Origin of the sequence: Brytella acorum, assembly GCF_029309905.1 — a bacterium.
Taxonomy (GTDB): Bacteria; Pseudomonadota; Alphaproteobacteria; order Acetobacterales; family Acetobacteraceae; genus Brytella; species Brytella acorum.
Genome location: NZ_JARBJP010000001.1, coordinates 517842 through 575512, shown reverse-complemented (window position 1 = coordinate 575512; position 57671 = coordinate 517842). Strand labels below are relative to the sequence as shown.

At 61.3% G+C, this 57671-nt stretch carries 53 protein-coding genes and 1 tRNA gene (2 of these 54 cut by a window edge); 22 read left to right on the top strand and 32 right to left on the bottom strand.

All coding sequences use genetic code 11. The features are described 5' to 3' along the window. A protein-coding gene (locus PWM43_RS02540) for a glycosyltransferase (protein ID WP_289840986.1) crosses the window boundary here: on the top strand, window positions 1–230 show its end. The gene continues 2287 nt to the left of window position 1, outside the view; only the last 230 of its 2517 coding nucleotides appear in the window; its start codon lies beyond the left edge, outside the window; the stop codon is at window positions 228–230. Here PWM43_RS02540 and PWM43_RS02535 read toward each other — a convergent pair. After that, on the bottom strand, window positions 211–1410 hold the full coding sequence (locus PWM43_RS02535) for an MFS transporter (protein WP_289840985.1): 1200 nt from the start codon (window positions 1408–1410) through the stop codon (window positions 211–213). The genes PWM43_RS02540 and PWM43_RS02535 overlap by 20 nt on opposite strands. A 267-nt stretch (window positions 1411–1677) precedes the next feature. Between PWM43_RS02535 and dps the strand changes: the two genes are divergently transcribed. After that, on the top strand, window positions 1678–2208 hold the full coding sequence (dps, locus tag PWM43_RS02530; protein ID WP_289840984.1) for a DNA starvation/stationary phase protection protein Dps: 531 nt from the start codon (window positions 1678–1680) through the stop codon (window positions 2206–2208). A gap of 57 nt (window positions 2209–2265) precedes the next feature. Here the strand turns inward: dps and PWM43_RS02525 are convergent, their stop codons facing one another. Then, window positions 2266–3501: an SAM-dependent methyltransferase gene (locus PWM43_RS02525; protein ID WP_289840983.1), complete on the bottom strand. Its 1236-nt coding sequence runs from the start codon at window positions 3499–3501 to the stop codon at window positions 2266–2268. Window positions 3502–3718: 217 nt separating this feature from the next. Here PWM43_RS02525 and PWM43_RS02520 point away from each other — a divergent pair, with 217 nt between their 5' ends. Continuing rightward, window positions 3719–4834: a THUMP domain-containing class I SAM-dependent RNA methyltransferase gene (locus PWM43_RS02520; protein ID WP_289840982.1), complete on the top strand. Its 1116-nt coding sequence runs from the start codon at window positions 3719–3721 to the stop codon at window positions 4832–4834. Between the two features lie 99 nt (window positions 4835–4933). Here PWM43_RS02520 and rplI read toward each other — a convergent pair whose 3' ends face one another. From rplI to PWM43_RS02485, 7 genes are all read right to left on the bottom strand, one after another. Beyond that, window positions 4934–5509, bottom strand: coding sequence for a 50S ribosomal protein L9 (gene rplI / locus PWM43_RS02515; protein WP_289840981.1), 576 nt, complete (start codon window positions 5507–5509; stop codon window positions 4934–4936). 10 nt (window positions 5510–5519) lie between these two features. Beyond that, window positions 5520–5801, bottom strand: a complete 282-nt coding sequence (gene rpsR, locus PWM43_RS02510) for a 30S ribosomal protein S18 (protein ID WP_289840980.1) — start codon at window positions 5799–5801, stop codon at window positions 5520–5522. A gap of 5 nt (window positions 5802–5806) precedes the next feature. Continuing rightward, complete coding sequence (rpsF, locus tag PWM43_RS02505) at window positions 5807–6280, bottom strand: 30S ribosomal protein S6 (protein ID WP_289840979.1); 474 nt, start codon at window positions 6278–6280, stop codon at window positions 5807–5809. A 173-nt stretch (window positions 6281–6453) separates the two neighbouring features. Then, the gene (locus PWM43_RS02500; protein WP_289840978.1) at window positions 6454–7056 is read right to left on the bottom strand and encodes a GNAT family N-acetyltransferase; all 603 of its coding nucleotides are present in this window, start codon (window positions 7054–7056) and stop codon (window positions 6454–6456) included. Between the two features lie 7 nt (window positions 7057–7063). Next, window positions 7064–9001, bottom strand: coding sequence for an RNA polymerase sigma factor RpoD (rpoD, locus tag PWM43_RS02495; RefSeq protein ID WP_289840977.1), 1938 nt, complete (start codon window positions 8999–9001; stop codon window positions 7064–7066). A gap of 296 nt (window positions 9002–9297) precedes the next feature. Next, a complete protein-coding gene (gene dnaG, locus PWM43_RS02490; protein ID WP_289840976.1) occupies window positions 9298–11127 on the bottom strand; it encodes a DNA primase in 1830 nt (609 codons plus the stop codon). A gap of 3 nt (window positions 11128–11130) precedes the next feature. Further along, on the bottom strand, window positions 11131–11583 hold the full coding sequence (locus PWM43_RS02485; RefSeq protein ID WP_289840975.1) for a GatB/YqeY domain-containing protein: 453 nt from the start codon (window positions 11581–11583) through the stop codon (window positions 11131–11133). Between the two features lie 156 nt (window positions 11584–11739). Here PWM43_RS02485 and carA point away from each other — a divergent pair, with 156 nt between their 5' ends. Further along, the gene (carA, locus tag PWM43_RS02480) at window positions 11740–13137 is read left to right on the top strand and encodes a glutamine-hydrolyzing carbamoyl-phosphate synthase small subunit (protein ID WP_289840974.1); all 1398 of its coding nucleotides are present in this window, start codon (window positions 11740–11742) and stop codon (window positions 13135–13137) included. A 3-nt stretch (window positions 13138–13140) separates the two neighbouring features. Then, entirely contained in the window at window positions 13141–16395 is a 3255-nt protein-coding gene (carB, locus tag PWM43_RS02475) for a carbamoyl-phosphate synthase large subunit (protein ID WP_289840973.1), read from the top strand. Window positions 16396–16487: 92 nt separating this feature from the next. On the opposite strand, the gene PWM43_RS02470 is transcribed toward carB, so the two are convergent. Both PWM43_RS02470 and PWM43_RS02465 read right to left on the bottom strand, forming a co-directional pair. Continuing rightward, the gene (locus tag PWM43_RS02470; RefSeq protein ID WP_289840972.1) at window positions 16488–17372 is read right to left on the bottom strand and encodes an ABC transporter ATP-binding protein; all 885 of its coding nucleotides are present in this window, start codon (window positions 17370–17372) and stop codon (window positions 16488–16490) included. Then, on the bottom strand, window positions 17369–18205 hold the full coding sequence (locus PWM43_RS02465; protein ID WP_289840971.1) for an ABC transporter permease: 837 nt from the start codon (window positions 18203–18205) through the stop codon (window positions 17369–17371). Before PWM43_RS02465 ends, PWM43_RS02470 begins: the two co-directional genes overlap by 4 nt. Before the next feature lie 230 nt (window positions 18206–18435). Between PWM43_RS02465 and PWM43_RS02460 the strand changes: the two genes are divergently transcribed. The 8 genes from PWM43_RS02460 to msrQ all read left to right on the top strand — a co-directional run bounded on the left by PWM43_RS02460 (window position 18436) and on the right by msrQ (window position 25488). Continuing rightward, entirely contained in the window at window positions 18436–19791 is a 1356-nt protein-coding gene (locus PWM43_RS02460) for a transglycosylase SLT domain-containing protein (RefSeq protein WP_289840970.1), read from the top strand. Window positions 19792–19862: 71 nt separating this feature from the next. Beyond that, entirely contained in the window at window positions 19863–20378 is a 516-nt protein-coding gene (locus PWM43_RS02455) for a peroxiredoxin (protein ID WP_394356021.1), read from the top strand. Between the two features lie 13 nt (window positions 20379–20391). Then, entirely contained in the window at window positions 20392–20967 is a 576-nt protein-coding gene (locus tag PWM43_RS02450) for a DUF1643 domain-containing protein (RefSeq protein ID WP_289840968.1), read from the top strand. 127 nt (window positions 20968–21094) lie between these two features. Beyond that, window positions 21095–22390, top strand: coding sequence for an MFS transporter (locus PWM43_RS02445; protein ID WP_289840967.1), 1296 nt, complete (start codon window positions 21095–21097; stop codon window positions 22388–22390). 192 nt (window positions 22391–22582) lie between these two features. Next, window positions 22583–23533: a protein-methionine-sulfoxide reductase catalytic subunit MsrP gene (msrP, locus tag PWM43_RS02440; RefSeq protein WP_289840965.1), complete on the top strand. Its 951-nt coding sequence runs from the start codon at window positions 22583–22585 to the stop codon at window positions 23531–23533. Between the two features lie 6 nt (window positions 23534–23539). Continuing rightward, complete coding sequence (locus tag PWM43_RS02435) at window positions 23540–23884, top strand: cytochrome b family protein (RefSeq protein ID WP_289840966.1); 345 nt, start codon at window positions 23540–23542, stop codon at window positions 23882–23884. A gap of 2 nt (window positions 23885–23886) precedes the next feature. Continuing rightward, entirely contained in the window at window positions 23887–24837 is a 951-nt protein-coding gene (gene msrP, locus PWM43_RS02430; protein ID WP_289840965.1) for a protein-methionine-sulfoxide reductase catalytic subunit MsrP, read from the top strand. Between the two features lie 6 nt (window positions 24838–24843). Beyond that, window positions 24844–25488, top strand: coding sequence for a protein-methionine-sulfoxide reductase heme-binding subunit MsrQ (gene msrQ, locus PWM43_RS02425; protein WP_289840964.1), 645 nt, complete (start codon window positions 24844–24846; stop codon window positions 25486–25488). Between the two features lie 101 nt (window positions 25489–25589). On the opposite strand, the gene PWM43_RS02420 is transcribed toward msrQ, so the two are convergent. From PWM43_RS02420 to PWM43_RS02385, 8 genes are all read right to left on the bottom strand, one after another. Then, entirely contained in the window at window positions 25590–26231 is a 642-nt protein-coding gene (locus tag PWM43_RS02420) for a POTRA domain-containing protein (protein WP_289840963.1), read from the bottom strand. 70 nt (window positions 26232–26301) lie between these two features. Then, entirely contained in the window at window positions 26302–27810 is a 1509-nt protein-coding gene (locus tag PWM43_RS02415; protein WP_289840962.1) for a peptide MFS transporter, read from the bottom strand. Between the two features lie 259 nt (window positions 27811–28069). After that, entirely contained in the window at window positions 28070–28987 is a 918-nt protein-coding gene (locus tag PWM43_RS02410) for a DnaJ C-terminal domain-containing protein (RefSeq protein ID WP_289840961.1), read from the bottom strand. 82 nt (window positions 28988–29069) lie between these two features. Further along, on the bottom strand, window positions 29070–30635 hold the full coding sequence (locus tag PWM43_RS02405) for an efflux transporter outer membrane subunit (protein WP_394356011.1): 1566 nt from the start codon (window positions 30633–30635) through the stop codon (window positions 29070–29072). Between the two features lie 3 nt (window positions 30636–30638). Further along, window positions 30639–31550, bottom strand: a complete 912-nt coding sequence (locus PWM43_RS02400; RefSeq protein WP_289840960.1) for a biotin/lipoyl-binding protein — start codon at window positions 31548–31550, stop codon at window positions 30639–30641. A gap of 150 nt (window positions 31551–31700) precedes the next feature. Continuing rightward, window positions 31701–31895 carry a DUF1656 domain-containing protein gene (locus PWM43_RS02395; RefSeq protein WP_289840959.1) on the bottom strand — a complete coding sequence of 65 codons (195 nt, stop codon included), beginning with the start codon at window positions 31893–31895 and terminating at the stop codon, window positions 31701–31703. Between the two features lie 231 nt (window positions 31896–32126). Next, entirely contained in the window at window positions 32127–32558 is a 432-nt protein-coding gene (locus PWM43_RS02390; RefSeq protein ID WP_289840958.1) for a hypothetical protein, read from the bottom strand. A 115-nt stretch (window positions 32559–32673) separates the two neighbouring features. After that, the gene (locus PWM43_RS02385; RefSeq protein WP_289840957.1) at window positions 32674–32949 is read right to left on the bottom strand and encodes a hypothetical protein; all 276 of its coding nucleotides are present in this window, start codon (window positions 32947–32949) and stop codon (window positions 32674–32676) included. A gap of 77 nt (window positions 32950–33026) precedes the next feature. Between PWM43_RS02385 and PWM43_RS02380 the strand changes: the two genes are divergently transcribed. From PWM43_RS02380 to PWM43_RS02350, 7 genes are all read left to right on the top strand, one after another. Next, entirely contained in the window at window positions 33027–34115 is a 1089-nt protein-coding gene (locus PWM43_RS02380) for an ABC transporter ATP-binding protein (protein WP_289840956.1), read from the top strand. A 16-nt stretch (window positions 34116–34131) separates the two neighbouring features. Then, complete coding sequence (locus PWM43_RS02375; RefSeq protein WP_289840955.1) at window positions 34132–35220, top strand: extracellular solute-binding protein; 1089 nt, start codon at window positions 34132–34134, stop codon at window positions 35218–35220. Between the two features lie 44 nt (window positions 35221–35264). Then, window positions 35265–35618, top strand: coding sequence for a hypothetical protein (locus tag PWM43_RS02370; RefSeq protein WP_289840954.1), 354 nt, complete (start codon window positions 35265–35267; stop codon window positions 35616–35618). Between the two features lie 60 nt (window positions 35619–35678). Then, complete coding sequence (locus PWM43_RS02365; protein WP_289840953.1) at window positions 35679–36188, top strand: YcgN family cysteine cluster protein; 510 nt, start codon at window positions 35679–35681, stop codon at window positions 36186–36188. Beyond that, window positions 36185–36880, top strand: a complete 696-nt coding sequence (locus PWM43_RS02360; RefSeq protein ID WP_289840952.1) for a M48 family metallopeptidase — start codon at window positions 36185–36187, stop codon at window positions 36878–36880. The genes PWM43_RS02365 and PWM43_RS02360 overlap by 4 nt, the downstream gene beginning before the upstream one ends. A gap of 97 nt (window positions 36881–36977) precedes the next feature. Then, a tRNA-Leu gene (locus PWM43_RS02355) sits at window positions 36978–37063 on the top strand. Window positions 37064–37155: 92 nt separating this feature from the next. After that, complete coding sequence (locus PWM43_RS02350; RefSeq protein WP_289840951.1) at window positions 37156–37551, top strand: hypothetical protein; 396 nt, start codon at window positions 37156–37158, stop codon at window positions 37549–37551. 499 nt (window positions 37552–38050) lie between these two features. Here the strand turns inward: PWM43_RS02350 and PWM43_RS02345 are convergent, their stop codons facing one another. The 13 genes from PWM43_RS02345 to PWM43_RS02285 all read right to left on the bottom strand — a co-directional run bounded on the left by PWM43_RS02345 (window position 38051) and on the right by PWM43_RS02285 (window position 55720). Then, window positions 38051–38872 carry a hypothetical protein gene (locus PWM43_RS02345; RefSeq protein WP_289840950.1) on the bottom strand — a complete coding sequence of 274 codons (822 nt, stop codon included), beginning with the start codon at window positions 38870–38872 and terminating at the stop codon, window positions 38051–38053. A 4-nt stretch (window positions 38873–38876) separates the two neighbouring features. Beyond that, window positions 38877–41855: a TonB-dependent receptor gene (locus PWM43_RS02340; protein ID WP_289840949.1), complete on the bottom strand. Its 2979-nt coding sequence runs from the start codon at window positions 41853–41855 to the stop codon at window positions 38877–38879. Window positions 41856–41966: 111 nt separating this feature from the next. Next, the gene (locus PWM43_RS02335; RefSeq protein WP_289840948.1) at window positions 41967–42884 is read right to left on the bottom strand and encodes a FecR family protein; all 918 of its coding nucleotides are present in this window, start codon (window positions 42882–42884) and stop codon (window positions 41967–41969) included. 10 nt (window positions 42885–42894) lie between these two features. Then, window positions 42895–43467 (bottom strand): RNA polymerase sigma factor, encoded by a 573-nt coding sequence (locus PWM43_RS02330; RefSeq protein WP_289840947.1) that lies wholly within the window; start codon window positions 43465–43467, stop codon window positions 42895–42897. Between the two features lie 68 nt (window positions 43468–43535). Beyond that, window positions 43536–44567 (bottom strand): phospholipase C/P1 nuclease family protein, encoded by a 1032-nt coding sequence (locus PWM43_RS02325; RefSeq protein ID WP_289840946.1) that lies wholly within the window; start codon window positions 44565–44567, stop codon window positions 43536–43538. A 298-nt stretch (window positions 44568–44865) separates the two neighbouring features. Next, window positions 44866–48138 (bottom strand): TonB-dependent receptor domain-containing protein, encoded by a 3273-nt coding sequence (locus tag PWM43_RS02320; RefSeq protein ID WP_289840945.1) that lies wholly within the window; start codon window positions 48136–48138, stop codon window positions 44866–44868. 431 nt (window positions 48139–48569) lie between these two features. Next, window positions 48570–49391, bottom strand: coding sequence for an oxygen-dependent tRNA uridine(34) hydroxylase TrhO (gene trhO, locus PWM43_RS02315; RefSeq protein ID WP_289840944.1), 822 nt, complete (start codon window positions 49389–49391; stop codon window positions 48570–48572). 134 nt (window positions 49392–49525) lie between these two features. Continuing rightward, window positions 49526–50251 (bottom strand): hypothetical protein, encoded by a 726-nt coding sequence (locus PWM43_RS02310; protein WP_289840943.1) that lies wholly within the window; start codon window positions 50249–50251, stop codon window positions 49526–49528. Window positions 50252–50274: 23 nt separating this feature from the next. Beyond that, window positions 50275–51852: a bifunctional phosphoribosylaminoimidazolecarboxamide formyltransferase/IMP cyclohydrolase gene (gene purH / locus PWM43_RS02305; RefSeq protein ID WP_289840942.1), complete on the bottom strand. Its 1578-nt coding sequence runs from the start codon at window positions 51850–51852 to the stop codon at window positions 50275–50277. A 258-nt stretch (window positions 51853–52110) separates the two neighbouring features. Further along, a complete protein-coding gene (locus PWM43_RS02300) occupies window positions 52111–53253 on the bottom strand; it encodes an anhydro-N-acetylmuramic acid kinase (protein WP_289840941.1) in 1143 nt (380 codons plus the stop codon). Window positions 53254–53272: 19 nt separating this feature from the next. After that, complete coding sequence (locus PWM43_RS02295) at window positions 53273–54196, bottom strand: N-acetylmuramic acid 6-phosphate etherase (RefSeq protein ID WP_289840940.1); 924 nt, start codon at window positions 54194–54196, stop codon at window positions 53273–53275. A gap of 175 nt (window positions 54197–54371) precedes the next feature. Beyond that, complete coding sequence (locus PWM43_RS02290; protein WP_289840939.1) at window positions 54372–55316, bottom strand: slipin family protein; 945 nt, start codon at window positions 55314–55316, stop codon at window positions 54372–54374. Beyond that, window positions 55316–55720 (bottom strand): GntR family transcriptional regulator, encoded by a 405-nt coding sequence (locus PWM43_RS02285; protein WP_289840938.1) that lies wholly within the window; start codon window positions 55718–55720, stop codon window positions 55316–55318. Before PWM43_RS02285 ends, PWM43_RS02290 begins: the two co-directional genes overlap by 1 nt. A 140-nt stretch (window positions 55721–55860) precedes the next feature. Here PWM43_RS02285 and hisG point away from each other — a divergent pair, with 140 nt between their 5' ends. Continuing rightward, the gene (gene hisG / locus PWM43_RS02280) at window positions 55861–56553 is read left to right on the top strand and encodes an ATP phosphoribosyltransferase (protein ID WP_289840937.1); all 693 of its coding nucleotides are present in this window, start codon (window positions 55861–55863) and stop codon (window positions 56551–56553) included. Next, window positions 56550–57671, top strand: partial view of a histidinol dehydrogenase gene (gene hisD / locus PWM43_RS02275; protein ID WP_289840936.1) — the 5' portion only. The gene runs 183 nt beyond the window's last position; the window shows 1122 of its 1305 coding nt (coding positions 1–1122); the start codon lies at window positions 56550–56552; its stop codon lies beyond the right edge, outside the window. Before hisG ends, hisD begins: the two co-directional genes overlap by 4 nt.

The window sequence follows — 57671 nt, the reverse complement described above, 5'->3', positions numbered from 1 at the left end:
TTTTCGCAGCCGACGTTGTGGCCTATCACCACGAATCCCTGTCACGCGGCTCCGATCAGACGCCTGAGCAGGAAGGGCGCTTCTTCGCGGAGACGCAGATCATGCAGGATCGGTGGGGCGAACATGCACTTTACGTCCGCGACCCGGCCTATCCCCGTTTCTTCACGGTTGATCTCCAGCCCTTTTTTGACCTGATCGCGCCGGAAAAACTCACCGACCACCCGGTGTAACACGCCGGGATTTCGCTTCTTCCGCGACGCTCACCAACCAGATGAGAAAGCCTCCGATGGCCAGGGCGAAACCCACCCAGCCAACGGAGGTCCATCCGAGTCCCGCCGCGATCGCCAGCCCCCCAAGATACGGCCCCAATGCATTCGCGATATTGAAAGCGCTCTGGTTGAGGGCGGCCGCAAGTCCCTCGGCACCGACGGCCACTTCCAGCAGACGGGCCTGAACAACAGTTGCCAGCCCCCCTCCGCAGCCCATCATGAACACGATGAACCCAAGTTCATAGAGATGGTGGGAAGCACCGGAAAACCCTGCCATCGCCGTCGCCTCGACAAGGAGGACACCGCCGATCGTCGGCATCATCTTACGATCGGCGAGCCATCCGCAAACGAGCGTGCCGACAGTCAGCCCGGCGCCGAAAATTGCGAACATGACAGGTGTTGCCGGAACAGGAGCGTGCGTCACCTCCCGCATGATGGAGGCGAGATAGGTGTAGACACAGAACACGCTCCCGAAACCGACCGCACCGATTCCGAGTGTCAACCAGACCTGGCGATGACGCAGCGCATTGATTTCGTCGAGAATATTGGCCTCGGACCGCACGGCGTCCTTCGGAAGGAACACCATCACCAGCAGCACGGTGCACAGAGCCACGGTGGCGATCAGCACAAAGGCCCAACGCCAGCTTAGATATTGCCCGATGACACTCGCAAGCGGCACACCGGCGATCGTCGCAATCGTCAGTCCCAGGACCACTTTGGCGACAGCCTGAGAGCGCTGGTTCGGAGGAACACGGAACGAGGCCACAAGACCTGCGATCCCGAAATACGCGCCATGGGGCAGGCCGCTTACGAAACGACAGATCAGCAGAGCGTAATAACCCGGCACGATCGCCGTCAGGCCATTACCCACCGCGTAAAGCAGCATCATCCCAATCAACATGGTCTTGCGGGAAACACGGGAGCTCACCAGCGCGATGGCGGGCGCGCCAACACAGACCCCGACCGCGTAAGCGACGATCGCATGCCCCGCTTCAGGAACGGTGATGGAAAGCGCATGCGCAATCATGGGCACCAGCGTCATGGCGGCAAATTCCGCCGTTCCAATCGCGAAGCTCCCGAGACCCAGGGCAAAAAATACGGCTCGATTCGAAGATGCGCCGTTCGGCCTCTGCAACGTCATAGGATTCTCATGTCACTGCGGGTTGTCATTGATTCCATCGGCTTCGTTCGCGGCCGGACGGAATGCAAGAGACATTTGCGTTATCTCAATGAATTGCCCCGGAAGACCCTGGGGCAACGAAACCGTCGCGCCACGCAAAGATGACATCGTCTTTATCGGAATCTGACAGGCTTTTTAGCAGATGGGGAAAAAACCGCGACGTCGCCCTGTGCGTTGACCGAGCGACCCGCTTTCGAGCGACCCCGTCCTCTTTTTCGGAGATGCCCCATGGCAGCCCACACCCATAAAACCCAGAACGCTACGAAGACGAACGCCAAGGCCGTATCGATCGAAGTGCTCAATGCGCGGCTTGCCGATCTGATCGACCTCGCCCTGATCACCAAGCAGGCGCACTGGAACCTGAAGGGACCGCAGTTCATCGGCGTGCACGAGATGCTCGACGGTTTTCGTTCAGGGATCGACGACTACTCCGACATGGTTGCCGAGCGCGCCGTGCAACTGGGTGGCACGGCGTTCGGCACGGCGCAGTCCGTGAGCCAGTCCAGTTCCTGCAAGCCCTATCCGACCGATATCTATCGGATCGCCGATCACATCGCCGCCCTGATCGACCGCTACGCAGTAGTCGCGAACAACGTACGCGAAGCCATCGACATCACGGATGAGGCCGGTGACGCGGACACGGCCGATCTCTTCACCGAAGTTTCCCGCGCTCTCGACAAGAACCTCTGGTTCCTTGAAGCCCATGTTCAGGAGCCGACGGGCACACTGCGCGACGGCGACAAGGCTGGCGCCCGCTAAGCGCCTGCCGTTTCCCTGCCGGGAGAACCTCCGGCAGGGTGCGTGCGCGGGTCTCTGTCACCTCACGGTCGCGGGCCCGCCGCTTCCGGCCATGTCGTCCATGAACATGTAATCACGCGTGATCGGAAGAGCCGTCATCGACCGCGTCAGTTGAAGCTGAAAATTCATATGATCCTGGACGCGGAACGATAACTCCGCCCCCGTCAGGTAAAAATCAAACATCCTGTAAAAGCGCTCGTCATACATGGCGACAACTCTGTCATGCGCCGCAGCATAGCGTTCACGCCAGATCGCGATCGTTTTCGCGTAATGCAGGCGCAGGATTTCACAATCCGTCAGCCACAGTCCCGAGCGCTCGATGGAAGCCAGCGTTTCGCTGAGCGCCGGCGAATAACCTCCCGGGAAAATATATTTGCTGAGCCACGGATTGGTCGATCCAGGCCCGTCCATACGCCCGATGGAATGGAGCAGAGCGACACCATCCGGTTTCAGGCGATCCCGGACCACGCGAAAGAAGGTATCGTAGTTCCCGACGCCCACATGCTCGAACATGCCGACGGATACGATACGGTCGAACGCGCTGCGAACCTTGCGATAGTCACACAGTTCAAATTGAACCTGCTTTTCCAGACCTGCTTCGCGCGCCCGCCGACGCGACACCTCGAGCTGCTCTTTCGACAGGGTGATGCCCAGCACGCGGGCGCCGTAGTCTTTTGCGAGGGTAAGAGCCATCCCTCCCCAGCCCGACCCGATATCGAGCACTTCAAGGCCGGGACGGTCGAGCTTCAGCTTGGCCGCGATATGGCGCTTCTTCGCGATCTGCGCCTCATCGAGGGTCATGTCGGCATGCGTAAAATAAGCGCAGGAATACTGGCGATCCTGGTCGAGAAAGAGATCGTAGAGAGCGCCGCTCAGATCATAATGATGCGCGACATTGCGTATCGAGCGTCGCGCTCCGTTCCACTGCCGCAGACGACGCGTGACAAACCGAATCGCGCCTTCAAACCGGTTGAAGCTGTGACCTGTATCCTGAAGATTAACCATCAGAACACGAAGAAGCTGTTCGAGCGTACAACCGACCGGCTCGATCTCACCATTCATATAGCCCTCACCGAAGGCCAGGCCGGAATTGACGATCAGCGCCTGGAGCGCCTTCGCCGACCGGACATGCATGGCGGCTTTCTCACCCGGCCGCGTGCCCTTGTAATGTCGTTCGACGCCATCCGGCAAAATGACCGTCAGCGCGCCCTGCCGGATAAAGCGCTTCATGACCTGATCAAGAACAAATGGCATTTCTCGCTCCCTGCACGACGTTCATTCCCGCTCCACCAGAGCCGTCATGCGCTCTGGCAGGATCCTAACCCATGATTTTTCCTGGAAAAACCCGCAGGCCATCCACGATCCTGTGCGTGACACAGCTTTCCTGTAAAAGCCTCGTGCGACAGACACGACGACGCGTCAATTCCGTTCTCCCGTTGCCGAGCGTTCCGGTAACTGTCATTCAGACGCGATGAGCGACATGTCCGAGTTCGAGATCTTCCTGGCCACAGCGCCAGGGCTGGAGGCCACGCTTTGCGACGAGGTCCGCCTCAAAGGCTTCAAACGGCCACGAGCCGTACCCGGGGGTGTCACGATACGTGGCGGTTGGCCTGAAGTCTGGCGGGCCAATCTCTGGATCCGTGGCGCCACCCGCGTCCTCGCGCGTATCGATTCCTTTCGCGCGACGCATTTCGCCCAGCTCGATCAACTGGCTCATAAAACCCCCTGGAAGACCTTTCTGCGACCCGATATTCCTTTTCGGGTCGAAGCGACCTGTTCGGCGTCGCGCCTCTATCATGACGGCGCGGTCGCCCAGCGCGTCGCCACGGCAATCCGCGACGTGGCAGGCGCTCCAGAGGCGGAAACCGCCGATGTCATCGTCCGCGCCCGGGTCGATCACGACACGTGTACGCTGAGTGTCGATACATCCGGCGCCCTTCTCCACAGGCGCGGTCATAAGCAGGCCGTCAATCGGGCACCGCTTCGCGACACCCTGGCCGCGCTCTTCCTGCACCAGTGCGGCTATAACGGCAGCGAACCCGTATTCGACCCCCTGTGTGGTTCGGGAACATTTGTGATCGAAGCCGCTGAAATCGCCGCGCGCCTCAATCCCGGCCGCTCGCGCCATTTCGCGTTCGAACATCTGGCGACGTTCGATGCGGAAGCCTGGGCGCAGATGCGCGCCGTCAAAAGCGAGCGGCCACCATCGGTTCATTTTTATGGCAGCGATCGCGACGCGGGCGCCATCGCCATGAGCAAGGCCAATGCGGAACGCGCTGGGGTCAGCCGTTTCACGACGTTTCGCCAATGCAGCATCAGCGATATCGAGCCCCCGGAAGGAAAGCCCGGTCTCGTCATCGCCAATCCCCCTTACGGAACCCGCATCGGCGATCCCGCAAAACTGGCGCCTCTTTATAATGCGCTGGGCCGGACATTGCGTGAACGCTTCCCGGCATGGCGCCTCGGACTGCTTACGACGGAGCCCGCGCTTGCCCATGCTACCGGGCTGACCTTTCTGCCGACGAGCGCGCCCGTGCCTCACGGCGGCCTGAAAGTGACACTCTATCGGACCCCGCCCCTGGCCTGATCCTCAGTTGGCCTGATTCCTGCGGTCTTTCGCAAAAAAAAGCCCTGCGGAGCGATGCTCTACAGGGCTTTTGTCTACCGGCTTCAGGAAGGAAGCGGATCAGACGTCCGGCGTCGTCTCGAGAGCCGGGGCCTCATCAGCCTCGTCCTCGCCCGTTTCGAGAACGTATTCGTCCTGTTCCTGGGCAACGGCTTCGCCGCGTGCCTGACGCTCGGATTCTTCCAGCGAGCGGGCCACGTTCACCGTCACCGGGATCGAAACTTCCGGATGCAGGTCGATGCGAGCCTCAACCAGACCCAGAATCTTGATCGGCTCTTCGAGCACGACCTGATTGCGACCGATCGTCAGGCCTGCGGCGGTCGCCGCTTCAGCGATGTCACGGGTCGTGACGGAGCCATACAGGCTGCCGCTATCACCCGCCTGGCGGATGATGACGACGGTCAGGCCGTGCATACGCTCGGCCAGACGCTCGGCCTCCTCGCGGCGCTTGATGTTCTGCGCTTCGAGCTGGACGCGGTCGTTCTCGAACCGTGCGCGATTCTGCGCATTCGCACGCAGCGCCTTGCCCTGCGGCAGCAGGAAATTGCGTGCATAGCCCGGCTTGACGCGGACGATGTCGCCCATCTGGCCCAGGTGCTGGACACGCTGGAGCAGGATGATTTCTGTCTGAGACATGCCGTCCTCCTCAGTTCACGACGTAAGGCAGCAGGGCCAGGAAGCGGGCGCGCTTGATGGCCTGAGCCAGTTCACGCTGCTTCTTGGCCGAAACGGCCGTGATGCGGCTCGGCACGATCTTGCCGCGCTCGGAGAGGAAGCGGCTCAGAAGGCGCACATCCTTATAGTCGATCTGCGGCGCGTTCGGGCCGGAGAACGGGCAGGACTTGCGACGACGATAGAACGGACGACGCGCGCCAACCGCAAGACGACGAGCAGCCGGATTGACTTCGATGGTCGTGGTTTCGGACATGTCTCTTACTCCGCTTCCGCTTCGACGCCATCGTGCTCACGCGCACGATATTCCTCACGGTCGTTGTCACGACGGCTGCCGCCACGGCCGCTGTCGAAACGGCCAGCCGGCTTGCCGCCAGCGCCACCGCGGGGGCCACGATCGCCACGGTCATCGCTCTTGCGCGACATCACGGGCGAGGGATTCTCGTCGATCGCGTCAACACGCAGCGTCAGGACGCGCAGGACGTCTTCGTTCAGGCTCAGCTGGCGCTCAAGCTCGCGAATCTGGTCCGGGCGGGCGTTCAGGCCCAGCAGGACGTAATGACCCTTGCGGTTCTTCTTGATGCGGTAAGCCAGCGAGCGCAGGCCCCAGAATTCGCGCTTCTCGATCGAGCCGCCGTCCTGGGTGAGCAGGGTTTCGATCTCGGTCACGAGCGCTTCAACCTGCGCCTGCGACACGTCGTTACGTGCAATCAGCACGCTCTCGTACAGTGGCATTTTCTCTCCCTTCGGATAGGTTCAACCCAATCGTCAGGTCCGGTGACCGTCCGACGCTCCTTCCATGAAGCTTGGGTATAGCCGGAGCGACGCCACATCGTCCCGGCAGGGAAGCGGGCCGTAAAGCACGTTCCGCACGGCAACACAAGGTTTTTCAGCCGTTACGGCGGTCTTCAGGATATTTTCAGCCGTTCCGGGACCGCAATTCCGAGATCATCGGGAATATCCCATGTCTCGCGGACGACGCGCACAGGCTTGAAACCGGCGCGAACATAGACATCCAGCGCCCGAGGATGATCGGCGGTGCAGGTATTAACGCGCAGCCTGTCGCAAGGCTCCGACCAGGCCCGGCGGATGGCGGCGTCCAGGAGCGCCCTGCCCAGTCCCTTGCCGATGAATCCGTCAACCAGCCCCATATGTGACAGATACGGAGTGCGAGGACGCGTACGATCCAGTTCGAAAAAACCGGCCAGCTTCCCGTCCGGCGCGCGGAGAACGTGCAGTTCGACCAGAGGATCGTTCAGGAAACGCTGCAATTCGTCTCTGGGAAGTTCGAACCGCATCCACCAGCAATACGGCGCGCCCACGGCCCGGTAGAGCGCCAGATACCAGTCGACATCCATGAACGGCAGACGGGACAGCCAGAACCCCTCGGGAAAAGGTCGTGGCTCATCCCGCGGCGGCGAGTCCATCTCAAGAAACGTGACGTCAACGCCGATCCGTGTGACCGCCCTGACACCCTTTTTCCCCCAACCGATCACAGGCGTTTCCGGCACGCCGCGATCAGTTATCGTCGAGGAACGAACGCAGCTTGCGGCTCCGGCTCGGATGCTTGAGCTTGCGAAGCGCCTTGGCTTCGATCTGACGGATACGCTCGCGGGTCACGTTGAACTGCTGGCCGACTTCCTCAAGCGTGTGATCGGTGTTCATGCCGATACCAAAGCGCATGCGCAGCACGCGCTCCTCGCGAGGCGTGAGCGAAGCGAGCACCCGTGTCGTCGCCTCTCGCAGATTGGTCTGAATGGCGGCGTCGAGCGGGATGACAGCCGTCTTGTCCTCGATGAAGTCTCCCAGATGACTGTCTTCCTCGTCGCCGATCGGCGTTTCAAGGGAGATCGGCTCCTTGGCGATCTTCAGGACCTTGCGGACCTTCTCGAGCGGCATACCAAGCTTCTCGGCCAGTTCTTCCGGAGCCGGTTCGCGGCCGATTTCGTGAAGCATCTGACGCGACGTCCGCACGAGCTTGTTGATCGTCTCGATCATGTGCACCGGGATACGGATCGTACGGGCCTGATCGGCGATCGAACGCGTGATCGCCTGGCGGATCCACCATGTGGCATAGGTCGAGAACTTGTAGCCGCGCCGGTACTCGAACTTGTCCACAGCCTTCATCAGGCCGATATTGCCTTCCTGAATCAGATCCAGGAACTGGAGACCACGGTTCGTATATTTTTTGGCGATGGAGATCACGAGGCGCAGATTCGCCTCGATCATTTCCTTCTTTGCCCGCGTGGTGTCGCGCTCGCCGCGTGACACGGTCGCGTAAACGCGACGGAACTCGCCCACCGGCAACCCGACACCATGCGACAGCTCGGCGACCTGAGCGCGCAGATCGGCGATGCGTTCGTAATACCGGGTCGTGAAGTTCTTCCACGACTTGCCCGGCAGGCCCGAAACCATGTCCAGCCAGTTCGGGTCGAGCTCGTTCCCGCGATACTTCAGAAGGAAGTCGTCACGCGAGACACGGCAGCTTTCCGCGAGACGCAGCATCTGCCCCTCAAGCCCGTTCAGCTTCTGGAACTTCATCTTGAGCTGAAGAACAAGTTCCTCGATGCGGTTGTTGTGCAGATGCACCTGCTGGACCATCGAGACCAGTTCATGACGCAGACGTTCGTATTTCTCTTCCGACTGATCGGTGCTTTCCGAGCCGCTGGTCAGCTTCTCGATACGACCGATCTGCAACTTGCGCAGTTCATCGTAGAGAGGCTCGATCGCTTCGAAACGCGCGAGGATCTCGGGCTTGAGCTTTTCTTCCAGCGCCGAGAGCGACAGGCCGCTGCCTTCCTGCTCTCCCCCTTCCTCACTGCCGGATTCACTCTCGAAATTGTCGTCCGTTTCCTCGCTCTCCGAAGGCGTGTCTTCGGGGCCTTCTCCGCCACCCTGGCTCGCCTCGAGGTCGACGATATCCCGCAGCAGCATTTCGCCGCCCTTGAGAATGTCGTGCCATGAAATGATGGCGCGGATCGTCAGCGGGCTTTCGCACAACCCGCCGATCATCTCGTCGCGACCAGCCTCGATACGTTTGGCGATGGCGATTTCGCCTTCGCGCGAGAGCAGCTCGACGGCTCCCATTTCGCGAAGATACATGCGGACCGGGTCATCCGTACGGCCAACGGTCTCGGCGTTGATGTTGCCGGTCGGCGTTTCCTCGGCTTCGGCCTCTTCTTCCTTGTCTTCGGCGGGCTCCGCGTCGTCCTGCTCCTCGTTCTCCACGACCTGGATGCCCATTTCGGAGAAGATCGCCATGACGTCTTCGATCTGTTCCGAAGACATCTGGTCCTGCGGCAGGACAGCGTTCAGCTCATCGAACGTGATATGTCCGCGCTCACGCCCTTTGGCGATCAGCCTCTTGACCGCAGCCGACTGCGTATCGAGAACGTTCGTCTCAACGTCCTGTTCCTGCGCGTTCCGCTCCGTTCCCGTGGCCGTCTTGGTCGCCATGCCCTGCTCCCTGCTCGCCGTGCCCTGCGGCACCCTGTCAATCGTTCCGGTCTCGCGCACGCGTCATACGCGGCGCCCGTGGCCTCATGCACGAATGGGCAGGAACCTTCAGGCCTCCGTCTCCGGCAGACCTGCGCTGCATGCCCTCGTCCCCACGTCCGCCCCGCCCCTTACAGGCAGAAGCGAGACCAGCCAGCAAAACCGGCAGCGTGCAGGTGGGCGAAGACCCGCACGAAGTCAAGAGCCGACGCCTGACTATGATGCATCGCAAACACGCAGTGTGGCCAGAATATGGCCTATCCTTCTTCTGCCAGACCTTCGTCGGCACTCTCGCCGCGAGAGAGGCGCTCCATCGCCCGCATGCGGGCGTTGAGACCTTCCGGCCAGGCCGTCAGAGTCGGGTCCGACAGCGCGGAGCGAACCTCTTCCATAACCCCCTGACGAAATGCAGGAAGGTTCTCAAGCCCGTAACATTCCCACCACCGCTGAAGGGGACCCGTTTCCGGGAAAGCCGTATCATCAGGTCCGCAAGGCAGACGCGGGAGCCCGACGCTCAGCAGAGCGTGCTTCTGCTCTGCGAGATGATGCGCGCCCAGCCACAGATCAAGCCCCTCAGATGTCAGGACGACTCCATGAGGTTGCTCGGCCAGCCAGTTGAGCATCGCTTCCCGGATCCCGTCGAGATCGGCGGGTAATTCGAGACTGGAAAAAGGCAGCTCCAGTTCAGGAAGATGCTCCGGATAACGTAAAAGGAGCGCCGTCATGGCGCGCAGCCGTTCCAGAGCGCCGTCGGGAGGCAATGTCCGCGCCACCGGTCCCCGCGCGGCCACCCGCCCGCGCCCGTCACCTGATTTGCGTCCCGCAGGCCGGACCGCGCTGAAAAAACGCTCCAGCAATGTGCGGCGAAATTCCGAAGCCAGCGCCCGATCCGTGATCTGCGCGGCCAGCGCTTCCAGCCGCGCCCGGATTCCGGCGCGTTGCTCCGGCCCACGCTGGGCGATTCCGGCCGCCACGACCGAGAAAAGCTCATCCGCCAGAGAGGTCGCTCCTTCGATGACCCGGCGCATGGCGTCCGGCCCCTCGCGTCGCACGAAACTGTCCGGATCGTCACTTTCCGGCAGACGGCAGAAGCGCAGCGTGCGATCCGGCTTCAACAACGGCAGCGCCGTTTCCGCCGCGCGTAGCGCCGCCCGGCTGCCGGCGGCGTCCCCGTCCAGGCAGAGAACCGGCTCGGGTGAAACCTGCCAGAGCATCTCGATCTGCTCCGCCCCCATCGCCGTTCCGAGCGGGGCGACTGCCGCGTGGAAACCCGCCTGATGGAGTGCGATGACGTCCATATAGCCCTCGACGACGATCAGGTTCTGACCGGGCTCCCGCGCGCTCTGCCGCGCGCGATCGAGGTTGAACAGGGTTCGTCTTTTCGAGAACAGGGCGGTTTCCGGCCCGTTGAGGTATTTCGGCTGGCCGTCACCCAACGTGCGTCCGCCGAATGAGACGATGCGACCGCGGCGGTCACGGATCGGAAAGGTCACACGCGAGAAGAACAGTTCGCCTTTCGCGGCGCCGTGTTCGTCCACACGCATGAGGCCCGCATGCAGCAGCGCCTCGGGCGGCACGCCATGCCCGCGCAGCTCCTCGACCAGCCCGCCGCGCCCGTCGCCCGACCAGCCGAGACCGAAAGCCTCGATGGTCGCGTCCGTCAGGCCGCGCCGCTTCAGATAGGACAGCCCGTCACGCCCCTCGTGCTCGAGGAGTTTGCGCCGCCAGATCCCCTGGACGAGCTGGAGCACGTCACCCAGCGACTGCGCCTCGCGCGCGCGCGCTTCCGAACGCGGATCCTGACGCGGCACTTCCAGCCCGGCTTCGTTCGCCAGTTGCTCGACCGCCTCGGGGAAACTGCGCCCTTCGGACTGCATGACGAAGGAAATGACATCGCCATGCACGCCGCAGCCGAAACAGTGGAAGTGGTCGTCATAAACATAGAAGGAAGGCGTCTTCTCCCCATGAAAAGGGCAGCACGCCTTCCAGTTCCGCCCGGACCTGACGAGCTTCGTCCGCCGCCCGATGACGGTCGTCAGCGGAACGCGCGTGCGGATCTCATCGAGAAGGGCCGGATCGAACGCCATGCTTTACGAAAGCTTCGCCTTCACGACACCATTGGCGCGGCCCATGTCCAGATCCGCGCCGAAGCGCCCCTTGAGCACGGCCATGACCTTGCCCATCTCCTTCATCGAAGAAGCCCCCGATTCGGCGATCGCCTCGTCCACGGCGGCGGCCAGCGCGGCGTCGTCCATTTCCGGCGGCAGATAGGCCTTGATGGCTTCGATCTCTCCTTCTTCCTTCTCGGCCAGTTCGGGACGGCCGCCTTCGCGATACATCGTCGCCGATTCGGTACGGGACTTGATCATGCCGCGCAGCATCGGAACGATTTCAGCATCGCCGATCTCCGTGCCCTTCACGCGTGCGGCGACGTCCAGATCCTTGATCCTGGCCGTGATGCCACGAAGCTGGGCGACCCTCTCGGCCTCCTTGGCCTTCATCGCCGTCTTGAGATCGGTCGAAATCTTTTCGCGCAACGACATCCCTGAAAATCCTCTCTCATAAAAACCGGCCTCGAAGGGAGTGAGGGAAAAATCTTCCCGACACCGCTTCCCGACCCACATAGCAGCGGGAAAAAACTTCCCAACGCCTTTTCGAGCGGTTAGGTAGCATGGATCAAACCTGGTGAGGACAGCGTGATGGACATCGACAGTATCATCGCAAAGGTGGGCGGCCCGGAAGCTATGGCCAGCCTGACGGGCGTCGGCCTCGAAGCCATCCGCAAATGGCGGCAGGCGCGAGCCATCCCGTCGAAGCACTGGACCGCCCTTCTGCGCCAGCCCGACATCACGCTGAGCGATCTCACCCCGGATGATCTCATCCCCAATGATCTCACTTCGGGCGATCCTACGCCCGAATCCTCTCAGGACAGAAGCGAAACGGCTGTGAACGACACACCTCCCGACGGCGCGACCGCCGCCCTTGTCCTTGCCGACGGAACTGTCCTGTGGGGACGCGGCTTCGGCGCCCACACGTCTGGCGCGGCCATCGGCGAATTGTGCTTCTCCACCGGCATGACGGGCTATGAGGAAACGATGACCGATCCGTCCTTCGCCGGACAGATCGTGACCTTCACGTTTCCCCATATCGGCAATGTCGGTACGAATGCCGAAGACGAGGAAGCGCAGCACGTCGCAGCGCGCGGCATGATCGTGAAAGAGGACGTCACCGCACCGGCCAATTACCGTTCGACCGCGCCGCTCGAAATCTGGATGAAGCGACAGGCCCTGCCCGGCATCTCGGCGATCGATACCCGTCTCATCACCCGTCGTCTGCGCGATGGCGGACCACAGACCGCCGTGCTCGCCTATCCGGAAGACGGTGCGTTCGACATCGCCGCGCTGAAGCAGCAGGCGGAAGCGTGGCCGGGTCTCGAAGGCATGGATCTCGCGAAGGAAGTCACCTGCGCGCAGAGCTTCACCTGGGAACTGGGCGTCTGGGAAAAGCCCGTGCCGGAAGGCCGGAAGCGCCGCGTGGTCGCCGTCGATTACGGCGCGAAACGCAACATCCTGCGCTGCCTCGTGACGGCGGGCTGCGACGTCACGGTGGTGCCGGCCACGGCCACGGCTGAAGACATCCTGCGGCATAAGCCCGAAGGCGTCTTTCTCTCCAACGGTCCCGGCGATCCGGCCGCCACCGCCACCTACGCGGTCCCGGCCATCCGCGCCGTTCTGGATGCCGGAGTGCCGGTTTTCGGCATCTGTCTCGGCCATCAGCTGCTGGCCCAGGCGCTGGGGGCGAAGACCTACAAGCTGGGGCGCGGCCATCGCGGCGCGAACCAGCCGGTCAAGGACCTTGAAACGGGGCGCGTGGAAATCACCAGCCAGAACCACGGCTTCGCGGTGGACGAGACCTCCCTGCCCGACGACGTGATCGTGACCCATACCAGCCTGTTCGACGGCTCGAACGAAGGCATCCGCTCGACGAAGCTGGACGCCTTCTCCGTGCAGTATCATCCCGAAGCCAGTCCCGGTCCTTCGGACAGCTTCTACCTTTTCGAGCGTTTCGTGGCGCTCATGGACAAGAGGGCCGCCTGAGCCATGCCGAAACGCACTGATATCAAGTCGATCCTCATCGTCGGCGCAGGCCCGATCGTCATCGGCCAGGCCTGCGAGTTCGATTACTCCGGCACGCAGGCCTGCAAGGCGCTGCGCGAGGAAGGCTACCGGGTCATCCTGATCAACTCGAACCCCGCGACCATCATGACCGATCCCGGGCTGGCGGATGCGACCTATGTGGAGCCGATCACGCCCGAGTTCATCGAGCGCATCATCCTCAAGGAAAAGCCGGACGCCGTCCTGCCGACGATGGGCGGCCAGACCGCGCTGAACGCCGCCATGGCGCTCGATAAATCAGGCTTCCTGAGAAAGCATGGCGTCGAGCTGATCGGCGCGAACGCCGAAGTCATCGACCGGGCCGAAGATCGCCAGAAATTCCGCGAGGCGATGGACGAGATCGGCATCGAGAGTCCCCGCAGCGCGATCGCCCACACGCTCGATGAAGCGCGCGTCGCGCTCAAGGATACCGGCCTTCCCGCGATCATCCGCCCGTCCTTCACCATGGGCGGCGCGGGCGGCGGGATCGCCTATAACCGCGAGGAGTTCGACCAAATCGTCCTCGGCGGCCTCGACGCGTCTCCAACCAACGAAGTCCTGATCGAGGAATCCGTTCTCGGCTGGAAAGAATACGAGATGGAAGTCGTCCGCGACAGCGCGGATAACTGCATCATCGTCTGCTCCATCGAGAACATCGACCCCATGGGCGTCCATACGGGCGATTCCATCACGGTCGCCCCGGCGCTGACGCTGACCGACAAGGAATATCAGCGCATGCGCGACGCCTCGATCGCGTGTCTGCGCAAGATCGGCGTCGAAACCGGCGGCTCGAACGTGCAGTTCGGCGTCAATCCCGCCGATGGCCGACTGGTCGTCATCGAGATGAATCCGCGCGTGTCGCGCTCCTCGGCGCTGGCCTCCAAGGCGACGGGCTTTCCGATCGCCAAGATCGCCGCCAAGCTCGCCGTCGGCTACACGCTCGACGAACTCTCCAACGACATCACAGGAACCACGCCCGCGAGCTTCGAGCCGACGATCGATTATGTCGTCGTGAAGATCCCACGCTTCACCTTCGAGAAGTTCCCCGGCGCGCCCGCCCTGCTCTCGACCTCCATGAAGTCGGTCGGCGAAGCCATGTCGGTCGGCCGCTCCTTCGCCGAGGCGCTCCAGAAGGGTCTGCGCTCCATGGAAACGGGGCTGACCGGCCTCGATCCGGTGGAAGCGCCGGGCGACGGCTCGCTCGACGCCTATCGCGCCGCCCTCTCCGAACCGCGCCCCGAGCGCATCATGATGGCCGCCCAGGCCATACGCGCGGGGCTCAGCCTTGAGGATATTCACACGGCCTGTCGTTTCGAGCCTTGGTTCCTGCGCCAGCTTCACGCGCTCGTCGTCGCGGAAAACGAGATCGCGGCGAACGGTCTGCCCAATGAAGCGCGCGAACTGCGTCGCATCAAGGCGCTCGGTTTCTCCGATCGCCAGCTGGCTCGCCTGACGGGCTGCAAGCCCGCCGAGGTGACGGCCCTGCGCGAGAGGCTCGGCGTGCGTCCGGCTTACAAGCGCATCGACACCTGTGCTGGCGAGTTCGCGTCTGACACGCCCTATCTCTACTCGACCTATGAAGGCGGCTTCGGCATTCCGGAATGCGAGAGCCGACCGACCTCCCGCGACAAGATCGTCATTCTCGGCGGCGGCCCGAACCGTATCGGCCAGGGCATCGAGTTCGACTATTGCTGCGTTCACGCGGCCTATGCGCTGCGCGAGGCCGGGTTCGAGACCATCATGGTCAACTGCAATCCGGAAACCGTCTCGACCGATTACGACACTTCGGACCGGCTTTATTTCGAGCCGCTGACCGACGAGGACGTGATCGCCCTGATCCGCACGGAACAGGCGGGCGGCAAGGTGCTGGGCTGCATCGTGCAATATGGCGGCCAGACGCCGCTCAAGCTCTCGCGCGCCCTCGAGGACGCGGGCATTCCGCTGCTCGGCACGCCTGCCGACGCGATCGACCGCGCGGAGGACCGCGAGCGTTTCCAGGTCATGCTCCGCAAGCTCGGACTGCGCCAGCCCGAGAACGGCATCGCCCATGACCCGGCGGAAGCGGAGGCCATCGCCGACCGGGTCGGCTATCCCGTCGTCGTCCGTCCGTCCTACGTATTGGGTGGCCGGGCCATGGAGATCGTCCATGATCGCGCCGGATTGCAGCGCTACATCCTCTCGACGCTGCGTCTCGCGGGCGCCGAGGTGTCGTCCGGCCCGATCCTCGTCGATCACTATCTCAACGACGCGATCGAAGCCGATGTGGACTGCATCTGCGACGGCACGGAAGTCTATGTCGCGGGCGTAATGGAGCATATCGAGGAAGCGGGCATCCATTCCGGCGATTCCGCCTGCTCCCTGCCGCCCTACACGCTGTCGCCCGCCATCGTCACCGAACTCAAGGCGCAGACCGAAGCCATGGCGCGCGAGCTTGGCATCGTCGGGCTGATGAACGTGCAATACGCGATCAAGGACAATGAAGTCTTCGTCCTCGAGGTCAATCCACGTGCCTCGCGCACCGTGCCGTTCGTCGCCAAGGCCACGGGGGTTCCGGTCGCCAAGATCGGCGCGCGCGTCATGGCGGGCGCGAAACTCGCGGAGTTCACGCTCGACGACGACGCGGTCGCGCCGCATGTCGCGGTCAAGGAGGCGGTTTTCCCGTTCCACCGTTTCGCGGATACGGACACCATTCTCGGGCCGGAAATGCGCTCCACGGGCGAGGTCATCGGCCTGGATTCCAGCTTCGAGCGCGCCTTCGCCAAGGCCCAGCTCGCCGCGGGCGTGAAGCTGCCACAGAAAGGCACCGTACTGCTTTCCGTCCGTGAAGGACACAAGTCGCAGATCACGGCGCTGGGCCGCAAGCTGATCGAGATGGGTTTCTCGATCATGGCGACGCGCGGCACCGCCGATCGCCTGGAAGCGGCCGGTCTGCAGGTGACCCGCGTCCAGAAGGTGCTTGAAGGACGCCCCAACTGCGTGGACGCCATCCGGTCCGGCGATGTGCAGATGGTCATCAACACGGCGCAGGGCCCGCAATCGGTCCGTGACAGCTACGACATCCGCCGCTCGTCGCTGCTCGGCGGCGTGCCGCACTTCACGACGCTCGCGGGCGCACGCGCGGCCATCTATGCCATCTCCGCGATGAAGGACGGAGCGCTGGGCGTGGCGCCCCTGCAGTCCTACTTCAAGAGTCGGTTCTGACAGCAAGGCGGGGTCGCATCAGCGCGGCCCCGCACCTCGTTCTTCCTGTCGGCGCCCGTTCCCTGTCGCGCTCCTTCCCTGTCGCGTCCCTTCTATGACGACGTGAGCCGGTCCTGCCCGTCCGACCCATTGCCTTTCGTCCGTTCTTCCGCGGGTGCGGGTGCGGGGGTTTCCCCAGCTACGGCGTCCAGATAGGTATCGATCACGATGGACGCCGGTCCATCCATCCGCACTCGCCCGTGCTCCATCCAGAGGATCCGGGTGCACCAGCGCCGCAGGATCGGCATGGAATGCGACGTGACGATCATGATGTCGGCGTGCGCCACCAGATCGGTCAGCCGCGCCTCGGCCTTGTCCTGAAAATGCTGGTCGCCAGCGAGAAACCACTCGTCCATCAATAAAATCTGCGGCCGTGGCGCGGTGGCGAGCGCGAAGCCCAGACGGACCGCCATGCCGGACGAGTAGAGACGCACCGGAAGGTCGATGAAGGCTCCAAGGCCCGCGAAGCTCTCGACATCCCGCTCAAGCGCGACAGCGTGGACGCGTTCCAGATCGTTGTAGCGCGCGAAAAGGCGGATGTTTTCGCGCCCTGTCAGGTCCCTGTTCATGCCTGCCATCGGATCGAGAAGAGCATGAGTCTCCCCGTGAAGCGTAAGACTGCCGACTGAAGACTCGTAAATCCCGGCGAGTGCACGCAGAAGCGTCGACTTTCCCGCGCCGTTATGCCCGATCAGACCAATGCGCTCGCCCGGCCCGGCCTCGAAGCTGACGTGATCGAGAGCCTGCACCAGCAGTACGTCATCGCCATGCACTGCGCCGCCCACTTGATGGCCCATGCCTCGACCGACGCTGCGCTTGACGCTTTTGAGGAGGGATTTTTTGAGGGAACGCGCGCTGCCATGAAGAACGGGAAATGACAGGGAGAAATTTTCCAGTCGAATGAACGGGGCATCCCGCTCGCTGCCATTGGTGCTCATACCCAGAATGCCAGTCGGCTCCGCGTGTGCCGGAAGGTGGCGAGCGCGGCCATGCAGAAAACCACGCTGACTCCTACGGCGACAGCGACGACCGTCCTGTCGGGCACATGTCCCAGGAGCGGCGCACGCACGATCTCAAGCAGCGGGTAAAACGGATTATAGATCAGCCACCATCCCTTGGCACCGAGTTGGGTGGGCTTCCAGATGACCGGAGTGATGTAGAAGGCGACCTGAAGCACGGCGCCGACGATCGGCGGCAGATCCCGATAGCGCGCGCATAACGACCCCAGAAAGAGACATGCGGCAAATCCGTCAAGACTCCAGAGCACCAGTCCCGGAAGGCTCATCAATCCGATCATGCCGGGCCAGGCATCATAGAGCGCGAAAATCCCGATCGGCACGATGAGGTTATGAGCGATGACGATGCCGTTCCGCACGAGAAGTCTCAGAGACTGTAGTCCGAACGGCAGGCGGATCGAGCGGATGCTGTTTTCAGCTTCCGTGAAACATGTACAGGATTCCTGGATGATATTCGCAATGCCGAACTGCCACAGAAGCTGGGACACCGACAGGAATGGCAGATAATCATGCAGATTGATCTGAAAGAGGCGTGCGTAGAGGACACCCATCGAGGCCATCATCACGACGGAAGAAAGCGTCAACCAGAATGGCCCGAGAGCGGATCCACGATAGCGCAGCTTGACGTCCAGCCAGCCGAGCGACGCCGCCAGACGCCATAATCCCAGCGTTTCACGCAAATCTCCCAGCACTGAACGCGACGGCGGCGCGCGCATGCGACGTTTGCGGGTCCAGGCGGGCATGACGGAGGCCATCAGGCTCGCCTAACGCATCGCGCCTGTCCGGGCAAGCCGTGCTTCATTCCGCGAGAGTATCGGTCGATCTGGCTTGTCACTGAAACTTAAAGTCTTTAGGTCTCAAAACGATAGGATCGGGCGCCTCAGTCCCGTTTTCGCCGCAATTGCCGTCTAGACGTCCGTTCAACGGTTCTCTTTCTTCAGGTAACGACGCAATGCCCCGCCTCCGAGTTGCCCGGCCCCCTTTCATGCATGATGCAAACCCGGTCGCGCAGGATCGCAAACGCTCTGAAAATCGTACGGGCGCCGCCGTCGCGAGAGCCTTTCTCGCCTTTGGCACGCTCGCGGGGCTTGCGGCCTGTTCGGAAAGCCCGACCCAGCGGCCGCATACATCCGTTGCGCAGGAAGCCGCGACCTATCGGGCCCATGCCAAGCATTACTACGCGCCCCCCGGTCCGGCGAGTGATCCCTGGGGACCTTATATTGAGGAGGCGTCCGCCCGCTTCGACGTACCGGAGGTGTGGATCCGCGCCATCATGATGCGGGAGTCCGGGGGGCGTGAATTCGACAGGAACGGCAATTTCACGACGTCCACACCGGGGGCGATGGGACTGATGCAGCTCATGCCACCGACTTATGACGACATGCGCAACCAGATCGGGCTGGGTGACGATCCTTACGATCCCCATGACAGCATCCTCGCGGGCACGGCCTATATCCGCCAGATGTATGAGATCTATGGCTCGCCCGGCTTCCTGGCCGCCTATAATGACGGTCCTGGCAATCTCGATGCCTATTTGCGTCGCGGTCGCCCTCTGCCGCGCGAGACCCGCCAGTATGTCGCGGTCGTTGGACGGCAGATCGCGGGTACGTCGCCAAACAACCGTTCACAGGCGGATATTCTCGTCGCCCAGCATGATCCGAACGCGGCCTCGCCTGTCATGATGGCGCAGAACACGGCGGAATCGAATGCGGTCCGCTCTGCTTGGCGTCAACGTTCCGCGCCTGCGTCCCGCCAGATCGACGACGAAGAGCCGGTCCAGGTCGCCGAGGCGAGCGCACCCGTCGCGACTTCCGAGGCATCGTCGGTCAGTGCGGCCTGGGCCTCACGGGGAATCAAGGCCGCTCCCGTGCAACTGGCCAGCGCCAGGCCGATGCAATCCGACGCCGCTCCGACTCGCTATGTCGCCGAGGCCCAGCCTATTCCTTTTGGACGCGCGCTGCCCGCACAGCCGGTTTCGGCTCGCGCAACGCCCCCCGCTCACGCTTCGGGGAGCGGACTGCATTTCATCTCTTCCGCCATGGCCGAACCCCTGCCAACAGCGCATCGCCTCGGCGCATCACAAGGCGGCGGAGCCTGGGCGATTCAGGTCGGGGCATATAATTCGGCGACACAGGCGCAAAGCGCGGCTGGAGAAGCCCATAGCCGTGCCGGTGTTCAGCTCGCCAGCGCCCGCACAGCCGTATCGTCGGTGGCATCGCCGCGCGGACATCTGTATCGTGCACGCCTGACCGGCCTGTCTCATGACGAGGCTGTCGCGGCCTGCCGCCGCATCGCGGGCCGTTCCACCCCTTGCGTCGTCGTTTCTCCGCGCGGTTTCTGATCGCGCCTTTTCAGGAACCCGTCATGTCGATCCGTCATTCGCGTCGCTTTCTTTCCGCTGTGGCCGTCGCCATGACGGTCGTCATCGCGCTGCCCGCGCATGCCGCCCTGAAAACGGGCGCCATGGCTCCCGACTTCTCCGCGCCCGCCAGCATGGGCGGCAAGGAGTTCGACTACCGTCTCAGCCAGGCCCTCTCGCAGGGCCCCGTAGTGCTGTATTTCTATCCGGCCGCCTTTACGAAGGGCTGTACGATCGAGGCGCATGCCTTTGCCGACGCCGTTCCCCAGTTCAAGGCGCTGGGCGCCACTGTGATCGGCGTGTCAATGGACCCGATCGCGACGCTGGACCGCTTTTCGGTGAGCGAATGCCGTAGCGCCTTCGCCGTTGCAGCCGATCCCGACGGCCACATCACGCGCTCCTATGATGCGCTCATGCCGGGTGGGAAACACGCGGATCGCGTTTCTTATGTCGTCGCGCCGGATGGACATATTGCCATGTCCTACGCGTCCCGTTCGCCCGAGGATCATGTCACCCGGGCGCTGGACGCCGTAAAGGCGCTCAAATCCGCAACTCCCGCCAGTCCGTAAGCCGATAACTCCTTTGAACAGCATATCTTCGCGTAACGCCGCCCATCATGTCGGGGACGCGCGCCCCCTGCGTCTGGGGAGTGACGTCACCAGCACGGCGATCTACGCGGGACCGGGCGACTGCTATCGCTATCGTCTGCACCGCGTCTGGGATGCGTCCCGGCCCTCTATTCTCTGGCTCATGATGAATCCCTCCGTTGCGACGGAAGATGGCGATGACCGCACGGTCGCCAAATGCCAGCGCTATGCCCGCAAGTGGGGTTATGGCGGCATTTATGTCGGCAATACATTTGCATATCGCTGCACCGACCAGAAACGACTCATGGAAGTGGCGGATGCCGTCGGCCCCGACAACGACGCGCACCTTCTGGCCATGGCGCGGGAAGCCGACAAGACCATCCTGGCTTACGGCTCTCCGCAGAACCCCGCGCTGCGGGCGCGCGGCACCCTTGTCGCCCATAGCCTCGCCGAAGCGGGCGTTACGCTCTTCACCCTGCGCCTCAGCCGCAAGGGACGCCCCGAACATCCTCTTTACCTGCCCGGCGAACTGACGCCGCAGCCTGTGGACGCCGCGCTCCTGACGGACTGAGCCTCTGCCCCGTGCCACCATGGACGCGCAGGCAAGGAGTTCCCTATAAGACTCCGTTTCTGATCGGCACCGACTTCCTTCCGCCGACACCCCGGTCGACCCGGGCTGACTCAACGGATCGCTCCTCATGTCCTCTTCCTCCGGCAACCCGCCTGTCGCAACCATCCTGCCGCCGTCACAGATCCGGACGCTGGCGCTGGCCTCGCTCGGAGGAGCGCTCGAGTTCTACGACTTCGTCATTTTCGCTTTTCTGGCCAAGTTGATTGCCGCCCATTTCTTCCCGGTCAGTCAGGCGGAATGGCTGCGCCAGACCGAGACGTTCGGACTTTTCGGCGCGGGATATCTCGCGCGCCCGCTCGGCGGCATGATCATGGCGCATTTCGGCGATCTGTCCGGACGCAAGAAAGTCTTCACTTTCAGCGTCCTGCTGATGGCGATTCCGACGCTTCTGATGGGGTTGATGCCGGATTACCACGCGATCGGCGCCGGCGCTCCGCTCATTCTGCTCGTCTTGCGCATGATGCAGGGCGCGGCCATCGGCGGCGAAGCCCCGGGCGGCTGGGTTTTCGTCGCCGAGCATGCGCCGCCGGGCCGAACCGGTCTGGCGACAGGTCTGCTGACCGCTGGCCTGACCGGCGGCATCCTGATCGGCTCGATCGTCATTCTGGCGCTTCACGCGGTCCTGTCACCGGACGCTGTCGCGGATTGGGGCTGGCGCATTCCCTTCGTTGTGGGCGGCATTTTCGGTGTCGGCGCCATGTTTCTGCGGCGCTGGCTGGACGAAACGCCCGTCTTCCGCGAAATGCACGCCCGCGCCGAAACGGCGGAAACCATGCCCGTGAAAATCCTGCTGCGCGACCATAGGCGCGCCATCATCTGCTCGGCACTGACGACATGGGCGCTCACGGCGGCGATCATCGTGCTCGTCCTGATGATGCCGCCCCTGATGCAGACGCTCCATCACATGCCGCCCGCCCAGACCATGCTGGCCAGCCTGTCCGCGACGTTCTGCCTGACGATATCCGTCCTGGTCGTCAGCGCGCTCACCGACATCGTATCTCCGCGCCGCCTCGCTGTGCCATGCGGCGCCATCCTGACGGTCGGCGCATTCGTCCTTTACGCCATGCCGCTTCTTTTTCCGAAGGTGCTCGTCCTGTGGTCGGCTCTGGCCGGACTGTCCTGCGGCTTCATCGGACTGGTGCCGGTCGGAATGCTGAAGGCATTTCCGCCCAGCGTGCGCTTCTCGGGGCTGTCGCTGTCCTATAACGTTTCCTACGCGATCTTCGGCGGCCTGACCCCGGCGATCATATCCGCGCTCACGCCTCATTCTCCCCTCGCCCCCGCTCTGTACGTCACCATCGCGGCCCTGGCTGGCGCGACAGGGCTTCGTTACTCCCCATCTTCGGAGCATGATGGGGCTTAAGATCCGTCGCAGGGACGAACACCCGTCCCGCATCAAGGTTGTCATTATCTCCGGCTGAAACGAACCTTCGACCTCTCAACGCATTCTGTTCAGCGTGCGCGTCATGCCCTTTCAGTCGCACGCCTCTCCTTCCCCAAAAGTCACGTCGCGCAACACGCGCCATGAACAGACACCCTCCGTGAAGGACTGACGATGACACGCTATCTCTATCCGGCGCCGTCCCCGACCGAAATCACCCCCAGAGACATCTATTTCGGAAGGCGCGCCTTCCTGGCGGGGGCCGTCGGCCTGGCGGCAGCGGGTCAGGCAGGAACCCGTCAGGCAAGTGCAGCGACCCTGGACGCAAGGCCCGGACCGTTCGGAACGTCGGAACCGCTGACGCCCCGCGAAGACGTCACGCATTACAACAACTTCTACGAGTTCGGCCTGGACAAGGGCGATCCCGCGCGGCTGTCTGACAGTTTCCGCCCGAGACCATGGACGCTGCGCATCGACGGAGCCGTTGCCAGGCCCCTCACGATCGACCTCGACACCCTCATGAAAGATCATGCCATAGAAAGCCGTGTCTATCGCATGCGCTGCGTCGAGGCATGGTCCATGGTCATTCCCTGGGACGGCATTCCTCTGGCGGATATCCTGCGACTCGCCGATATCCAGTCATCGGCAAAATATGTGGCCTTTCGTTCGGTTCTGCGCCCGGAAGAAATGCCTGGCCAGCGTGGCGGCGCGGGATCGATCGACTGGCCCTATGTCGAAGGGCTGCGGCTGGACGAAGCGATGCACCCTCTCACGCTCCTCGCCGTTGGCTTGTATGGCGAGACTCTGCCCAACCAGAACGGCGCACCGCTGCGGCTGGTCGTACCCTGGAAATACGGCTTCAAAGGCATCAAATCCATCACGAGGATTTCGCTCGTCGAGCGCATGCCGCCGACAACGTGGAATCGTCTCGCCCCTGACGAATACGGCTTCTACGCCAACGTCAACCCGGGGGTCGATCATCCCCGCTGGAGCCAGGCCAGCGAGCGTGTCATCGGCAGTGGGGGCTTTTTCGGCGAAAGACGTCAGGACACACGCATGTTCAACGGCTATGGCGAGCAGGTCGCCCAGCTCTATCAGGGCATGGATCTCCGCAGGAACTACTGAACGTTCATGACCCGACAACCCGATCAATCCGCAACCAGGTCTCACTCAAGGCTACTCCTCCGACGGTTCGTCCGACCGCTGCTTTATGTGCTGGGGTTGGTTCCCGCCCTGTGGGCATTCTGGCTGGGCAGCCGCAATCAGCTCGGCCCCGATCCCGTCCGCACGTTCGAACATATTCTCGGTCTGTGGGCGTTCCGCTTCCTGCTCGCATCTCTGGCCATCACGCCGCTCCGCGTGTTTCTGCGGATCAACCTCATCAGCTACCGTCGCATGCTGTCGCACGCCTCTCCTTCCCCAAAAGTCACGTCGCGCAACACGCGCCATGAACAGACACCCTCCGTGAAGGACTGACGATGACACGCTATCTCTATCCGGCGCCGTCCCCGACCGAAATCACCCCCAGAGACATCTATTTCGGAAGGCGCGCCTTCCTGGCGGGGGCCGTCGGCCTGGCGGCAGCGGGTCAGGCAGGAACCCGTCAGGCAAGTGCAGCGACCCTGGACGCAAGGCCCGGACCGTTCGGAACGTCGGAACCGCTGACGCCCCGCGAAGACGTCACGCATTACAACAACTTCTACGAGTTCGGCCTGGACAAGGGCGATCCCGCGCGGCTGTCTGACAGTTTCCGCCCGAGACCATGGACGCTGCGCATCGACGGAGCCGTTGCCAGGCCCCTCACGATCGACCTCGACACCCTCATGAAAGATCATGCCATAGAAAGCCGTGTCTATCGCATGCGCTGCGTCGAGGCATGGTCCATGGTCATTCCCTGGGACGGCATTCCTCTGGCGGATATCCTGCGACTCGCCGATATCCAGTCATCGGCAAAATATGTGGCCTTTCGTTCGGTTCTGCGCCCGGAAGAAATGCCTGGCCAGCGTGGCGGCGCGGGATCGATCGACTGGCCCTATGTCGAAGGGCTGCGGCTGGACGAAGCGATGCACCCTCTCACGCTCCTCGCCGTTGGCTTGTATGGCGAGACTCTGCCCAACCAGAACGGCGCACCGCTGCGGCTGGTCGTACCCTGGAAATACGGCTTCAAAGGCATCAAATCCATCACGAGGATTTCGCTCGTCGAGCGCATGCCGCCGACAACGTGGAATCGTCTCGCCCCTGACGAATACGGCTTCTACGCCAACGTCAACCCGGGGGTCGATCATCCCCGCTGGAGCCAGGCCAGCGAGCGTGTCATCGGCAGTGGGGGCTTTTTCGGCGAAAGACGTCAGGACACACGCATGTTCAACGGCTATGGCGAGCAGGTCGCCCAGCTCTATCAGGGCATGGATCTCCGCAGGAACTACTGAACGTTCATGACCCGACAACCCGATCAATCCGCAACCAGGTCTCACTCAAGGCTACTCCTCCGACGGTTCGTCCGACCGCTGCTTTATGTGCTGGGGTTGGTTCCCGCCCTGTGGGCATTCTGGCTGGGCAGCCGCAATCAGCTCGGCCCCGATCCCGTCCGCACGTTCGAACATATTCTCGGTCTGTGGGCGTTCCGCTTCCTGCTCGCATCTCTGGCCATCACGCCGCTCCGCGTGTTTCTGCGGATCAACCTCATCAGCTACCGTCGCATGCTGGGGCTGCTGGCATTCACCTATGCCGCGATGCACGTGCTGGCATATGTGGCGCTTGATCTGAGATTCGACTTCGCCATCCTCTACGGCGACCTCACGCGACGGCCCTTCCTGATTTTCGGCATGACGGCCTTTCTCTGCCTGCTGCCGCTGGCCGTGACCTCGAACAGGTTTTCGATCCGCAGGCTTGGTCGCCACTGGCGGCGTCTCCATCGCCTCGTCTATCTCGCTCTGATCGCGGCCTCCGTGCATTTTCTGATGGCCTTCAAGACCTGGCATACAGACGCGCTGATCTATGTGGCGCTCGGAATTTCACTCCTCGCGATCCGTCTCGTCACAAGCGCATGGTCGCATCTTTTCAAAACCGCGCGGACGTAGAAACCGGGAGCGTTCATAACGCCATTACAAAAAAAGCCCCACGAACAATCGCGGGGCTTCGGAAGTCGATGCCGCCCGTCAGGCGCGACCGGGTCATACCCTTACTTCGCGGCGGCCTTTTCGGTGATCTTGTAGGTCAGCACCACGTGATTGTCATGGTTCGGCTGCTCGGCTGCGGGTTCGATCATGACAGGGATATTCTTCTTGGCGTAAAGCGCCTGAATGGCCTTTTCGTCAGCCGTGACCGCCTCGGTCGAAACCTGGGCTCCCGGTCGCAAAGTCGTGGCCGCTTCGAGATCTGCCGCGCTGATCGTCGTATTACCCGTGAAATTCACCTTGTCGAGAACGAATGGCTGCTGTGTCGGCGCGGCCGTGGCTGCCTGCTCCTCGATGGTGATGAAGAGATGCACGGCCTTGCCCGCGAAACGCTCTTTTTCGCCGAACCTCGCACCGACATTTTTCGTACGGTACAGTTCTATGATCTTCTGGATACCATCGTTGATCTGAGCCCGTGTCACCGTGTCATTCAGATGGAACGGCAGGACGGCCATGATTTCGTCCGTCGAGACCTTCTGGTTTCCCGTAATTTTCAGGATCTTGAGCGTCAGCGGCGTATTGTCGCCAGGTCCCGCGGCCGCGTGAGCGGAAGGCGCAAGCGACAGGCCGGTCACAGCCGGAAGGCCAACAGCCGCCACGGCCAGCGACAGCGCTACCGTCCGGCTCAAACGAGAAAATACACGCATCAGGAACATACTCCGATCAGATGACACGAAAAAGATACCGTGCCCATTCGGTACCTATTCGCGTCAAAGATCAATTCGTCCCGACATTTTTCTGCACGACCTCACGAAACTTCGTATGCTGCCGATCCCATTTGCGCGCCAATGGCAGCAGGGCGGCGGATAGCGCGGTCGCCACGAGAAGGGCAAGCGCCAGATCGCGCAGCAGCGGAACATATTGGGCCGGTCCCTGCACAGCCGCCGCGCCTTCGGCCGGTGTCGCGATATTGGCCAGCACGCTGCCCGCATACATGGCCAGCGCCCAGAGCAGATAAAGCGAACCCATCATGAAGCCGCTCAGGCGATAGGGAACGTAGCGCGCGATGATGGCCAGCCCCAGCCCCATCGTCAGCACTTCGGCGAGCGATGCGAAACCATAGCCGACAACCATGACCCAGGCCGATACCAGCCCGTGAGCGGCGGCAGCCGTCAGCCACCAGATCAAGAAGGCGAGCGTCCCCACGCCAAAGCCGATCGTGATTTTATGAGCCAGCGAGAGATACACGTCGTCTCGCGCCAGTCGCCGATAAAGCAGGGCGAGCACCGGGCTCGCCGCCATGATCCACAGAGGATCGAGGGCCTGAAACTGCCCTGCGCTCATCGTAAAGAGCGTCATGCCGCCGACGCGGAAATGGCCATCCACGGCCCGTAGGGCGAAAAGGGTCAGGGAGGTGAGCTGCTGCTGGTAAAACAGCGTGTACACCATGGTTTCCGCGCACAGGAAATAGGCAAGACGAAGCCCCGGCCGCTCTTCGGGCGCCGATTGACCGTAGAGCAGTCCCCAGACCAGGACGATCGCCGCCGCCGCGCACCATATGCCGATACTCGCGAGCCTTTCACTCCGGAGCACGACCAAAGCCACCAGAACCGCCACGACAGCGCCAGCAGCGACGATCAGAACGGCATGCGGACGCGCCGGAGACTGATCGAGCCCTCCTCCGACATGATTTATCCACCGCGCCCGCAAGAAGTAATAGACCAGCCCCAGAACCAGCCCGACGGCACAGGTCAGAAACGCGACAGGCGCGCCATATCGGTCCTGCAGCCAGGGGACGAGCAGCATGGAGACGGTCGAACCGACATTGACCGCCATGTAGTAGATCGTAAACGCCGCATCGAGTTCAGCGTCATCGCCTTCGTAGATGCGGCGAACGAGGTTGCCGGCATTCGGCTTGAACAGCGCATTGCCCGTCGAAATCAGCGCCATGCCACCATAAAGCAGCGAAGGGTGGCGCGCTGCCATTCCAAGAACCATATAGCCGCCAGCGAGAATGAAGGCTCCGATCAGCATGCAGCGTCGGGCTCCCAGAAGGCGATCCCCCGCGAGACCGCCAAGTGCCGGGTAGACATAGGTCAGCGCCGAGAACGCACCGATCATGAGATTGGCGTCGCGGTCGTGCAGGCCGAGATGCTCGACCATATACAGCAGCAGGATCGCCTGCATGCCGTAAAACCCGAAGCGCTCCCATAATTCAATGGCGAGGACGACCGTGAAAGATTGCCGTCTGGTCGGGAGAGCGGCTGGCGCAACGTCAGAGTTCATGCGGGTTCCGTGCCGGGATGTTACGAGAGCGCGTCTCCTAACATGAAACCGTCGAGAACCGTCAGGGGGCGCATGTCACTGAACGATCTCCACGCCTGTCACCGGAGCTTTACTGAGCCCAGGACCAAACGCCAGAAAGCTCGAGCGCCCTGTAACTCAGAAGCGCGAGAGCACAGATACTCAAGATCGCCGTCACGACCCCGAGGACTTCACGTGAAAAAAACATCCGCCAACCGGATGATGCCGCCTGTGTGGGCAATCAGGCCTCCTGCGGGGTCGCGCCCGCTTCCTGTTTGACGAGGAACGCTTCCAGCGCCGGATCGACCTTACCAATTTCGATGCGCAGCCTGACGTAGAGATCACCAGCCTTCTGGCCGCCATGCTCCGCGATACCCCGTCCTCCAAGCCGCAAGGTCGTGCCGGCGTCGGAGTGAGGCGGAACCTTCATGGTCACAGGCCCTTTCGGCGTCGGCACGGTAATCTTGCCGCCCAAAATGGCTGTGCGGAAGTTGACGGCGAGTTCAGAGCGCAGGTTGCGGCCGTCACGGGTGTAGATCGTGCTGGGCGCGACCTGCACGGTGATCAGCGCATCGCCGTTCGGTCCGGCTTCGCCGTCCTTCGTCGCCCGACGTCCCGGACCGCCCTTACCCGCGAGGCGCAGCGTCTGCCCGTCTTCGATTCCGGGCGGGATGCGGACTTCAATCGTTCCGGCCTCAGGCAGGGTGACCCGCTGGGTGCCTCCCAGAACCGCGTCCTCAAAGGAAACCTGGAGACTGTAGGAACGGTCCGCGCCCCGGGTCGAGCGTCGCCGACCATTGCCCGCCGCGCCGCCGAACCCGCCACCGAACATATCGAAGAACGAACCAAGATCTTCCTGGGAAAACTCACCGCCTCCAAAACCACTGAAGCCGCCGCCGGGCTGACCACCGTGGCCGCCGCCAAAAGGCGCGCGCTCGTTGCCATCGGCGTCTATTTCACCGTTGTCAAAGCGGGCGCGTTTCTCTTTGTCGCCAAGGATATTATAGGCGGCACTGACAGCTTTGAATTTTTCTTCAGCACTTTTATTGTCCGGATTATGGTCCGGATGGTAATCTTTGGCCAGTTTGCGGTAGGCGCTGCGAATTTCCTTGTCGGTCGCAGCGCGCGTCAAACCGAGCGCAGCATAAGGATCACTCACGCGCAGCTCCCTTTCCTGTCGTTGTCACGATCATACATCATAACCACCAATGTCGGGAGCGTAATGGCGCGAATCAAGCGTCTCAGCGTGAGAAAGCCTTTGCCAGGATGGTTTGCTTGGCAGCGTCGATCGGCAGGCTGGTATCCCGCAGAGCCACACCCTGCCAACCCGCGCCCATGGCAATATAGACATTGACCGCGTCATGCAGAAGCTCGGTCCGGGCGGAAGCCTCACGATCCTGGGCGTTGAGCATCGTGCGCTGGGTCGTCAGCACATTGAGATAATCCGTCAGGCCCGCGCCATAGAGACGCCGGGCCCGATCCGCGGCCAGTTCGCTCTCACCCGAAGCCTTATGCAGTTGCCGCACGTAATTCTCGTCATCCTGCCAGGCGGCCATGGAATCTTCGACTTCACGAAATGCGTTCAGGACCGTGCGCCTGTAGTTCAGACGACTGGCTTCGGCATGCGCGCGCGCCTCGACGACCTGGGATGTGAAACGACCGCCATGCATAATGGGCAACGTCGCCATCATCATGAACGACCAGCTCATCGCGTTCACCTGAAAGGCCTGGTACATGGCCGACGCGTTCGGGTTGAAGTTCAGCGGGATCGAGAAATGCGGGTAAAGCTGAGCGACAGCCACGCCGATGCGGGCCGTGCTTTCCGCGTATTCCCGCTCGGCCTGACGAATGTCGGGGCGGTTGGCAATGACGATGGATGGCAGCACGGCAGGGAAACGAGGCAGATCCGGCAGGCGAACGTCCCCCTTCGGATCGCGAGGCACCTCCTCCAGCTCGGTCTTGAGCGCTCCCGGCATGTCGCCCAGAAGCACCCCGATCGCGTGCGAAATCTTGCTGACCTGCGTACGCAGCGGCTCCAGAGCCGCCAGTTCGCTATCGCGTTCGCTCTGCGCCTGCGCCGTCTGCAAGGTGTTGCCGATGCCTTCAAGGAAAAGCCGCTGGGTCATGGCGACTTCGTTTTCGGCGTTGTGAACATTGGCTTCCGCGATGGCGAGACGCAGTTGTACGCCACGCAGCGCCATGTAGTCTCCGGCGAGTTCCGACAATAACGTCACGAGGATCGTGCGCCGTCCTTCGACGGTGGCGTCGATTTCCCGCTCACTCGCCTCGACCTCACGCCGGATCCGGCCAAACGCGTCGATCTCCCAGCTTGCCTGGGCGCCGTAGGTCAGGATGGAGGCGCCGGGCCGGTTGGCCGGATTGCCCGGGCGCAACGGCCAGTTATCGACATTCAGCGAGTAACGCCCGTCACCGCCACCGGCATTGGCATCCATCTGCGGATACCATGCCGATGCCGCTTCTTCACGCACCGCGCGCTCGGCGATGATGCGCTGATCCGCGATCAGCAGATCGTAATTGCCCTTGATGGCTTCCGCAACGAGCCTGTTCAGCAGCGGGTCGTGGAACTGGGCCCACCACTCGCGCATCTCGGCTTCCGTACGCAAAATTTCCTCCGCCGTCGCCGGATGCGGCGTCTCGGTAAAGGCGTCGGGCAGCTTCATGCGGTCCGGATGATAGGTCGGCCCGACCGTGCAGCCCGCCAGAAGACCCGTGGCCAGAAGAAGCGTAGAGATCCGCCTGGAAACTCTTCGTATGCTCGGTGCAGACCCCATGATCAGAGACGCCATCGGTCAGAGGTGATTCTGGAGCCAGGTCGTCAGGCGTCCGCGCTGACCCTGGGCCGGGGCGCCGACAGTCACCGTGCAGGTCATGCCCGCAGCCAGGATGACGTCAGGCGGCAGTCGGTCGATATGCAGCCGGACCGGAATACGCTGCGCCAGACGCACCCATGTGAAGATCGGGTTGACGTCCTGCAGGCCGAGCTTGTCGCCGACGCCATTCTGGTCGTTGATGCCGCGCGCGATCGAAATCACATGGGCCGGGAGAATCTGCCGGTAGCCCATCAGCTTGATGCGGGCCACGTCGCCGACATGGATGCCCCACATCTTCGTTTCCTCGAAGTAGCCATAGACCCAGAAGCTGTTGGAATCGATGACCGCCATACGAGCCTCGCCGGCATGGGCATAATCACCCACGCGCAGATTGAGGTTGGTGACGTAACCTTCGACCGGCGAATAGACGATCGAGCGCTGCAGGTTCAGCTTGGCGACATCGAGCGCCGCTTTCGCCGCGTTCACGGCGTCGACCTGCGTCTCCACGTTCGAATTGTAGATTTCCTGTTCTTCCGCCGACACGATGCCATTCAGGCCCATGCGGCGGCGCGCGTCGTTACGACGCAGCTTGAGGTCTTCCTCGGTGCTCGCGAGACGGGCCTCGGCTTCGCGGATCGCCAGACGGAAGCGCAACGGATCGACGACGAAGAGCGGATCGCCGCGATGGACGAAATCATTGTCGTGAACGGGCACGCTGACAACCGTGCCCGACACTTCGGGCGCGGCATCGACGACGTAGACACGCACGCGACCGTCGCGCGTCCATGGCGCGATCATGTAGGTTTCCCACAGGGTATAACCGAGAAGGACGGCGATCCCGACAACAGCCAGTGTCAGAACAATCCGGATCAGCGTGCGGGTCAGAAGCACGGAAGCGACCTCCAGCCTATGGAATTCGTGATGTTGAAGGAAACGCGATTCCGGATATCAGCGAACGACACGACGGAACGGTTGGTGGAAGCCGCACTGAAGCAGTCCGAAAAAAGCGGACGGAAAGCAACGGTCATGCTCTCGACGCCATCATACATAGAGAATCAACAGGCAGAGGACGCTGACATACAACGCCACTTCAAACAGCGCGACATGCCAGAACCATTCGATCGCCCCGGTACGCCAGAAGAGAAAGCGCAGCAGCAGGGTCGCGGGAATGGCCGCTATGGCATAGACGACGATCGGAGCGATCAGAACGCCGAACAAATTGAATTCGCTCAGCATGCCTGCCCCTCTTCATCAGCGACATCCGATCCATGGGCGACTGTCATAAAAACAGTTTCGCGGGGCATGTCGGTTTCTGGGGGCGAGTTGCTCTGCATGTCCTTTCCGGATCGATCGTCGACGATTCAGGACTTGAAGCGCCTGTCGACTGTCATAGGCTCTTAATGCAAGCGCTCCTGCGTGACCAGTCACGCAGGAGCGCTTTTACCACGCTTAATTTTAAAGATTAGCTTACCGGCGGGTGAAAATATTGCGAAGTCCGCCCGCAGCCTTCTTTCCGGCGAAACGCCCAAGCGGGCCGAGCAGAATGCCGGTCAGCGTCGAAAACGCGAGAGCCTGCTTGAATTCCGCGAACTTCCGGTCACGACGGACGCGCGCTTCAAATTCCATCACATCGGGAACATGGCGTGCCGCCAGCAGACCGAAGATGATCACAAGCAGGACATCGATTCCAAGCACGACACTCGCAGCGCCCAGCGCGGAAAAATGGAAAATATCCAACGCGAACGCCCACATGAAACCATGCAGGGATATCAACGCGAAAAGACCGAATATGGCGGCGATGACACCGTAGGCGACCCGCCGGGCAATGCGCAGCGCCTGCCGCTGCATGACCTGCCCTTGCGCTTCAAGCGTTTCCTGTCCGAGTTCCAAGACCTTCATAACCGGTGCAAACCCTTATCCTGCGGGCGACCGGTGACCTGTCCTCAAAAAAGGACAGGTCCTCGTGGCGGCCCGATTGTTGCTCGTCGGGACCGCACACTACACGTCTAGTGTGTTATTTGGACAGCCGACCGGCGATAAAACCCACGAGACTGGAAATCAGAATCGCGGCGATCGGCTGCGAGCGGACTTTCGTCGAGACATTCTTGACCTGCTTGTCGCTGATCTCTTTCGCCGTCGCGACAGCGTAGTCGGCTCGATCTGCCGCATCAAGCAGCGCCGGGTTGATGTGATGGCTCAGAAGCTGCTCAATCTGCGAACGCAGCGTGTCGAGTTGTTCCTGTGTCGACTTGGTCGCGCTATCCACCGTCTTTCTGATCTCGTGACTCATTTTATTTTCTCCATTGGCGGCCAGACGCCGCTTCTGTTTCAATACTTCATCAACGCCAAGCTGACCATCGAGGTTCCATGGCCGCCGCGCCGCTACTCCAACTCTCGTCCCTCATGATCGCGAATCGCGGCCCTGATGTCAGTCTGCTTGTCAGACGGGGCGAACATGTCGCCCTCTTCGGAGATGATGGGGCCTATCTCTCGCGACTGCTGGACGTCATCAGCGGGCACGCGACGCCTCTGCTCGGTCGTGTCACGATGGACGGAAGCGACGTGACGGCCATGCCCGCCGAACGGAGGCGTATCGGTCTGCTGGGCTCCCGTGACCCTTTGTTTTCACATATGACAGTTCATGAGAACGTTGCTTTCCCCCTGCGTGTCCGGCGCGCCTCTCGTTCCGAAGTGGCCGCGATGTCGCAGCGCATGCTGGCCATGGTGCGCATGGAGGCCGCCGCGCTCAAAAAGCCCGCCCAACTGAGCGTCGAGGAAGCTTTCCGCGCCCGTCTGGCGCGACTGCTCGCCTATGCGCCGGACCTGCTCCTTTTCGACGATCCGCTTCATGCTCTGGATGCAGGAGGGCGCCGTCGGGTAGCGGCCCTGATTGGCACCCTGACCCGCGCGCTCGATCTCACCTCGATCAGCACGACCTGCGAACGCGGCGAGGCGCTTCTGCTCGGCAGCCGGATCGCCGTGATGGAAGGGGGGCGCGTCCTGCAATGCGACAGGGCCGACATTCTTCTCGACCGACCGACGGCAGCCGGCGTCGCCGTCCGGTTTGGAGAAGCGAACCGCCTGACCGGGCATGTGGTCGACATCCAGGACGATATCGCCCGCATTCGCCTGTCAGCGGGCGCGGACGTCGAGGCCGTGGGCTCCGAAACTCTCGAGGCAAACTCGCCATGTGTCGTTTGCATACGACCGGACCGGATCGCACCGCATTTCGGAACGGCTTTCGTCGCGGATCCCGATGAGGATGTCCCCCTCACCGCGACGTTGCAGGACATCATCCATATGGGCGATCATATCCGCATGCGCGTGCGCCTGGCAGACGGAACAGACATGGAGCTCCGCCGCCCTCCCATGCAGAATTTGCGCGCCCTGTCGCAAGGCGCTCGCCTCCAGCTGGCGTGGCCAGCCGCGCAGGCCGTGGCGTTCCCGCTGGATTAACGGTATAGCTGCCGAGATGTCGCGGCCCATCCCCCATCAGCACAGAACAGGACCGCTCCCCCGGCTCCCGCTGAAAACCTCCAAACGCAAGCGTCGGGCTGTCGCGGCGTCGCTGGTTCTTCTTGGCCTGAGCATCGCAGGGATCCACAATACGATGCATGGGGGACATGCCACTTCGTATCGAGGACATGCGCGCCACATCAACAGATCCCATGTTGCCGGATCGTCAAAGGCGCAGACACGCGAACCTGTTTTGGCGGTCCTGGCTCAAGTCATCGAAGCCAATGCGCTCGCTACCCCCGACCAGCCCTTCGTTCTGAAAGATTGGGACGGTCAGCTCGAGACGTTGCGCCGCAAAAACCAGCTTCGTCGCCCTGAATGGTCGGCCGTGATGCTTGATGACCAGACACTTCGCGTGGCCTGTCGGGATGGCCTCGTCCTGCCGCTACCGGCCCCCGCCAGCGGCACACCCGATCAGACGGAGTCCTCGTGCGGCATCGATGGCGGCCACATAAGTACGGTGTTGGCATGGGATACGGCGCGTCTGTCGGCGGGCTTCGTACCCGACTGGAGTACATTGTGGGATATCGCGCGCCATCCAGGCAAACGGGGGCTGCGTATGGATCCGCGCACGACTCTCGAAATCGCTTTACTTGCCGACGGCGTCGCTCCCGAAGCCGTTTACACAACGCTGTCCACCCCGGATGGCGTTGACCGGGCCTTTCGGAAGCTCGACCAGCTTCGCCCCTATATTGTGTGGTGGCGTACGCCAGACGATGCCGCCCGCATCATGCTGACCGGCGCGGCTCTCATCACCAGCGCACCAGCCGATTCCGTAACAGTGGCACAGCGCAAATCCGCTTTCTCCCCCCGCTGGTCACAAACTTTGCGTCAGAATATCTCATGGGCCATTCCCCAGAATGTACCGGCGGACATCGCAGCTCCGGTCGTCAGCATGCTTCGCGAACTGCGCCCTCATCACGATGAGCCCCATGATCCGGGCATAGCCGAAACCCATGCGCTGACCATGGATGATGCTTTCTGGAGCGTTAACGGAGATGCGCTGCAAAAGCGGTTTCAAGCCTGGATCAACGCTCCGGGATGATTGTTCTGCAACATCTGATCTGGTGTTATGGCGGAATAGTCTGCATGAGCCTGGTGGCATTAGGCATGAATGCGCTTGGATGGAAAAGCGCGTTGCGTAACCTCACGCTGCTTCTGCTCCTTCCCGGCCTTGCCCTTGCGATCTGGTTTTCCCAGATGTTGCCCCTCACCCCCCTGCTCTCCTTTCTTCAGGGAGCGAGCATCGCGCCCGCGGTTCTGCTTCCCTTCGGCGCAAGGGCGCTCCGCATTCAACCTGATCTCGCCCGCACCGCCGCTGGCCTTGGTGCCACGCGCTCCCAACGTTTCAGGACCTTGTGGTTGCCCTTGCTCGGATGGCCTCTTGCCAGCACAATCGCTCTCGCAATCCTGATCAGCCTCTCCTGTGCATGGCGCTTATGATGCCATCCGACGCGCATGCCTCCCTTGCATCTCGGGCTGATGCCCCGCACATCACAGCCGATGACTGAAACGCCCTTCTGGAAAACAAAGACGCTCGGCGAAATGACACGGGCGGAATGGGAATCCCTATGTGACGGCTGCGGAAGATGCTGTCTGCACAAGCTTCGCGACGAAGACAACGAAGCGCTCCATTATACGAACGTCGCGTGTCGGCTGCTCGACATACAAACATGCCAGTGTACGGATTATCCTGGACGATTTCGCAAGGTGCCCGACTGCGTATCTCTCACACCTGAACTGCTTTCGGAGATAGACTGGTTACCCGTGAGCTGCGCTTACGTTCTTTTACGCGACGGTCACGATCTGCCAGAATGGCATCCTCTGATTTCGGGAACCACGGAAAGCGTGCACACATCAGGCGCCTCGGCTGGAGGCCGCATCATCAGCGAACGTCGTGCGGGCAATCTCGAAAATTATGTCGTAGACTGGCCGAACTCCTGGCCGACACCCGCGATAAACGCGCCGTCCCCTGGGAAAAGACCGAAAACGCACATACGCCGGAAACCGTGAACCCGTTCAGACAGGGTGTCGAACCACCATTCAAACTCCGCTGGCGGCGCTCCACGCGCGCGCGCCGTCTCTCTTTGAAGGTCGACGGCGCGCGACAGGAAGTCCTGATTACGCTGCCGGAAGGCGCAACACAGCAAACGGCGCTCGTCTGGCTCGAAAAAAACAAAGACTGGGTACATCGAGCCCTCGCGAAACAAATCCCCGCAACGCCCCTTGGCGACGGCTCCACAATCCCCTTCGAGGACGTGGAACTGACCGTCCGCCATGCCCCGGACGCCCGGCGAGGCACCTGGCGTGAAGACAAGATCCTTTATGTCAGCGGGGAGGTCGAGTTTCTCCCACGCCGCGTCATGGTGTTTATGCATCAGGAGGCTCAAACCCGCCTTCCCACCGCCGTTCGACGATGGGCGGCCATCATGAAGCTGGCTCCCAGACAGATTGCTCTTCGTGATGTGCGTTCTCGCTGGGGGAGTTGCTCGCATCAAGGTCGTGTCATGCTGAACTGGCGTCTGCTCATGGTGCCCATCGCGATGCGGGACTACGTGATCGTCCACGAACTCGCGCATCTGGTTCACCTCAACCATAGCCCCGCATTCTGGCAGGTAGTCGACCGTTATTATCCCGATCGCGCCGAGGCCGAGAACTGGCTCAAAGTTCACGGCAGTCGGATACTGAGTATTGGGCGCCCTTGAGAAGCAAAAATTGTTGCCGTCGTGAACCTCTATTACGTCCAAAAGATACGAGCCGGGGATTTTCCTTTCCAGACACGAATGGTAGACGACGCTTCGTGCGAGCTTGGCGGAATGGTAGACGCACGAGACTTAAAATCTCGAGTCCGCAAGGGCGTGCGGGTTCGAGTCCCGCAGCTCGCACCACGTAAATAATTGATTTCATTGACGATGTGTTGAGGTGATCCGTCATGTGCGGGTTTTCTCCCGTAGCCCTTCTCCAAAATCGGAGAAGAATCATGCTTGCCCTCGTCGGCACTCGGTATCACTTCCGTCGCGCCATCCTCGCCGAGTTCGCACGCTTCTCCAGCCCCATGGAGGCCTATGAAAACATCTTAGAGGGCTACAAGGAGGTGCTGGAAACAGTGGAGCGCATCAGACACAACGAGGTCATAGCGCATTATGAAAATGTTCGGCGGCTCAGCACGAGCATTAATGAGGTGATTGCTGTGTCCACCTCTTTTCAGGACAAACTCCTGACGAGCCTTCGCAAGGCTGCTACGGTCGCGATTGTCCGTGATGCCGAGAAGAGGACTTTAGAGAAAGAGGTCGGTCACCTCCACGAGACGCTCCTGCATATGGGCGTTGTGCCATGCCTGGAGTGTACGGTTACTTTGGAGATCTACCCGCCGTGACCATCGTCGCGGCCTATACAGGCATGCATCCGGCCGAAATCGCGACACTGTAAAACGAAGATATCCATGAGATTGATGGCATTCCTTGCCTTCTGGCCCGTCCCTGCCCCGAGGACGCATGGAAGTCTTCACATATCCGCGTCAGAATGCCGCACGCTACGGCTACGCCGACATCACGTCTTTGTCCGGGAAAATCGTGAAACGGCTTATCGCTTGTCTACTCCTGCTTGGTGCTCTGTCACGATCCACCCACGCGCAGGATGGTGTAGCCACCTGCCGGCGCGGCATGCGCCCCTAGGGCCTGTCGGGTCTCGAAAGACTGGCAAGACTGCGTGACTCATTGTGATGAGCAGAATGCAGTCTGTATTTTCCGATGAAGCGTGATTGGTTCGGGAATCTCTGGACGTCGTGGCACATCCGTCGTCCGTTGAGCGACGCATACATTGCAAACGGCTGCAGTCTTATCGTCACGCATTTCGTGCGAAAACATCGCCTCTGTTCATGGCGTCGTCAGCGTGCTCTCCACAAGAGTCGTCTTTTTCCGGTCGATCGTCCACAGATGGTTGTCGGATATCGCATCCCAGTCGAACGCCTGTCCATGCGTCGGAAGTGTGTAGGTACCGACATGAACGAGGCGACCGCCCGCCTCCGGGAGAGTCAGGACATAGAGTTCAGGCGCATCATGCCCGGTCACGTAGAGACGTCCATCTTTGCCCCAATGCCCGCCTGACGCACTGTGATGACCAAAGCTTTGGAGAACGTCTTCGGGGAACAACCATTGCTGTAGCGGGATGAAATGCGAATCCATCCGCACAAGCAGTGTGGAGCGATGGTCGCGCGGCGGTTCACCGCCGTCACCGTCATAATTTGCAAAACACGTCCACCAGCTTCCGTCATGCCAGTCGACCCATGTCAGCGATCCGCGTCCAGGACCGAAGCTATGGCTGCGGAGGTGGCGCATGGTCTTCGTGTCGAACCATTCGACCGAACTCCACATCGGCACATTCGGGTAGTTCGACATCGCGCAGACCAGTTCGGTCCCGTGTGTTTCGCAACTGTTGATATGAATAAAGACAGCGGGGTCGCCCGACCATAATCCGACGCGTTCGCCGGTCTTGCGGTCATATTTGCCGATCGTACTGTTTTCAATCGCGTAAAGAAACTGGGGGTCGTTGGCGACACCCTGTGTCGCCTCATGCGCGGATATGACGCGCACGATCTTTGCGTCACCCAGTGTCGGAGACGCGGCTCGGCAAAGTGCAGGTGCGAGGACGGGCGCCGCAAGCATGAGCGCAAAAAGCGAGTAAAAAAACGTTTTCATAAAATCAGAAATCCGGCTGGAAGCGGAGGCCGAACCAGACGCTACGTCCGGCGGGATGACTGTCCTGAATCAAATCCTGATGGGGGCCCATGCGGGTCTCAAAACCCGCGTCGGTCAGGTTCTGGACCTGCCCGGTCGCGGAAAGCCATTTGAAGAAGCGGTAGCTGACTTGAAGATCAAGCTGGCCGCGTTCCTGAAACCACATGTCCTGCCAGCTTGCCGTTCCAGATGTGGAGTAGAGCGATTTTCCGATCCGGTTATAAGCGACACGGGCCTCGAGGCGCTTGTCGGCATAGAATAGCGAGGCATTGTAGATGTGTGACGGCTGGTTCGAGAGACCGTTCACCCTGCGCTGCGAGCCATCGTCCATGGCTTCTTCATAGAAACCCTGAAGGAAGGTCGCGTTGAAGGAAATGCCGAAGTTTTTCAGAATACCGGGCAGAAAGCCAAAGCGCTGACGCATGAGTTGCATCTCGACGCCACGCAGACCCGCGCCCGAAGCATTGAGCGGTTCGGAGATAACCGCCGCGTAATTGGCCCCGTCCATCATGACGCTTCCATACGACGTACGGGTATAAATTTCGTCGTGAATATCTTTGTAGAAGATCCCCACGGTCAACATCGTGTCCTTCTGGGGATACCATTCGTATGAAAGGTCGTAATTCCAGGAATGACGCGGCTTGAGGTTCGGGTTCCCTTGGGAAATATTGACCGTGGCACCGTCGAACGTGGTGCTCGTCGCCGCGCCGTAATCGCCGTAATTCGGACGACCGACGGTTTCCGTGAAAGCTGCGCGCAGCTTCATTTTGGGAGATATGTTGAAGGAGGCAAGAACGGATGGGAGAAGATAATCGTAACCGGCATCCCGCGCCTGGAATTCGTAATCGGTCGTGCTGCCATTCGTCACACCGTTAAAGTTGCCGATGTCGGCACGCGTGTGATCCCACCGAAAACCACCCTGAAGCGAGACGTAACGATTGTGCCAGCCAGTCTGAAAGTAAGCGGCGGTAATCGACTCCTGGAGGTGATAGTAAGCGGGTTTTGTCGTCGAGAGCGTGTTGGTCGACTTGAAGAGAGACTTGTTGTTCAGAAGCTTGTCCAGTGATTTCTGATAATCAAGCGTAAAATACTTCAGCCCTGGGGCGGATTCCATCGTCAGGATCTTGCTTGCGGTGACCTGGTCCATATTCCCGATTTCCGCGGCCGTCGCAGCATTTTTGGGAATCCACTGATTGTAGGTTTCACTGTTGTCGACATGCGTCATCGTCTGGGTGACGCCCGCATTCAGCCAGAAGCCATGTCCGACATCCCACCGCCAGTCACCCCGGAGAAACCGAACGTCATTTTTAACGCGGAAGTCGTAAAATCTCCAGTAACGAGGATTATAGTTGTCGGCGTCGTTGGCTGAAGAGAGGTCGTTCAGAGAGATGACCGGGGCCCCGTTGTTTATGAAATAGTTATACCCATAAGCGGCCTGGTTTGTTGTCTTGTTCGTATTTTCGTTCATCCCGGTATTGTACTTGATCATGGTCCGAGCGCTGTCGTCCCAGGCAATGGAGTCCGACGCGAGAAAGTTCAGATGCATCCGATCGTTGATATCGTAATGGATCTTGCCATTGACGAACCATGTTCTCTGCGTCTCGGGTTGCTGAGTGATCCCGAACTGATACTGACCCGTCGTCACCGAACCCGTGCCGGGAGATGCGCCTTGCGTCCACGTGCCCGCAGGCAGCGAGAGGGCTTCATTGCGTGTCTCTTCATCGCGCGTATGGAAATAGCCGCCGAAAACCGAGAGATCAAAGCGCTGCGACGGGCGATACTGGAATTTTCCGGTCAGGCTGTAGCGTCGATAAGCGTCATCGAAGGCATAATCCTGGGAACGGACTGGAACCGCGCTCCCCTTCGCAGCCTGCGCGTCGGTATTGGTCGGTGATCCTACAGACGTTCCCGATGCACTGTAGTAATTCCAGCCGTCGCCCGTTGAATCGCCGGGAAGGATCGCGTGAGAAGCGGAGTACAGCTCCTGATAGTTGCCGGAAAGAACGAAACCGAATTCCTTGTTCTTTCCGAACACACGCGTCAGGGCACCATCGACGCGCCAGTTTTCGTGCCTGGGCTGGACGACGCTGCCGGCAAGATTGTTCCAGCCGCCAAGAAGCTGGGTATCGAAACTATTGCCGTAGTCGAAAGCGCTTTTCGTCACCATGTTGACCTGGCCGCCCACGCCCTGCGGATCGTTATAGGCGTCGACGGTTTTGAGAACCTGAAGCTCGCCAAGCATTGACGACGGGATCAGATCGAGCCTTGCGCCGCGATAGGTATTGTTCGCGCTGGCGAGCTGGGCGCCGTCTATGGTGATGAGGTTGTAAGAGTTATTGAGACCACGGATTGTGATATTTTCAATGTTATTGTCGGAGCGATTGTCGTCCGTGCTCGGCATGACCGAAATACCGACGATACGGCGGGCCGCCTCGACAACGCTCAGGTCGGGTGCCGTGCGCATCTGGGCCGCGCTCAGCGTATCTATCATCTGGGACGAGTAGCGTTTGGTCGAAGTGTTGTCCCGGAGTCCTGTCACTTTGACGTTCTCGCTGACGGGCGCTTCACGTGCGAGCTTACGGACGGATGTTTTTTTGCCGTCAGGGGCCGTGGCTGCCTTGCGAAGACCGATGACAATCAGCCGATCATGAACCGAGGTGACCTCAAGCCCTGTACCGTCCAGAAGTTTGTCGAGGGCGGCTTGACTGCTCATGCTTCCCTGAACGGCATTTCCGATGATGGATTTGCGAACAGGATCGGCAAGAATGATCTGCATATTCGCCTGGCGACCGTATGCGACGATCGCGCGCGAGATCGGCATGCGGCCGATATTGAAAACGGTCGACTGCGCAAGCGCAGCCTGGGTTGCAAAGCCGCTTGCGAGACAGGTTGTCGAGAAAGCAAGAGCGGAAAACAATCGTGCACGATTGATAAAGCAAGACACAGCAGGTTCGATCCCCGTTCGGCTACGTTCGTTTAAACGATGTCAAAGATCGAAAAATCCGCCATTATGTCTGTATGAAGCTTTTATTGCGACGCGGCCTCACGGGGATGGTCACGATACGGTAATATTTTCCGCGGAAACACTCAGTCGTGTGGCAAATATCTCGCTGAGGACGCGCGCAAAGCCGACTGGATCGTTCTGGGTGAAAATGCCGCTGATTTTCCGATGCGCGCAGGAGGCATTGTTCAGGATGATCTTGCGGGCATTGTAGCGGTTCATCTGGTATACGGCATCCGCGACATCGACGGACTGGAACTCGAGCTTGCCCCGGCTCCATGCCGCGGCGCTCTCGATGTCATCATCGCACAAGGTTGTGACGGTTACGGTATTGAGCCGTGTTCGGATCCAGTCCCGGGCATGGAGGACGCGGTCCATCCGTTCGTGCGCACAGCGGCTCACGGCGCGCCCCTGCAGAACGAGAGCGTCGCTCTCGGTCCCGGTCGCGTGCGCGATCAGCCTGCTGGATGGCTGTAGTTCCACGAAGAGACCGTCCATGTTGACAGGGAGCGCAACACGAGCGGCTGTCAGGCTCATTCGTCCTGCGAGCAGGTCGAACGCAGGAGGACCGATGCGGCGGCGTACGCGCAGGGTGGCCCCCTGGTCGAGAATGATTTCGCCGCATTCCGGCTGCGAGAGACGCATGAGACCCGAGTCCGCATGATAGATCTCCGAGGCGTCCGCGAAGCGACGCGGGATCAGAGCGGCGCCCGCCATCCCGGCAGCCACGGCCCCGCGCAGGAACGCGCGCCTCGAAGGGGCGCGGGCCTGCGTAGGAACATGAATCGGCATGCCTCGCAGCGCGGCTACTCGACCTGCTGACATCCAGATGCTCTGCGCGCGCGCGAAGGCCCCGCGATGTCGAACGTCACTCCCGAGCCAGTGCTGAAGTGCGACGGCATCGGAGATATCCAGAGGGGCATTATCGAGGCGCGCGACCCAATCGAAGGCAATCGTATCAATCGAGCTCATGCTCGCGTCATCATGACTCAACGTACGTCGTAACCTTCTCCAGAGGGAAATAGCGTGCCTCCGGGACTATCGGTCGCTCGTCGGAGAACAGTCGGTTGAGCGCACGCAATCCACGGGCGACCTGCTTTTCGACGATGCTTTCCGAAATTCCAAGCCGTTCGGAAACCTGGCGTTGCGAGAGCCCTTCGAGCTTTCTCAGCAGCAGGACCTGACGGCAGCGTTCGGGAAGGTTCTGCACCATGCGATGAAGTCGTTCGAGTTCCTGCCGTGCTTCAATCGTGCGGTGAGCACAGGGAGCATCATCCACGACATCGTGGATTTCGAACTCGGTCAGGGCCGTGATGGAGACGACTTTTGCCCGACGGTACTGTTGCAAGACCACATTTCGGGCGATGCGAAAGAAATAGGCTCTGGGCGCCCTCACCGACGCAACCTCGACGTCGAGAAGAGCGGCGTAGCATTCCTGAATGACGTCGTCGGTGTCGATATCACGAAAGGCGCGCAGCCACCGGCGCACATCCGGCTCATGAGGCAGGATCTGCTGTGAAATCCAGACGATCCTGTCATCGCAATGAAAATCCAAGACTGACACCGCTCCAAAAAATTGACCTCATGGCAGACTGGGTAAGTCTGCCGCGGACCGAACCGGCTTTAGCGAGCCGGTAACGGCAGGAGGATGGGGGAGCGCGCGGCGGGCACTGTCCCGGCTGCGGAATCGTATCCGGGGCTCTCAGGGTCGGCGGGATTGGGTTGCCCGGCCGTCCGAGAGGGCAATGCACTCTCCCGCCACGCTCGGTAGACAAGGTCGCGCAGCATGGATGCGGCGGCCGCTGTGCGTTCGTATACCAGCTGGCGCGCCTGTTTGTTTTGCGGGTCTTTCAGCGCTCCTGACTGATCGAGCGCATAGACCGTTTCCACGTCACGATGCGACTGGGCGAGATACGCAAGAACGAGATCGAAGACGTCTCCATTCTGGTGTCCGATCGGGGTGAGATGCTGCTGTACGTCCTGCTCCGTCAGATTGATCATTTCGACATAATCGGACTCGAAGCGGCCGTGGACTTCATGATCGCGCGTGTAATTTCGCGGATTGGGACCGACCCAACCATCGTGATGGATCGTCACATGCAGCGGTTGCGATCCGTCCCCGACATAATGTCCCATCCACGCGACCATGAACGCGGTATCGATCTGAAGGGCCGAGGAATCGTGTCCCGCGGCCTCCTGCGCGCGAATCAAGCGCATGTCCGCGACGAGATGCTCATAGCCTTCGACCACGGCATAAGGCAGGGTGCCAGTCCAACGAACGTTCATTCTTTTCGCTTCGGGCGATCCGAGGCGTGCGAGCCGTTGATGCTCGTCATACAAAGCAAGAATGAACTCGATCCGCGAGCGGGGAATCGTTTTCAGAAAGGAGAACTGTTCACGAAACCAGCCATGATTGGGGTCTTCGGTCATCTTGGAAAACGGCTCGCTCGAGCCCCGCCAGCTATCCGGCACGCTGGCGGAGTCCGCGATGAGCGAGATCTGCCTTTTCAGATAGTTCGGACCGTCCTCCGGAAGAGCGTCGATCGCCGTTCGGTCGATGACGGAATGTGCCTTCTCTCCCCAGGCATAAACCTTGAGCGGGACGAGTGCGTAAGCGCTCAGTGCAACAGAAAATAGCAGTCTGAGTAACAGCACGGGAAGAGGATCCGATCGGACGGTTTGCGGAAAGGTCTTGTAAGAAGCGTTTGGCTCCGTGTGTGTGACGGTTTGATGATCGTTGCTCCGATCTCGCACATGCCGACAGCTATGAGACTGGCTTCGCTCCGTGAAATCCCGCCGGCGCGCCTGCGACAGCGCCGAGAAAGAGCGCGGCTCCGGTCGTGACATATGATAGTCTGGACTACTGGCGGTCTCGCGTCGTGTTACAGAATATTTTCACGACACGAGAGAAAACCGACGCAACAAGAAAATATATGGGATATTTTGAATTCGATCAGAAGTGCGCGCCAAGCTGAAGCTGGAACGCGCGTCCGAGCATCGCGTCATAATATCGTCCGAGGCTCGTCGTGCCCGCATATCTGGGGACGGCGTTTGTCGCATTGTTAATCATGAAGTTGACGTCGAAGTTTTTCGTAATTCTGTATCCGATCGTCGCATTGAAATAGGCGAAATCCGGACGATCGTTATAATTTTGCGCGTATTTCCCGGCCTGCACGCCGAACTGGGACGGACCATAATAGATCGTCTGCCACTGCAACGTCAGCGGACCGCGCATGTAGTTGAGGTTGGCCGTAAACGAGTCCTGAGGCTGACCCGTGCCGCCAAATCCCTGATAGGATGTTCCGAGATAGCTCGTCGTATTCTTGACGTAATGGTTGTAGTTGACCGAAAGGTTGAACTCTCCAAAATCGCGCCAGGCGGCATTGATGCGACGTAGCGGCAGATTGTAATTCAGTGCGGCCTCCAGCGCCTGCATGTGCTGGCCCGCAATGTTCACATAGCCTTCTTCGTAACTCGTCACCTGATGATCAGCGTCACGTGTGAAGAGATTGCAGTAGGCGTTGGGAAAATCTTTCGAATCGTAGCATGCCGCCATGATGGAGCTGATCCCCAGCGAGGTGATCTCATTGGAAATCTTCACATCGACGAAAGACGCGTCGAGCTGAAGCCCGGGCACGAAGCGCGGGACGAAATGCGCCGATCCGGTGTAACTCGTTGAGACTTCGTTCTTCAGATGGGGATTGCCTCCATTGGTGCCGAATACGGTGTAATTGACAATGTTGGATTCGAAATTGCTCGGGATGCCTTCCCTGGCGCAGTTTGCCTGACGGGTGGCCGGATCGGGACCGTTGGCCAGATCTTCCTGCGAACATGGATCGCTGGCCATGTTGGCAACGCGGCTTTTCGGGGCGAACAATTCCGTGACGGACGGATTACGCACGGAGCGGGCGTAGTTGCCGCTGAAACCGAAATCCTGCGTCGGCCACCACGCACCACCGAACATGTAGGTCCAGTAGCCGCCGGCCATGTTGTTGTTGATATAGCGCCCGTTCGCGGTCGCTGAGAGGCTGTAGGCTGCGGGCATGTGCATGTTTGGCGAGATCAGCGGGACATCCAGCTCGCCGAAGACCTCATGCGTGTGATACGCGCCGCCCGTATTGGGGATCGGGATATCGTCGCCATACTGGCGGTAGGAACCGTCAGCGAGTTGCTCGCCGCGCAGGGCCGCACCGCTGTCGAAGTTATAGGCCTCGCGACGATGCTCGTAGCCGATATCCCAGCGTACGTCGCCCGCGGGCAAATGGACCACCGTGCTATGGATCTCGGCCTGCAGGTCTCGCTGCGAATTTGCGTTTTTCGGCTTTGCGATCGCCGTCGTGTAGTCGATGGCGGCGGGCGACGCTTGGTTTTCACCGAACAGGTTGAGGGGCGCACAGGTCTTGCTGACGGTCGGAGCCGTCGAGTTGACGACACCCGGCGCACAGCCGATCGACCCATCGGGCAGCCTCACGGCATCGAGCGCGTTGATCAGGTTCTGCGTGACAACCATTGGGGTCGCCGTGCTGTTCATGTAGCGGCTGTATTCGCCGCGCACATTCCACTCGAAATGACGCCCGACCGCATTGAAATCCCCATTCAGCCCGCCCTGGAAACGGAACATCTGATTGGTCGTGGTGAACATGCCTTCGCGCAGATCATGGGTGTCGCGCGCCATGTAGAACTGATCGGTCGGAAGCCCTTTGGCCGCCAGGGCATTGACGATCGTGCTGCGCTCGGCATCCGTCAGGTAGGGATTGTCCGTCCTGAGGGTGAGCGCGCCATTGACGTTGCTGCTGTTGAGGTAATTATCCATGTTGAGCGGCGCATCGAACATCGCCGAAGACCAGTAGCCGTCACTGATCGTGCTCTTGGCTTCGCCACGTTGATACCAGGCCTGCCATGTCGCATGCAGGTGGTCACTGAAGTCATAGTGACCGACATGGGTCAGGTTCAGCGAACTGGAAGGTGTGAAAAGCTGGTCATAGTCCTCGAATGACATACCATTACCGCCAGCGGCGTAATAATTGCTCTGAACAAGAGCTCCGGTAATCGGAATGAGGCTTTTACCATCCTTGCTGAACTGAAGCGCGCCGCCGCCTGGAGCGGCGATGCCGCCGCGGGCGGCACCGTAGAGACTGGGATTCTGATAGCCGTTCAGCAGCGGGATGCCGCTCGCGTTGACCTGGATATAACGCTCGTTGCGCGTCAGCACGTAAGAGTAGGGCGACGTACTGTCCAGAGCGGGCCAGAGATAGGTTTCGGAGTTGCTGCCGATCAGGTTGCGGCGATCATTATAAACCATTCCGCCCGCGTTGCGGTACTCGACGTCGAAGACGAGGCCGCCTTTGCCGTGATCGAAGGTGGTACCCGCCTTGAAATAGATCTTTTCCTGCGGTGCATCGAGTTTTTGCGTCCAGTCACCCTGCGCGCTGAAATCGACGCCCGTGAAATGATCGTCCAGCTCGTAGTTCACGACACCCGCGACCGCATCGGCGCCATAGGCTGCGCCCGCGCCGCCGTATTTGGTGTCGATCTTCTTGATCAGGGAGGTCGGGATCGTGCCCACGTCAACCTGAGAACCCGTACCCGCGCCGTAGATCGACGCCGTGGCGCCACCGACCATGCGCATGCCGTTGATGAGCGTCAGCGTGCGCTGCTCGCCCAGCGCGAGAAGCCCGGTAAAGGTCTGGCCCGCACCCCAGGAGTTCTGGCTGCCGATCTGGCTGTTCGAGGGCACCGAAAAGGCCGGATTTTCGCGCAGCAGCGCGAGGCCGAGATTGGTGTAGCCGCGCGCCTTCAACTGATCCGCGTCCAGCGTCGTTCCGGCCATGACGTTCGTCAGGCGGGTTTGCGAAAGCCGTGTGCCGGTAACGGTCACCTGCTCGATGGCATCTGCGTTTTTACCGCCATAAAGATCGTCTCTTTTTTGCGCATGATCCTGCGTCACGCTAGGCATACTGCTGGCCGGGGATGCTTTTGAAGGAGATGAACGCCTGGCGGAAGAAGGGGTGCCATGGGGCGTCACATGCGTTTTTCTGGCGGATTTGCGTGCCACGACGTGCTTTTTGACCGGCGTGGTCGTCGTGACGTGATCCTGCGTGGTCTGGGCATACGATGGGAAGGCCGTCAGTACGGTGATGGAAACACCTGCGAAAAGCCGGAGCAGATCAGGACAGCACTTGCGGAGATGACGTCCATACTTTCCGATAGTGTTTTCTTCAGCCATGATGCCTCATTTTTGATATGCGCGGACCGTTATGGAAAGATAGAGCAACGGAATGAAACAAGATCGTTTCGTTACGCATTCGACAGAGTGTGCGTTTTTCTGTCCATTACAAATAGTTGCACTTCCGTTAACCAAAGGTTGTAGACAACACAGCCGCGCTTAACGGGATGCATGTGCCGATATCTTCGAAGAAAGGAGAGGTTGAGAGCAGGGATTTCTTGCATCTACGACCCGAATAGACCCGCGCGAAACATGAGTTTACGCGCGTGGCGTGAGCGATCGTGTTGTCACGTGGGTAAGAAAGAAAAACCCTATGGCATGGGTGTTGATGGACCGGAAAACGCGTTGCCCCGTCACGATACCGAACGGCTATGCCAACAGGCGTGAAATAGCCTGCACAAAAAAACAGCGCCCACCTTGAAGGCTACCCTTTACCTTTGGGGCGCTTCACCGTCCTTCACCGGCAGGAGATCGGCATCGGCCTGTCGCCCGTCATGCTCAGACTGGACGTCCTCACTCTTCACAACCCCGTATGTCACGCTCACACGTTCGTCAAATACGAAGCATTCACCGTCCCATCGGCTTTCCTCCGCCGGGATGCGCTCAAGATAATTCAGAATACCGCCTTTGAGGTGGTAGACTTCGCCAATGCCTTCAGATTTTACGAAAGCCGTTGCTTTTTCACATCGAATTCCGCCCGTGCAGAACATCGCGATTTTCGGTGCCACGCGTCCCGAGAGAAGGCGCTTGCGATTGTCGCGAAACCAGGCCGGAAAATCGCGAAAATGGGAAGTCTGCGGGTCAATGGCTCCCCGAAACGTACCGAATTCGACTTCGTAGTGATTGCGGGTGTCGATCAGGATGGTGTCAGGATCGCGGATCAAGGTGTTCCAGTCTTCCGGGGACACATAATGGCCCACGCCGGATAAAGGATCGATATCAGGCTCTCCCATCGTGACAATCTCACGCTTGAGCCGCACTTTCATGCGCTTGAAGGGCAGCGTTTGTGTCCAGGAGTCTTTGACCTCGATGTCCATGCAGCCCGGAAGCGCACGGACCAGGTTCAGAACCTGTTCAATGCCTTCGTCACTGCCCGCGATCGTCCCGTTAATGCCCTCATGAGCGAGAAGAAGCGTGCCGTACACCCCCTCGCTGATACACCGCTCAAGAAGAGCATCGCGCAGCGAGGAGGGATCTTCGAAGCGCGTAAAACAATAAAGGGCGGCAACGCGAACGGAAGAACGAGCAATCATGATGAAGGCCTCCTAACGGTTTTTAGCCGCCATGTCAGCCATTGCCCCTTCAAACCAGACATTCCCCGCCTGTTGCACAGCCTCGGCCATGCAACGCCACCGCCCAACCCCGCCCGAATGACTCGGGAAAAGCGTCACTCATCTCCCGTGGAAACGGCGCCCGGCAATTCGTCATATGCCGGGGAGCCCGGCGCGGCGCCCCGCGGAACCGGCGGTTCGTCCGAAATATGGACGGCCTGCGCGCGGCTCGGCCCGAGAATATCGACCAGAACAAGCTTTCCATAGGCCGTCTGATAGCCCTTGCCGTCAGCATAAACGGTCTTGCCGGGCACGAGGTCAGCGGATCGGGCGCCTGCGGCCGGCGTACGCAGTACCGTACCATCCGTGAGAAGCGCACCGGCCACAGCACCGTCACCGTCATGCAAAAGGCGTTCGACGACGCCCTGTGCGCTGGTTGGGGGTGACGCCGTCACCATTTCAGGCATCGGCGCCGCACAGACGACCGGCTGCCCCGCCAGTGCAAAGGCGCGCACAAGATGAAGAGACGGCGCCATCAGGCCGCGCACGGCCAATGGCGCACCAATGCGCAGGTTATGGTCCTGGGCCGCAAGCCCGGGAGGCATCACGACCTCATTCCCATCCGCGAAAATAACGCCCACAACATCTCCATGCGTACCGGGCAGGAGGCGTGAAATTTTCCCCTCGACCGTCGGCAGCATGGAAATATCGAACACGCAACTCGCGGCATAACTCGTCGGCACAGCAGTCTGCGGCTTCGCCGCATGCGCGGATCGTGTTGCGGGGGGTGAGAACGCAAAGATCCCTCCCAGCAGAACCGCGCTCAAGAACCTGTTACGCATCGTTCTCTTCCTTCTTCACGGCCTCAATGGCGGAAATGACGCATTCCGGTGAACACCATGGCAATTCCCGCGCGGTCGGCCGCGTCGATCACTTCCTGATCCCGGATCGAGCCGCCGGGCTGGATGACCGCCACCGCACCCGCCGCGATCACGCTCTCCAACCCGTCAGCGAACGGGAAGAAAGCATCGGAAGCCGCGACCGAACCGCTCGTCAAGGGCGCGCTCTCGCCCGCGGCTTCCGCCGCATCCTGGCTCTTGCGGGCCGCGATGCGCGCTGAATCCACGCGAGACATCTGACCGGCGCCGATGCCCACGGTCGCCCCGTTCTTCGCGTAGATCACCGCATTGGACTTGACGTGCTTGGCCACGCGGAAAGCGAACAGCAGATCCTGCATTTCGGCGCTGGTCGGAGCACGCTTCGTCACGACCCGCAGATCAGCCTCCTCCACGCGCCCCGCATCGCGGTCCTGCGCCAGAAACCCGCCCGCAACCGACTTGAAGGCCAGGCCCGGAGCGGTCGGGTCGGGCACACTGCCCGTCAGCAGGAGACGCAGGTTTTTCTTTTTGGAGAGTACGGCCTGAGCCGCTTCGTCGGCGTCGGGAGCAACGATCACTTCGGTGAAGATCGTTGAAATCTGCTCCGCGGTCGCGGCATCCAGCGTCCGGTTAAGCGCCACGATCCCCCCGAATGCCGAAACCGGATCACAACGTAACGCCGCCGCCCAGGCCGCCTCCGCCGTATCCGCCACGGCCACGCCGCAGGGGTTGGCATGCTTGACGATCACGATAGCGGGACGATCGAACTCGGCCACGGCTTCGAACGCCGCGTCGGTATCGTTCAGGTTGTTGTAGCTCAGCGCCTTGCCCTGCACCTGCCGGGCCGTCGCAATGCCGGGACGCGTGTCGCCATTGACGTAGAACGCCGCTTTCTGATGCGGATTTTCGCCGTAACGCAGCGTTTCACGACGCTCGCCACTCAGCGTCATCACGGGCGGGAATTCCTCGCCCAATTGACGGGCGAACCAGGTCGCGATCATGGAATCGTAGGCGGCGGTGTGGGCGTAAGCCTCGGCGGCCCAGCGTCGACGGGCTTCGAGCACCGTGCCCCCCGCCTCCAGAGCCGCGATCAGATCCTCGTACTGTGAGGGCGCGGTCAGAATGGCAACATGGTCGTGGTTCTTGGCAGCCGCCCGCACCATGGCGGGGCCGCCAATGTCGATGTTCTCGATGCAATCGTCCCACCCGGCGCCGGATGCGACCGTTGCCGCGAACGGATAAAGATTGACGCAGACGAGATCGATCGGCGCGATATCGTGTCGCGCCATCTGGGAGACATGCTCGGGGAGATCCCGACGACCGAGAATGCCGCCATGCACCTGCGGGACGAGCGTCTTGACCCGACCGTCGAGAATCTCCGGAAAGCCGGTATGTTCGGACACATCCGTCACCGCGAGCCCCGCATCACGAAGGGCACGCGCCGAACCGCCCGTCGAAAGAAGCTGCGCGCCATGCGCGACCAGCGCCTTGCCGAGCGCGACAAGACCCTGCTTGTCAGAGACAGACAACAGGGCCCGGCGGATCGCAAGACGTTCGGACGACATAGAAAGGACACTCCCCAGCATGGCGCCCACCGGTCGGACACGCGCCGTATTCCGGCTTGCTCTTATTGCTCCCGGCACATCAAGGCAACATGGACGCGGCCTGAAACCTCCGTATGACGGGTTTTTCAGGCAAACCGGCTTCAGGGAATGCAGAAGCCAGAGCCGACAGGCCACGTTCGCGGATTATCTGTTCCGCCCGAATTCCTTATTCTGGCCTTTTTATTCTGGCCTCCCCCACGCGGCATCGGGCCAACCCCTTCATCCTGCAACCCAGGCACCGGCCAGCCAGTGAGGCGACGCGATCGCCGCGCATGTCAGACGTCCACCCGTCAAAGGCGCCGGAACGCCCGTCGTGCCGGGAACGCAAAGCGGCAGACCCCGCAGGGAACGAACGGCGAGGAACGCGAAACATTCCGCTTCCAGAGCATCTCCATTCCAGCCCAGCGTCTCGACGGGCTCGACAGGCGCACCAAGCTGCGCGCGCAGACGCTCCATGAGCACCGGGTTGTGTCGCCCGCCCCCGCAGACATACCACGCGCAAGGACGCTCCGGCAGCACGGTCGCGCGCACGGCCTCGACCGTCAACGCCAAAAGCGTAGTCGCCCCATCCTCTGCCGATAGTCCCTCGACGGCCTCAAACGCGCGATGAAACGACAGACGATCGAGCGATTTCGGCAAAGGGACCGCGAAATAGGGATCGCGCAACAGGGTGGCCACGATATCCTCACGCGCCCGTCCCGCTCCGGCCAGCGCTCCATCGAGGTCACAGGCGACGCCGGTATGGCGCTCCGCCCAGTCATCGAGCAGGGCGTTCCCCGGTCCCGTGTCACAGGCCCATATCGCGCCGTCATTCGTCAGAAGCGTCACGTTCGCGACACCGCCGATATTCAGTACCGCGACGGGTCGGTCATGTCCGCGCAGAAGCGCGGCATGATAGAGCGGTGCGAGCGGCGCGCCCTGCCCGCCTGCCGCGACATCGTCCGTGCGAAAGTCATGCACGACGGGGAGGCGCGTTTCAGAAGAAAGGAGCGTGGCATCTCCTGCCTGCCATGTCAGACGGCGCTCCGGCGCGTGGAGAAGAGTCTGGCCATGAAAACCGATGACATCGACCGTGACACCGGGATGCTGACGACGCAGGGCTGCGACCGCTTCGGCATGCGCAAGCGTCAGGTCCCGAACGACCTGCGCGATACCCGCATCCGCTTTTGCATCGTCGAGCGCCCGGCCCGCCACATCATCCAGCACGCGCCGCAATGTCGCACGCAGTTCGGGCGCATAAGGAAGCGTCAGGGTGCCGATATGCGCGCCGACCTCCATGCCGTCCGTCTCGATCAGTGCGGCATCGACCCCGTCGAGCGACGTACCGCTCATCAGCCCAAGAGCGGTCAGCTTGTATGACATGCGCGCTCTCCGTCGCGTTTCAGCGCCACCCCACGGCCGCAAGCGCCTTTCTCAGATCGCCCTGATGGCGATCGAGGAGATCCTCGATCGCTTCCGCCGCGACACCCGCGCGAGCCAGAACCGCGCGTTTGACGTTGCCGCCTGCCCGTTTCAGCGCCGCCTCGATTTCGGCGTCCGTGCCGCCCGCCAGCATCTTCACCATCCGGGCCGCTCGCTTGCCCAGCTTGGCATTGGTCACTTTCATATCGACCATCTGCCCACGATAAACATGCCCCAACCGGATCATTATGGTGGTCGAAAGCATGTTCAAGGCGACTTTCTGCGCCGTCCCCGCCTTGAGACGGGTCGAACCGGAGACGACTTCCGGTCCCGTCGGCAGACGAATGCCGAATTCGGCTTCGTGCAGAACACGACCTTTGAGATTGCCGCTCACCCCGACAGTCAGGCTTCCGCATTCACGGGCGGTCGCGAGCGCGGCGCAGGTATAGGGTGTCGAGCCGCTCGCCGCGACACCGATGACCACGTCGTTCTCGTCCGGCACGAAGGAGAGGACCTCTGCGCGTGCAGCCTCTTCATCATCTTCCGCGCCCTCGACCGCCTGCGACACCGCGTCCAGACCACCGGCGAGAAGAAGAACGAGACGTTCCACGGGCATCCCGAAGGTCGGCGTCAGTTCGACCCCATCCTGCATCCCGACGCGTCCGGAAGTTCCCGCACCGACATAGAACATACGACCGCCCTTGCGCAGACGCGGGATCGCCGCCTCAACGACAGCCTCGATATCCGGCAGCGCCGCATGCGCAACGGCAACCGCCACCATCTGGGATTCCGCCAGAGCCGCGAGGACGGATCCCGTCGGCCAGAGATCGATATCGGCATAGCGCGGATCGGGGCGCTCCGTATCGCTGGTGTGGGAAGGCGCATAGTGCGCGACTGATGGCATGATGAAATTCCCGATCCGTAACGAGTAGTCTGGAAACCTAGAACATCATCCGGTCATAGGGAATCACCGGATCGCAACGCCATACTTAACCAAAACGACAGACCTCGCATGGACCGCCCGCCGGAAGTCCGGGTTTCAGCCAGCGGCCTGACCGAGATCAGCCACGACCATCACTTTACTTTCCATCCGGCTGCCGGACTTCCGGCAGCGGTGCGGCAGCCGCCATCGCCGTCGAGACCGCCGTCGCCATGCCCGACATGGAATCCGCCATGGTCGTCGGCATCAGGATGGTCGTGCCGCGATCCTTGTTCATTTCAAAAATGCGATTGATCTGAAGGATCTGCAACGCGATGGGATTGGCGGCATAGGATTTCGCCGCCTCGGCCAGTTCCAGCGCCACGGCGCGCTCCGCACTTGCCAGCGTCACGCGGGCCGCCTTTTCGCGCTCCGCCTGAGCCTGACGGCTCATGGCATCCTGAAGGCTTTCCGGCAACTGGACGTCGCGGATCTCGACGCCCTGCACGGTCACCCCCCATTCCGCCGTCTTGCGGGCAATCTGCTCGCGCAGTTCGTCGTCAATCCGACGACGGTCCTCGAGCAGCACGCTGAGATCGGAACTGCTGACGACCTCACGCAACGTCGTCAGGGCGACCATCGAAACCGAACTGGCGAAATCGTCCAGTTCGGTCACAGCACGCAGCGGATCGTGCACCATCCAGAAAATGACGGCATCGACATCCACGGGCGTCGTATCCCGCGTCAGCGTCTGCCGCGTGCTGACGGGCACGGTGCGAATGCGTTGATCGACGATGCTGCTGATCTGATCGAGAAACGGAACCGTCAGGAAAAGTCCCGGCCCGCTGAGCCCACGGATCCGACCGGCACGCAGCACGATCGCGCGCTCCCAGGCACTGCACAGGCGCACCGTCAGAAGAACGATCACCGCCAGAACGCCACCGGCAATCACAAACACGATGCCGGGGGGAAAGAGGGCCGCAACCCCGAGCCCGACGAGCACACAGAGCCCGGCCAGGGGCGCCGAGATGGAATTGAACAGGCGCGAGGCCCTCGTCGCATCCATTCCGGACGCAGTGGGGAAGATCGGCGGGAAAGAGCCCATCAGGATTGTATCTCCAAAAGAGAAAGCATGGTGCGGGCAACGTCTTCAGGCGGCAGGCCCTGAGCCCGCGCGACAGCGATGGCGGAGGCGGCGCAGGCTTCGACCTGGACCTGCCGAACGGTATCGTCGGGCATCGGCGGAGCGCGGGACACGAAGCTGCCCCGTGCGCGTCGCGTCTCGATGGCTCCCATACGTTCAAGCTCCGCATAAGCCCGCTGCACGGTGTTCAGATCGATCGAGAGATGGACCGAAAGCTCACGCATGGTCGGCAGGCGATCATTAGCGGCAAGGCGCCCATCTCCGATGGCGGCCAGCACGCCTTCGCGCAGCTGCACGCGCAACGGCACGCCGCCGGACGAATCGAGAGGTTGCGGAAAAATCAATGACGACTTGTCTGCATACATGCCAACAATAAGACATCTCTTTTGCGTCCTCCGTCAAGCGAAACTGTTCATCGCGTATTTCTGTCCCCCGTTGGTTTCTGCCCCGCGTCGGCCTGTGGTAAGGAAGCGCCGCCCAAGGACACACACTGGAAGACGACCCGTTGACCGCTGCCTCCCCTACGCCGTCCACCGACGACGCGCCGCTGGTTCTGGCGCTGCCGAAAGGCCGCATCCTCAAGGCCCTCAAACCCGTCCTCTCGCGGGCGGGCCTGATGCCAGATCCAGGCTGCCTCGACGGAGACAGCCGGGCCCTGCGCTTTCCCACGAACGATCCCCGGCTGGACGTCGTGCGCGTGCGCTCCTTCGACGTCGCCACCTTCGTGGCCTATGGCGGCGCGCAGATCGGCGTCTGCGGCGCGGACGTACTGATGGAATTCGACTATCCGGACATCTACGCCCCCCTCGACCTCGGCATCGGCGCCTGCCGCGTCTCCGTGGCGCGCCCTGTCAGCGACGTCGTCGACGGCCACGCGCCCGCCAGTTCGCAGATTCGCGTCGCCACGAAATATCCCGCCATCACGCGTCGGCATTTCGCGACACGTGGCGTCAATGCCGAGATCGTGCATCTCAACGGCGCGATGGAACTGGCGCCGACGCTCGACCTTGCCAGCGTGATCGTCGATCTGGTCGATACCGGCTCGACCCTGCGCGCCAACGGGTTACGCGAGACGGAGGTGATCGCTCATGTGACCAGCCGTCTGATCGTCAATCGCGTTGCGCTCAAGACCCGTCCCGAAGAGATTGGCGCCCTGATCGAACGTTTTCGGTCTGCCTTGCAGGAGACTGTGGCATGAAACGCCTTGCGACCACGGACGCGCAGTTCGAACAGGCCTTCGCGGCCCTTCTGAACGACCGGAGTTCCGTCGAAACCAGCGTGGCCGAACCGGTCCGCGCCATCCTCACGGATGTCCGCGCACGCGGAGACGCCGCGCTCTGCGATTATACGAACCGCTTCGATAATCTGAATCTCAAGCCGGAGACGATCCGCATCGACGCGGATGACATTGCGCGCGAGGCCGCCAGGGTTCCGCAGGATCTGGTTGAAGCCCTGGCTGTCGCGGCGACCCGGATCGAGAGCTTCCATCGCGCGCAGGCTCCACGGGACCTGCATTATACGGACAGCGACGCCGTCACGCTGGGGATGCGCTGGACACCGCTGGACGCAGTCGGATTGTATGTACCGGGCGGCAAGGCCGCCTATCCGTCCTCCGTGCTGATGAACGCCCTGCCCGCGCGTGTCGCAGGCGTGTCGCGGATCGCCATGTGCGTTCCCTGTCCCGGCGGCGTCCTCAACCCTCTCGTGCTCGCCGCCGCGCAGATCGCCGGCGTGACGGAAATCTACCGTGTGGGCGGCGCCCAGGCTGTGGCGGCTCTGGCCTACGGAACCGCCACGATCGCGCCCGTAGACCGCATCGTCGGGCCCGGCAACGCTTATGTGGCCGAGGCGAAACGACAGGTTTTCGGACATGTCGGCATCGACTCCATCGCCGGTCCGTCCGAAGTCGTGATCGTCGCGGACGCCCACAACGACGCGCGTTTCGTGGCCCTCGACCTTCTGGCTCAGGCCGAGCACGACGAACTGGCCCAGGCCGTCCTCATCACCGATGACGCGGTTTTCGCCAATGCTGTCATCGGCGCCGTGGAGCATGAGTTGCGCACCCTGCCGCGCGCGGCGATCGCCAGCCGCTCCTGGGAAGACCATGGGGTCGTGATCCTCGTCCGGGACTGGGACGAAGCCGTGTCCGTGACGAACCGTCTCGCCCCGGAACATCTCGAGGTCATGCTGGACTCGCCGGAAGTCTTCGCGGCCGGAATTCGCCATGCGGGCGCGATTTTCCTGGGGCGTTACTGCCCCGAAGCCGTCGGCGACTATGTGGGCGGTCCCAATCACGTTCTGCCGACGAGCCGCACG

What these genes read in the sequence shown, in the direction of transcription:
- PWM43_RS02535 (WP_289840985.1), bottom strand. Translation starts at nt 1,410, where the DNA reads ATGACGTTGCAGAGGCCGAACGGCGCATCTTCGAATCGAGCCGTATTT.
- dps (WP_289840984.1), top strand. Translation starts at nt 1,678, where the DNA reads ATGGCAGCCCACACCCATAAAACCCAGAACGCTACGAAGACGAACGCC.
- PWM43_RS02525 (WP_289840983.1), bottom strand. Translation starts at nt 3,501, where the DNA reads ATGCCATTTGTTCTTGATCAGGTCATGAAGCGCTTTATCCGGCAGGGC.
- PWM43_RS02520 (WP_289840982.1), top strand. Translation starts at nt 3,719, where the DNA reads ATGAGCGACATGTCCGAGTTCGAGATCTTCCTGGCCACAGCGCCAGGG.
- rplI (WP_289840981.1), bottom strand. Translation starts at nt 5,509, where the DNA reads ATGTCTCAGACAGAAATCATCCTGCTCCAGCGTGTCCAGCACCTGGGC.
- rpsR (WP_289840980.1), bottom strand. Translation starts at nt 5,801, where the DNA reads ATGTCCGAAACCACGACCATCGAAGTCAATCCGGCTGCTCGTCGTCTT.
- rpsF (WP_289840979.1), bottom strand. Translation starts at nt 6,280, where the DNA reads ATGCCACTGTACGAGAGCGTGCTGATTGCACGTAACGACGTGTCGCAG.
- rpoD (WP_289840977.1), bottom strand. Translation starts at nt 9,001, where the DNA reads ATGGCGACCAAGACGGCCACGGGAACGGAGCGGAACGCGCAGGAACAG.
- dnaG (WP_289840976.1), bottom strand. Translation starts at nt 11,127, where the DNA reads ATGGCGTTCGATCCGGCCCTTCTCGATGAGATCCGCACGCGCGTTCCG.
- PWM43_RS02485 (WP_289840975.1), bottom strand. Translation starts at nt 11,583, where the DNA reads ATGTCGTTGCGCGAAAAGATTTCGACCGATCTCAAGACGGCGATGAAG.
- carA (WP_289840974.1), top strand. Translation starts at nt 11,740, where the DNA reads ATGGACATCGACAGTATCATCGCAAAGGTGGGCGGCCCGGAAGCTATG.
- carB (WP_289840973.1), top strand. Translation starts at nt 13,141, where the DNA reads ATGCCGAAACGCACTGATATCAAGTCGATCCTCATCGTCGGCGCAGGC.
- PWM43_RS02470 (WP_289840972.1), bottom strand. Translation starts at nt 17,372, where the DNA reads ATGAGCACCAATGGCAGCGAGCGGGATGCCCCGTTCATTCGACTGGAA.
- PWM43_RS02465 (WP_289840971.1), bottom strand. Translation starts at nt 18,205, where the DNA reads ATGGCCTCCGTCATGCCCGCCTGGACCCGCAAACGTCGCATGCGCGCG.
- PWM43_RS02460 (WP_289840970.1), top strand. Translation starts at nt 18,436, where the DNA reads ATGCATGATGCAAACCCGGTCGCGCAGGATCGCAAACGCTCTGAAAAT.
- PWM43_RS02455 (WP_394356021.1), top strand. Translation starts at nt 19,863, where the DNA reads ATGACGGTCGTCATCGCGCTGCCCGCGCATGCCGCCCTGAAAACGGGC.
- PWM43_RS02445 (WP_289840967.1), top strand. Translation starts at nt 21,095, where the DNA reads ATGTCCTCTTCCTCCGGCAACCCGCCTGTCGCAACCATCCTGCCGCCG.
- msrP (WP_289840965.1), top strand. Translation starts at nt 22,583, where the DNA reads ATGACACGCTATCTCTATCCGGCGCCGTCCCCGACCGAAATCACCCCC.
- PWM43_RS02435 (WP_289840966.1), top strand. Translation starts at nt 23,540, where the DNA reads ATGACCCGACAACCCGATCAATCCGCAACCAGGTCTCACTCAAGGCTA.
- msrP (WP_289840965.1), top strand. Translation starts at nt 23,887, where the DNA reads ATGACACGCTATCTCTATCCGGCGCCGTCCCCGACCGAAATCACCCCC.
- msrQ (WP_289840964.1), top strand. Translation starts at nt 24,844, where the DNA reads ATGACCCGACAACCCGATCAATCCGCAACCAGGTCTCACTCAAGGCTA.
- PWM43_RS02420 (WP_289840963.1), bottom strand. Translation starts at nt 26,231, where the DNA reads ATGCGTGTATTTTCTCGTTTGAGCCGGACGGTAGCGCTGTCGCTGGCC.
- PWM43_RS02415 (WP_289840962.1), bottom strand. Translation starts at nt 27,810, where the DNA reads ATGAACTCTGACGTTGCGCCAGCCGCTCTCCCGACCAGACGGCAATCT.
- PWM43_RS02405 (WP_394356011.1), bottom strand. Translation starts at nt 30,635, where the DNA reads ATGGCGTCTCTGATCATGGGGTCTGCACCGAGCATACGAAGAGTTTCC.
- PWM43_RS02395 (WP_289840959.1), bottom strand. Translation starts at nt 31,895, where the DNA reads ATGCTGAGCGAATTCAATTTGTTCGGCGTTCTGATCGCTCCGATCGTC.
- PWM43_RS02390 (WP_289840958.1), bottom strand. Translation starts at nt 32,558, where the DNA reads ATGAAGGTCTTGGAACTCGGACAGGAAACGCTTGAAGCGCAAGGGCAG.
- PWM43_RS02385 (WP_289840957.1), bottom strand. Translation starts at nt 32,949, where the DNA reads ATGAGTCACGAGATCAGAAAGACGGTGGATAGCGCGACCAAGTCGACA.
- PWM43_RS02380 (WP_289840956.1), top strand. Translation starts at nt 33,027, where the DNA reads ATGGCCGCCGCGCCGCTACTCCAACTCTCGTCCCTCATGATCGCGAAT.
- PWM43_RS02375 (WP_289840955.1), top strand. Translation starts at nt 34,132, where the DNA reads ATGTCGCGGCCCATCCCCCATCAGCACAGAACAGGACCGCTCCCCCGG.
- PWM43_RS02370 (WP_289840954.1), top strand. Translation starts at nt 35,265, where the DNA reads ATGAGCCTGGTGGCATTAGGCATGAATGCGCTTGGATGGAAAAGCGCG.
- PWM43_RS02365 (WP_289840953.1), top strand. Translation starts at nt 35,679, where the DNA reads ATGACTGAAACGCCCTTCTGGAAAACAAAGACGCTCGGCGAAATGACA.
- PWM43_RS02350 (WP_289840951.1), top strand. Translation starts at nt 37,156, where the DNA reads ATGCTTGCCCTCGTCGGCACTCGGTATCACTTCCGTCGCGCCATCCTC.
- PWM43_RS02345 (WP_289840950.1), bottom strand. Translation starts at nt 38,872, where the DNA reads ATGAAAACGTTTTTTTACTCGCTTTTTGCGCTCATGCTTGCGGCGCCC.
- PWM43_RS02335 (WP_289840948.1), bottom strand. Translation starts at nt 42,884, where the DNA reads ATGAGCTCGATTGATACGATTGCCTTCGATTGGGTCGCGCGCCTCGAT.
- PWM43_RS02320 (WP_289840945.1), bottom strand. Translation starts at nt 48,138, where the DNA reads ATGGCTGAAGAAAACACTATCGGAAAGTATGGACGTCATCTCCGCAAG.
- trhO (WP_289840944.1), bottom strand. Translation starts at nt 49,391, where the DNA reads ATGATTGCTCGTTCTTCCGTTCGCGTTGCCGCCCTTTATTGTTTTACG.
- PWM43_RS02310 (WP_289840943.1), bottom strand. Translation starts at nt 50,251, where the DNA reads ATGCGTAACAGGTTCTTGAGCGCGGTTCTGCTGGGAGGGATCTTTGCG.
- purH (WP_289840942.1), bottom strand. Translation starts at nt 51,852, where the DNA reads ATGTCGTCCGAACGTCTTGCGATCCGCCGGGCCCTGTTGTCTGTCTCT.
- PWM43_RS02300 (WP_289840941.1), bottom strand. Translation starts at nt 53,253, where the DNA reads ATGTCATACAAGCTGACCGCTCTTGGGCTGATGAGCGGTACGTCGCTC.
- PWM43_RS02295 (WP_289840940.1), bottom strand. Translation starts at nt 54,196, where the DNA reads ATGCCATCAGTCGCGCACTATGCGCCTTCCCACACCAGCGATACGGAG.
- PWM43_RS02290 (WP_289840939.1), bottom strand. Translation starts at nt 55,316, where the DNA reads ATGGGCTCTTTCCCGCCGATCTTCCCCACTGCGTCCGGAATGGATGCG.
- PWM43_RS02285 (WP_289840938.1), bottom strand. Translation starts at nt 55,720, where the DNA reads ATGTATGCAGACAAGTCGTCATTGATTTTTCCGCAACCTCTCGATTCG.